Origin of the sequence: Desulfobacula toluolica Tol2 (assembly GCF_000307105.1) — a bacterium.
Lineage (GTDB): Bacteria > Desulfobacterota > Desulfobacteria > Desulfobacterales > Desulfobacteraceae > Desulfobacula > Desulfobacula toluolica.
On the sequence record NC_018645.1, the window covers coordinates 3,903,015 to 3,960,685 of the forward strand.

The window sequence follows — 57,671 nt, forward strand, 5'->3', positions numbered from 1 at the left end:
ATTGAACTAGAAATTCGCATCACTGAAAAAGGGCAAGACATGGTAGCTGTTCGCCAGAGAATCAATACTGAAACATCGGCAAGTATCAAAGGCAGGAATATAAAGACAAAGCAAGCAATATAAATATACCGATGTCAAATATTTAAATACAGGAACATACTGTTAACAAAGGATATTCAATGAAAAAACCAAATAGTTTATGGTGTTTGCTGATATTGATGTTTTATCCTGCGATTGTGTTTTCTTTTTCTTTCAGCGAATATGAAAAAGAAGAGGTACTACAGGAAAAACAGCAACAGGACAAAACCCAAAAAAAAATTGACCGACTTTTGTCCATTGCCTGCCGGGATGACCTTAAAGAAAAAAAAATTGCCGTAATCATCGGCCAGGAAGACGGTCGGGCAGATTATGACCCGTTATTCCTTCCAATAAATAACGAGCTTCATAAACTGGGGTTAAAAACTTACTCTCAAAAACAAATAACAGTACGGATCGCCAGAGCTGAAATAAATGCCTTTTTATCCAATGATATGAATGCGGCTGCCAATGCTGCCGGCAAATTAAAAGCTGATTTTATTTTAAGGGGATTAATTCAACACAAAACAAGGGTAAATCATATTGTAGGCGTGAATGAGGTATCCATAACCATAATTTTTACCCTTGTGGATGAAGCAGGACGAGTCATTTCAAGGGTGACGGAACAAGGAGAGTCTTTTGCAGGACAAAACACATTGGCGGCAGCCCTGGCTCTTGTCAAAGAAAAATCCGGCCTGGTGGTCGCCCGTCTTTACAACGATTATTGCAAGAATTCAGGCAAACAAAAACACTTTAATTCCAGGCAACCGGCTGAAACAAAACCAAAAATAGAAAGTGTAACAGACTTTTAAGGCATAAAAATCATGAACACTTATCAACATCAAAAAATATTAAATCCGATTATTGTTGTTTTATTTTTTTTTATGGCAGGCCTGATGACCTGTTTTTCGCCGAACTTGGCCAATGCTGCCGGCAAGACCATTCTTGTTTCAGCAGAAGGCCTTGCAGATCCTCAAGCAGATATCTATCAAAATGACAAAGGCAAACTTCTTGACGCCTTGCGGCAGGATGCAAAACGGCAGGTCATTGAAAAGGCAGTGGGCAGTTATGTTGAAAGTTCAACCCTTGTTGAAAATTATGCCCTGATTCATGATAAAATTCTAACCCGGACAAAGGGACTGATCAAGAGGGTTATAAAAGAAAGCCCTCCATGGAAAGGAGAAGACGGCTTTATGCACATGCTTTTAAAAGCTGAAGTTTACCTTTCTTCAATCAAGGACTCCCTTCAGGTCATGTCAAAGACAGAGCGGCTCAGTCTGCTGAAGGACTACGGGAATCCGAAAATATCAGTGGCCATTACCATCAGGGATGCAAAACGCGGATCAAGAGTTGCCCCGGAACGCTCTGATGTCGCAGAAAACATTTTAAAAGAACGGTTTGCCAAATTTGGCTATCGGGTCTGGTCGGAAGATGCCGGTCAGTTAGACGCTCAAACAGCAGACCGCACTATGCCGAAAAATCAGTCTAATGCCACAACCCTGGCAACTCATATCAAAACATCAGATTTTTCCATAAGAGGAGAGGTTAAGTTCAAATCGCTTACAGCTACTCTTCAAGCCTCCGGCCTGACAATAACTAAATATGTTCTCACGTCCTGGACAATTAAATGCATTAATAATTATACATCAGAGGAAGTCTATTTTAACAACACAATACCGAGAAACAAAAGCTGGTCAGATGAAGACGCGGCCATGGATGATATTGGAAAACTCATTGGAGAACAATTTTCCAAAGGTTTTTTTGAAGATCATCTGATGAGAACATCAAAAATCTTCCAGCTTGAAATTTTTGGCCTGCCGGACTATGACACGGGAACATTATTTAAAAAAGAAATGATCGGCCTTCGTCCGGTCATGAATGTTGATTTTCGTAATTTTGATGCCCAAGGACTGTCGTTTTATGAAATTGATTTTGCCGGAACCCGTGGAAATTTTACCGATATCATAAACGATACGGTTATCAAGCCTTTGAATCGAAAATTCGGAAAAGATGTATTTAAGCTGGTATCTGCCCGGGGAGATGTCGTCAGGGTTGATTTTCATACAACCCATAAAATTGATGACCTGCCCGGCAAGTTCAACAAGACCCTGCCGGCATCATTATCCGAGGCAACACCTGAACGAATTGAGAATTTAGCCAGAACCGAAGCAACAATGACCCAGGTGGCCAGGATCAATCCGGAAGCGGTTCAACAATTATCTCAAAAAGGCAATAAAATTGCAGAAAAAGCCCTTGCTGCAGTGAATGATTTTTAAATAAGGATGTGAAAAAGTATTTTTTCACAAAGTGTTTGTAGTGCTATAGTTGTATTATAGAATATGACTCATTATTAATTCATTATTTATGGAGGATGAAATTGAAAAAATTGAAACTTGCAACCGGTTTAATACTTTCCGGTATGTTCATGCTGTGCGGATGCGTTTCAGGAGTAACAGGGGGCGGCAGTGCTTCACAAAAGGCCAATGCAATGGCCGACGAACAGATCTACCAGCCCATCACCTATGAAAACGCACATATCAAAGGACCTGTGCTTGTGGTTTTACCAGGTAAAATAAAAAGCAATAACGCAACATTTGCTCAAAAAATAACTTCAAATAACATTGCAGATTATGCGGAACTGGAACTGGGCAACGCCAATTTCAGGGTTCTTGAAAGATCGGATTTAGGCCCCATGCTCAATGAAATTACCCTGGCGGCCAATATGGGTGATACAGAGTCTCTAAAAAAATTTAGAAAAGGAAAATTCAAAACCACCAAATGGTTTGCACAATTGGATGTTCTGAAAGCTGAAAAAGTAGCCCAGGCAAACCAGGGATTTGGCGGTGATGCTGTTGGAAGTATTTTCGGTGCTATAGTGGGCGGTAAAGACGGTTTTATAGGCGATACCGCTATTTCTTCTATTAAAAGCGCTGAATCCGCCGGTGTCTGGATTATTGGCATGAGATATAAAATCATGGACGCTTCAACTTCCGAACAAGTATCAACCGGTTATTTTGAAGATAAAATGGAGTTGGGTAAAAAAGGCACATCCATTCTCGGCCTATCTCAATCCCAGGCCGGTGGAATCACAATGGACAGCATGGTTCAACGACTTGTCCAGAAAGCTGTTGCTGATATTGACCGAAAAAAATAATTTTTTAATCATAAAGCACCTGCAAAAATCTTAACCTGATCTCTGTGGGTGCTTACAATTCCCTATTTCACTGTTATAATACCATTTTCCCCGGCAAATATTATGATAGAAACAAGCAGTTATTAATTCTTTTGTGCTTTTACTTTTTTGGGGACACTCTCTTTTTGTTCAGGCTTTTTAGTTTCTTTTTTCTTTGGCTTGACCCCCCGCAAAATAGGAATCACTGTTTCACTGTTTTCTGCTATAAACAAAGAAATATCCTCAAGCTGATCTTCACTGAATTTTATTTTTGAACCTTCCAGGAATTCAAACAAGTTGTCGGCAATATCAAGCATTTTATCATATGCGTCTGCTTCTTTTTTTGTCGCAAATGTCATTTTTTCCTCTCCATTCCTGACAACAATATATTTTACAATTACGGCCATCTTGTCTCCTTGGAGTAATATTTTCACTTAAGTCTTAATATAAAAAAGGATACAGGTAAAGGGGGGTTCCCTTAACTGTATCCTTTCGATATTTTCAACTATCCCTTCAATATCGTTAACAGGGACTTGAACTATAATTCCGGTCTTGGGTAAAGCCCTGCTCTTTCAACTATTTCAGGAACTTTTTCCTCCCACTCTATGGCCATGATATGGAATCCTGAAACTCCTGTCACTTCCTTGAGTTCCTGGATGTGTTCCACACAGATATCAATTCCCTCCTGGGCCTGCTTATCTTTGGCAACACCTGCCAGACGCTTGATAATTTCATCAGGCACGTCCATTCCAGGCACCCTGTTTTTCATGTATTTGGCCATACCAACTGATTTCATGGGAGTCATGCCTGCCATGATAAAGGTTTTTTCCGTCAGTCCCCTTTCAACAGCCAATCTTATCCACTCTTTGAACTTATCCAGATTATAAATGCACTGAGTCTGGATAAATTCAGCACCGCAGGCAATTTTCTTGGCCAGACGCGGCACCCTGATCTCAAAAGGATCGGCAAACGGGTTGGCAGCAGCGCCTACAAACATTTTGGGTGGCCGCTTGATCTTGTCCCCACCCAGAAATTTTCCTTCATCCCGCATGTAGCGAACCGTCTGAACCAATTGCATGGAATCAAGATCATGAACATTCTGTCCCTGGGCACAATCGCCAAAACTTTGATGGTCACCGGACAGGCACAGCATATTCGGAATATCAAAGGAGGCTGCTCCCAGAATATCACTTTGAAGCGCAACCCTGTTTTTATCGCGTGTCACCATCTGCAGAACAGGTTCAATCCCCATCAACTTCAGGTGTATGCATGCGGCAAGGGAAGACATTCTTGTCATGGCTGTCTGGTTGTCGGTGACATTAACCGCATCCACATAATCCTTGATCAATAAGCCCTTTTTTTTAACTTCTTGTGCATCGCTTCCCCTGGGAGGACCACATTCAGAAGTGACTCCTATATGCCCTGCTTTTAAAACTTTTTCCAGCCTGCTTTCCGTATTTAAAGCATTCATATTTTCACATCCTCCCTGGTTACCGTTCGAGGCCCGCCTGCTCTATCTGTGGACCAATCCTTTATCGGTGCAACTTTCTCATAATCCTCCATTTTATTCAATGCTTTTAATCTATCTACTATAAGCTGCCAGGCACAGTCAACATCTTTGCTGATTTCGCATTTACCGTTGGATGAACCGCCGCAAGGGCCGTTTAACAGTCTTTTGGCACATCTGGAAATCGGACAGATACCACCGGTTTTAGCAAGAACACACGCACCGCAAGCCTGACATCTTTCCGTCCAAAGCCCCCTGTCTTCATTAGCACCAAGACATATGGTATTTACCCCCGGAATCAAGGGCGTGGTCAGATATTTTTCTGCGGCAAACTGTACCCCTACACCACAGGCAAGAGAAATAACGGCATCATAATCATCAATATTACTGCGAATTTCTTCCAAGTATTCATGATCACACTGGCGCTCAAGTGTTCTTTCATCAATTATTTTTTCATCGCCCTGATTGATAAAATACATTCGTAACGCAGACGCCAGCACTTCCACTTCCTTTTTACCGCCTGCTTCACAAACCGTCACACATTCATTACACCCGAGTATCAGTATCCGGTTGAAGCCTTTGACTTCATCAATAATCTCTTCAATGGGTTTTTTCTCTGCTATTATCATAAACCAACCTCATATTTAGCTGTTATTTATGGTTACGGCTTTAAGCTGCCTTTTGTTTTTTTTTGTTCTGTTTTGCAACCCGGATAGGGCTTGGCCCCAATTTTTTAATCATATTATCCATCTCAATGGAATACTGGGCAAACAAAGGCCCTTCACCGGATGACAAATTAAACATTTTCACACGGTCGCCTCCAACTCCGACCTTGTCAAGAATCCTGGCCGCCTGTTCAACTCGTTTTCTGGCCCGGAAATTTCCCTCATTGTAGTGGCAATCGCCTTCCATACAACCAACAACATACACCCCGTCGGCTCCTTTTTCAAAGGCTCGCAAGATATGAATAATATCCACTTTTCCGGTACAGGGAACACGAATAATTCTAAAATTTGACGGGATCTTCAATCTCATGGAACCTGCCAGGTCCGCAGCTGAATACCCTCAAAAATTACAGCAAAATGCCAAAATAATTGGATCAAAATCCTTTGTCATATTACCCCCTCCAGCAAAGACTCAACCTTGCTGAGCAACTGATTATCTTCATACCAGTTTAATTTGATTGTTTTAGCAGGACATTCAGATGCGCACACCCCGCATCCCTGACACAATGCAGGGTCAATATAGCTTACCCCAAGTTCATTTATAACCGGCACATTATACGGACAGGATCTGACGCAAACCAGACATGCAGCACAATTTTCCTGCATCACTTCTGCTGTTACAGATGACAGGGTCAAAGATTCCTGGGAAAGGAATGTGGTTGCCCGTGATGCTGCTGCCATAGCCTGCGTAATGGTTTCGGTAATTAATTTTGGTCCGTGAGCAGTGCCACAGATAAAAATCCCTTCCGTGGGAGCTTCAACCGGCCTGAGCTTTACATGGGCTTCCATAAAAAAGCCTTCTGCATTTGTGTTGGTTTTAATAATTGTTGCAAGTTCTTCAGTATCAGCAGCCTTAACACCGGCGCTCAAGACAACAAGATCCGCACTTGCTTCCACTTTGCATCCCAGCACATGATCCGTGAATGTCACAGACAGCTTACCGTCCTGGCCTTTGGTTACCTCGGGTTTATTTTCAGGATCAAACCGTGAAAAAATCACCCCCATATTCCTTGCTTTTGTGTAAAACTCTTCCAGCATGGAATACATTCTCATATCCCTGTAAAGAATAAACACATCTGTATCAGGATTTTTTTCTTTCAAGGCAATGGCATTTTTAACTGCACTCTGACAGCATACTCGTGAACAATTTGGATTTTCCTGGTTTCTTGAGCCCACGCATTGAATCATGATAACACGGTCAGGATTTCCAACCTTGTTCTCCTCCATCATATCGGATAATTCAAGCTGAGTGACCACAGCCTCGCTTTCATTGTAAAGAAATTCCGTGGGCTGGTATTCTGTTGCACCGGTTGCCACAATCATGGCACCATGGTCAATCTTTCTTTCTTCCATTGATGTGCCGACAAGTACCGTAGTATTAAAATTGCCTTTATATCCGCCAAACTCGACAATCAATGCCTGCTTAAGAATTTCAATCTTATCGTGATTCTCAACCGTGTCAATAAGCTCTTTCAAATAAGCTTTTATATCATCGCCTTCAATTGTATGGTGCAACCGGTTTCCAAGCCCCCCAAGATGATTTTGTTTTTCAACCAGGGTAACATGGTAACCTTGATCTGCAAGACCTTTTGCCGCCGTCATACCGGCCACACCGCCGCCAATCACCAATGCCTTGTCAATGACCGAGATTCTTTTGTCATGCAGCGGCCCTAATGTTGCCACCCTTGCCACTGCCATTCGAATCAGATCCTTGGCTTTGCGGGTCGCTTTTTCAGGCTCGTGAAAATGCATCCAGGAATCCTGATTTCGAATATTGGCCATTTCAAACAGATATTTATTCAAACCCGCCTCTTCCAGGGTATCCATGAAAATGCCTTCATGGGTCTTGGGTGTACAGGACGCCACCACCACACGATTAAGGTTGTGTTCATTGATAATTTCTTTAATAGAAACCTGGGTATCCTGGGAACAGGTAAACAGATTTTCACCGGTATACACGACATTGGGAAGTGTCTTGGTATAATTTTCAACCTCCTCAACATCAATAATCCCGGCAATATTAATACCGCATTTACAGACAAACACCCCAATTCTGGGTTCTTCTCCTAAAACATCTCTTTGCTCAGGCATGACAACGGTTTTTGTGTTGGTATGACGCGCTGCAGCAAGTTTTATTCCGGCTGCACATGCAGACCCGCTTGCCTCTGTTATGGAAGAAGGAATATCCTTGGGGCCCTGAAAAGAGCCGGATACATAGATCCCCGGCCTGGATGTCTGCAATGGGTTAAAGGTTGGGGTTTTAACAAAATTATACTTGTCCAGCTCAACTCCTATCCTGTTGGCAAGAGCCACACTCTCTTCCGGAATAACAAGCCCCACAGACAAAATAACCATGTCAAAGACTTCCTGGTGCATTTTGCCTTCTTCATCGGCATAATTGAGAATAAGATTGTCTGTTCCAGGCTCTTCAACTACAGAATGAATTCTTGATTTTACAAACCTGACCCCTTCCTGGTCTGCGGCCCTGTTATAATACTTTTCATAATCTTTGCCAAAGGTCCGCATGTCCATATTAAATATGGCCGCATCCAGTTCCTTGTCGGAATGTTCTTTGGCAATCATGGCATCTTTAATTGCATACATGCAGCAGACCGATGAACAATAACCGTTACCGCACCGGTTGGTATCCCTTGACCCTATGCATTGAAGCCATGCAATCTTTTCAGGCTCTTTTTCATCAGAAGGCCTGACAAGATGGCCCATGGTGGGGCCGCCCGCACTTAAAATTCTTTCAAACTCAAGAGATGTCATCACATTTTGTGACCGGTTGTACATGTAGATATCATCCAGCCCTGACGGATCAAAGGTTGTTGCACCGGTTGTAAGTATGACAGACCCCACATTCAGATCTCTTATTTTCGGCTGTTCTTCATGGTTGATCGCCCCTGCAAGACAGGCATCCACACACTGGTAGCATTCCGAACAGATACCACAGGAAAGACAACGGGCCGCCTCTTTGTCAATGGCTTCTTTGGCAAGATTCAAGGTTACTTCCCTGAAATTGCCTTCTCTTTCTTCCACACTGATTTTTGCAGGTATCGGCCTCTGGAGTCTTGGGACATTATCAATATCGGGTTTTTCATAATCCCAGGATTTTTCTTCACGGCCTTCCATCAAATCTTCACCATTGATGAACCTGTGCATACTTTGTGCCGCAGTCTTTCCACTGGCAATGGCATCCACAACAGATTTGGGACCGTAAAACGCATCGCCACCGGCAAATACCCAGTCAATGGGCGTCTGCAAAGTCACGGGATCAGCTTCAAGCCCGCCGGGAGGCGTCAAAGCAATGCCTTGTTCATCTGCAAAATCCAGAACTCCCATCTGACCGATGGCCACAATAACGGTATCAGCTTCATAGCAAGTTAATTTACAATCATCATACTGGGGATTAAACCTGCCGTTTTCATCAAATACAGAGGTACATTCCTGGAACTCAACTTCACCTACTTTTCCGTTGGCTTCAATAAACCTTATGGGTCCAAGGCTATTGATAATTTTAACCTTTTCTTCAATAGCCTCTTCAATCTCATAATCCCAGGCCGGCATTTCATCCCGCTTTTCAAGACAGACCATGGTAACATCATCAGAGCCAAGCCTTCTGGCTGTCAAGGCAACGTCAACCGCCACATTACCGCCTCCGATAACCATGACCTTGCCGGTCAGTTTTTCGGCTGTGCCAAGTGCTGCATCCCTCAAGAATTCAACCCCCTTGATCACGCCGTCAAGGTCTTCGCCCTTGACTCCCAACCCGCGGGAACCATGGAGACCTGTGGCCATAAACAAGGCGCTGTACCCGTCTTTTTTAAGACTTTCCAAGGTCACATCCCTGCCGAATTCAACCGAAGTTTGGATCTCAACACCAAGTTTTTCAATAACGTCAATTTCTTTTGCCAACTCAGCCTTGGGCAGACGGTATTCAGGTATACCAACAGCCATCATGCCGCCCTTGACCGGCAGTTTTTCAAATATGGTAACGGTATACCCCTTTTGCGCCATATAATAAGCCGTGGTAAGGCCTGCAGGCCCGGAACCGACAATAGCCACTTTTTCATCCCGCTTCTCTTCAACCTCAGGAATATACGGATCATCTTCTTCAAAATCCAGTTCAGCCAGATACCGGTGAAGGTACTGGATGGCCAGGGGTTCGTCCGCATCCCCTCTTGTACAAACCGCTTCACAGGGATGGTGACAGACACGGCCACAGGAACCGGGAAAAGGATGTTCTTGTTTGAACAGCTTAAGCGCTTGGGCATAATTGCCCTGATTCATCAAAGCGATAAATCCCTGGATACTCACATGAGCCGGACAAGTTGCCTTACAAGGGGCAGTAGATCTTTTGGAAATCCCATATGCACCCGGTATGGCTTGTTCGTATTGTTTAAAGACAGCTTTTCGCGGTGCAAGCCCCTGGTTGTGTTCACTGGGCACTTCCACAGGGCACACCTTGGCGCATTCCCCACATGACGTACATTTCAACAAATCAACAAACCTTGGATTTTCTTTCACCCTTGCAGTAAAATTTCCTTCTTGGCCATCAACCTCAAGAAGTTCCGTATTTGTCAACAATTCGATGTTCAGATGCCGGCCGACCTCGACCAGTTTAGGTGAAATCACTCACATTGTGCAGTCGTTGGTCGGAAATGTCTTATCCAGCCGTGCCATCATACCACCAATGGCATATGATTTTTCAACCAGGTACACATAATACCCTGAATTGGCCAAATCAATTGCAGACTGCATTCCTGCGATTCCACCGCCAAGAACCATGACAGAACCTGAAATATCTTTCTGTGGTGTTGAATCTTGAGTCATTAGTTAACCTCCTAACCGTTTAAACAAGCTTTACAGTTTAAAGCTATGAACCCTGTATGCTCTAAATTATTCCCCAAAAACAAACAAAGATCCAAACAAAAAAAACCTGACAATTGAATTTTCCTCAACTGATCAGGCTTTCATGTAATTTCCCGTTTTGACCGAAACACCTGCAAATCAGTTGTTCGCAAAAAGACATATAGAACCCGGTTTTTCCATGAGCCTTGAAAACATTGGCCTGATGCTTATCAAGGCTTAAAAACGGTATTCTGTAATAAGTTTTATCTGACCACGAAATTATTCTGATCAGTTTAATTATAGTCAGTTTATTTATATCGGTGCAATTGGGTTGCACAATATGCTAAAACCTTTACATATCAAGTAAAGCGGTCTGGTTATATAGAATACATCCATATCGTATAGTGTTTGCTAATCACCTGCTTCTAAGTAAAAAAACGGGTGTTTTTTGTCAAGCACTATTTTATATGAACGGTTTGGTCAAACCAATGTGAAAGGCCGGATCTGCCTGTGGCGACTGTGGCGATTTTTTTAAAAATCGGCTGCATAAAAAAGCTGATTTACACTCAAAATCCTTTTTCCAGAGCTTCGTTGCTTGCATTCCAGGGTGCAATTTTGAACAACAGCAGCATTCCCGGAACAGCAAACCCGGCACACAAAAGATAAAACAGATCCCACCCCAGATATTTCGCCATAAACCCTGTAACAGATGCGGCAAAAACCCCGGGAACAGCCATTAAACTTGTCAGCAATGCATATTGGGTAGCGGTAAATCTTTTGTTGGTCTGTATCGCCATATAGGTTGCATAGGCTGCCTGCCCAAGCCCCGTGGAAAAGAACTCAAACCCTACAACACACCCCAGAATAATCTGGCGGTAGTCCAGCCATATCAATGAATTATGATCCATGACAATTAATATGGCAAAGAACGCAGTAGATAAGGCTTGAAGAACACCAAATACCCACAGGGACCTGGCAATGCCCAGGCGAATCATGACAGCCCCCCCGAGAATCACTCCGCCAAACAGTCCGAACATTCCGATGCCTTTGACAATGACAAAATATTCTGTTTTGGAAAACCCCATTTTAAGAATAAAAGGAATGGTCATGGCACCTGCCATATTGTCGCCTATTTTATATAATAAGATGAATAAAAGAACCAGCATAGCACTGTTGCGTTTGAAAAACTCAACAAAAGGTTCAACAACCGCCTCTTTAATTGAAACCGGCGGACCTTCATCTATTTTTGGTTCAGAAACAAACAAAGTTGTTAACATGCCAATTCCCATCATCAAGGACAAAAGGATGTGAATTGTGGCCCAACTGATGTTTAACTCCGTTAAAAGTGACAGACCTATTGCAACATACATTCCAAGACGCCAGGCATTCATCCATACCCCTGTGCCGAATCCAAGTTCATCGCTGGTCAGGTATTCGCGCCGGAATGCATCCAGGGAAATATCCTGGCTTGCCCCGAAAAAATTGATGCACAATGCCATGAAAACAATTCCAAACAGTGAATCTGAAGGGTCAAATTGCCCTATGAGTGCAATACTTATCATAAGCCCCAATTGAGCAATCAAAATCCACCCCCTGCGTCTGCCCAAAAAACATGGAACATATCCGTCCATCAACGGAGACCAGACAAATTTCAAGGTGTACGGAAGACTTAGGGCGGAAAAAAGACCGATGGTCGTCAGATCTATATTGGACTCTGTCATCCACAATTTTAATACGTCCTTGACAATATAAAATGGAAACCCGGAGGAGAAACCAAAAAAAAACATGGCCATCATTTTCCAGGATAACATGACACGGACAGTGTGCAAAAAAGAAAAGTTGGATAGGTGTTTCATGAGTAGGGATTTAAGCCCCTGATCCTTAGATTATTAAAGATGGATTTCCATATTGCAGGGGACTGCAAAAAAGTCGAGGACGACATTTTTCTTTTTCAGTTCGGACCGGCATTTCCTGACAATATTGTCCATCTGGACATCGGTTCTGTCCTGATTCAAATGAAACAGACCTAGTTTTTTCACGTTGGCTTTTAATGCCAGATCCAATACATCCTGAATCGACGAATGCCCCCAACCCTTTTTTAGGCTATACTCATTTTCAGTGTATTCTGCATCATGAAACAAGAGATCTGTATTTCGTGAAAATTCCAGATACGCATCAAAGCCTTTTCCTTCAGGATGATCAAATCCAAGTTCATTGTCTGTTAAAAAAACAAATGTTTTTTTGTCTTCAATAAACTTATACCCCAACCCTCCGCCGTTATGGCTGGTGGGAATGGTTTCAACCCTGACAGACCCGATGGTGAATGTATCGTTTAATGCAGTGTCAAATTTGATATCTGCTCTCAGATCCTTTAAACTGATCGGGAAAAAAGGCTGTTTCATAACTTCAGCCAATACAGCCCGGGTACTGACATCTGAAAATTTACGATCCTGTAATATTATTTTAACGTTACTGAATTGCAGTGGTCTGAAAAAAGCAATTCCCAAAATATGATCCCAGTGGGCATGGGTAAACAAAAGATAATACCGGGTGATCTTTTGCTTGATTAAGGAATTGCCCAGGCGACGGATACCTGTTCCCGCATCAATAATGATCGTTTCCCCTGATTTTGCAGTAACTGCAACACAGGTAGTATCCCCACCATACTTTTTGTATTTCTCACCCGATACAGAGATGGACCCTCTTGAGCCCCAACATTTGATATCCATCCTTATTCCTGTATCACAACATAAATTCTTCGTCTACTTAATAATTGATTTTTTGAGCTTTAAATATTTTTGTAGCAATTGTCACAGGCAAACCTGATATTTCATTTAAGATTTGCCTACAACAAAACATGAAAGGCACTGTTTGGATTGTTAAAGACTTTCATATAAAAAAACATATCAAAGGCCCATTCATCAAAACAGATATTACAAAAAGAATATTGAATTCAATGGTGGAAAATATCGCTGTCATCCCCCCTTGCCAATGCAAAAAAAAACCTGTAAAATCAAACTACTGTATTGTAAAATTAATTTTTTCGTATAACAATCGACCCGAAAACGTTGTTAACAATTTTATAAAAAAACGAAAAACTATCAAACTTTTCCACGCTCATAACTTGACAATGCTGTTTATTTTGCCTAAAAACCGACGGCATTGTTCAAGGTAAAACAAAAACAGTTACATAAAGGGAAGGACGAATATATGGCACAACTTATTTGTGACAGAAGAGATGTAGATTTTGTTTTGCATGAGCAGATCAAGATGGTTGAACATAAAGCATTTAAAGAGTTTAATAAAAAAGCCATTGACCTGATTGTCAATGAAGCAAGAAACCTTGCCATAAAAGAAATTCTTCCCACGTTTAAGGATGGGGATGAGACAGGATGCAAACTTGTAAACGACCGGGTAACAGTTCCGGAATCCTTTAAACGGGCTTGGAAACTCTATTGTGAAGGCGAATGGCTGGCCATGTGTGATGATCCTGATGTTGGAGGTCAGGGAATGCCAAAGATTGTCGGATGTGCCGTACTGGAACACATGGTGGGTGCCAACTCAGCATTCATGCTCTATTACGGCATGACCCACGGGGCTGCCAAGCTGGTGGAAGCCTTTGGCACTGAAAAACAAAAAAAACTTTACATGAAAAAAATGTTTGCCGGTATCTGGGGTGGCACCATGGTTTTAACAGAACCCCATGCAGGATCAGACGTAGGGGCACTGACCACCACGGCAACCCAAAAAGAGGATGGCACTTATTCCATCCAGGGGTCAAAAATTTTCATCTCGGCCGGAGACCATGACCTGTGCGACAACATCATTCACCCGGTACTGGCCAGAATTGACGGCGCACCTGCTGGCACCAAGGGAATTTCCTTGTTCCTGGTTCCCAAATATCGTGTCAATGACGACGGCAGTCTGGGTGACTTCAATAATATCGTGTGTACGGGACTGGAACATAAAATGGGCATTCACGGCAGTGCCACAGCTTCTCTTTCCCTTGGAGACAAAGGCGAATGCATTGGCACGCTCTTGGGAGAAGAGAACAAAGGCATGGTAGCCATGTTCCGAATGATGAATGAAGCGCGTGCCTTTGTAGGTATGCAGGGATTTGCAGTGGCATCTGCATCTTATATGTATGCCCTTGATTATGCCAGAAACAGGGTACAGGGAAGACATCTGCTTGCAGGCAAAGATCCGGCAGCCCAAAATGTAACCATCATCCAGCACCCTGATGTGAAACGCCAGCTGATGAACATGAAAGTCTACACTGAAGGCATGCGCTCCTTGATCTATTATTATTGCAAATGCGTTGATATCATACACACCACAGATGACAAACAACTCAAATCAGATACAATTGCACTGGTTGAAGTGTTGACCCCCATTCTCAAAGGGCATATCACAGACAAGGCATTCGAGGTCTGCTCCCATGGCGTACAGATTTATGGCGGTTATGGCTATATCCGTGAATTCCCGGTTGAACAGCTCATGAGGGATTCAAGAATTTTCATGATTTATGAAGGCACCAATGGCATTCAGGCCATGGACCTTATCGGCAGAAAGCTTGGGCTAAATCATGGGAAAAGTTTTAAATACTTCATTAACCAGATGAGAAAGACTGTTGATACAGCAAAACAAATTAAAGGTGTTGAAAAACTGGCTGAAAAAGTCAACCATGCCGTATCCCGACTTGAAGCCCTTGCCCGGGAGATCGGAGAAAGGGCCAGATCTGAAAAAGTCCTGAATGCCTTTGCCTTTGCCCATCCTTTTCTTGAAGTGACAGGGGAAGTCACTTTTGCATGGATGCATTTGTGGCGGGCATCCATTGCCGCACCCATACTTGCCCAAAAAATCGGCAGTCTTGACAAAAAAACTATTGCTGCAAAAGCTGAAAAAAATAAAGACATCGCATTTTACGCAGGCCAGATTGAATCAGCTAATTTTTTTATTCATACTCTTTTGCCGTCAGCTTATGGTAAGATGGATGCAATTATAGAAGGCGACTCCAGTGTGGAAGATATTCTGGATGTCTCTTTTGGATCAAAATAATTGTTAAAAACAGATTGGATATTGGGTATTTGATTTAAAATTTACCCGCAACAAAACATGAAATTCACTATTGGAGTTACCAGAATTTATATAAAAAAAACATTGGAGGGAACATGTTTGAATATCTGAAAAAAAGTCTGTTAACCGGTGTGGGGCTTGCCTTAAGATCTAAAAATGAAATTGAAGATCTGGCAAAGGAATTTGCTCAAAAATCCAAAATGAGCCAGGACGAAGCAAAAGATTTTTTACAGGAATGTCAGCAAAAATATGAAGAAGCAAGGACAGGATTTGATAAAAAAGTTGAAAAAACCATAGAAAAGATCCTGTTAAAACTGGATCTGCCATCCAAATCAGACATCAAAACACTCAATGACCGGATTGATGACCTTACAAAAAAACTGTCTGACCGCCCATGAGTAATTGTCAAATTTTATGCTGAGCATTAAAAAAATCGGCCGGGTAAGCAAGCGATACCGCAACCTTATGCGGTATCAGCACATCATTGGTATCATTTTAAAGTATGGTTTTGAAAACATTATTGATGCCATGAATATTGAGCGTTACATTGAATCTGGCCTTCAGCTCATTCACGTTGTCAACAAACATGAAAAAGTAGAAAAACTTTCAAAAAATCAGCGCATCAGAATGGCGCTTGAAGAACTCGGGCCAACCTTTATCAAGATGGGCCAGATTCTTTCTTCCCGTCCGGATCTCATTCCCGTCGACCTTTTAAATGAACTTGAAAAATTGCAGGATCATGTTAAGCCGTTTGAATTTGAACATGTAAAAACCATTATTGCCTCTGAGTTTGGCAAATCCCATGAAAAAATATTTGATTCAATTGAAGAAACTGCTTTTGCCAGTGCTTCTATTGGACAGGTACACCGGGCACAGACCCATAATCATGATCAGATTGCAGTAAAAATTCAGAGACCAGGCATCCGGAAAACCATTGAAACAGACCTTGAAATCATGCTTCACCTTGCCTCCATCATGGAAAACAATATTGAGGAAGTGGCGCTGTTTAAACCGGTCAAAATTGTGGAAGAATTTGCCAAAACCCTTGAAAAAGAACTGGATTACTCTATTGAAGCATCAAATATGCAACGAATGGCACAGCAGTTCAAAGATGACAAAACCATACAGATTCCCAAAGTTTATGGCGCCGAATCCAGCGAACGGGTTCTGGCCATGGAGTATATCAGAGGAATCAAGGCGGATGATGTTGAGGCAATTGAATCTGCCGGACTTGATAAAAAACTGATCACACGGCGGGGGGCTGATTTCATAATGAAGCAGGTATTTGAGCATGGATTCTTCCATGCAGATCCCCATCCCGGCAATATCTTTATCATGAAAAAAAACCGTATCTGCCCTGTGGATTTTGGAATGACTGGGTTTATTGATCAAACCACCCGTGAGGTTTTTGTGGATCTGATTCACAGTATTACCACCAATAATTTCAAACTAACCTCACGGCTGCTTTGCGAACTGGCTGAATATGAAATCCAGCCGGATTTAACAAGTCTTGAAAAAGATGTGTCTCAATTTGTATCCCTGCACCTGTCAAAATCATTAAAAGATATTAAAACCGCAAAAATGGTCAACCAATTCCTTGAACTGTGTGCGATACATAAACTTCGAATACCACCGGATTTTTTCCTGATGATAAAAGCATTTATATCCATTGAGGGTGTCGCTAAAAAACTGGACCCTGATTTTGATATGATTTCCCATGCAGTTCCTTATGTTACGGCTGCAAAATACCGAAAGTTCAAAACTTCAAGAATCACAGAAGAATTGATAGGCATGGCAAGAGAATCTTATAAACTACTCCGGATCTTTCCAATGGATGCTGTTGAGATCATGCGCCTCATAAAATCGGGAAAACTGTCTTTTGATATAAAAATTAAAGGCCTGGATAAAATGTTGAATACCCAGGACCAGACCAGCAACAGAATTTCTTTTTCAATCATTATAGCGGCATTGATATTGGGGTCGGCAATACTTATAAACTCAGAAGTTCCACCTATGCTTTTCGGGGTATCCGTGATAGGGATTGCAGGATTTCTTGCTGCTGCCGTTATGGGAATCTGGCTGCTGATTGCCATCATTCAAAAAGGACGGCTGTGATTTTGGCTATCTGTCTCCTGAATACGGATACCAGTCCGACTCTCTCAACCTGTCCACTTTTAATATCGCTATTTCATAGGTTCCTGTATTAAAGACAATTTTCCTGCCCAGTTCACCACCGATATCTTCTGAAACTATTTTAATTTTTTTCCCGGATAAAATATGCCTGGCTGTCTTCAAATTGTCTTTGCCAATATCTTTTTTTGAATATTCCGGGTTAAACGCACCACCAAACAGTTGTGCTTCCAGGTTTGAAATATCAGACCCATTGGCCGCCATCATTCGAATCAAGGTCAGAACAGCAATATTGCCATACTTGGCTGTTGTTTTTTTCCGGGTTTCAATATATGGAAAAAGAAAATGATTCATTCCGCCTGCTTTAAGTGATTTGTCATACAGACTAACAGCCACTGACGATCCCAGCACAGTTGAAATCGTAGTGGGTCTGTCCGGCAGATATATATAGCCGGGTTTCAAAAAATAATCTTTGGTGACCTGTTTTTCAGAATTTTGTGTCATTTTACTCTTTATTTTTAATCTTTAATCTTAATCTTTATTTTTATTTTTATCATCTGGTTTATCTTATTCTATCAGCCATATCAAGATCATCTCAGTTCATTTCTTATATACTATTGATATTTCATTTAGTGAAGCACAAAAATCAGAATTTTACCTGCAATACAACCAGGAAATATCTGTCATCATCTGTAAATATAAAGTTTATGATTCAAAATTCAATAAGATCCACCCAAAAAACAATGGGAGTTTTTCATAAAAAACCCATCCGATTTCAACTCATATGGTGTATTTACTCATACCAGCAAATAAACAATGGGTTAAAACCAACCCAACCTTGTGAGCTGTATTTCTTTGCCTTGCCAAGCTCAAGAGGCTGTGTTAAGAATAATCATTTTATGAAACAATAAATTTAAAAGCTGTATTAATACTGCCAGATCCACTAAAAGAGATATTAATGAAGGACACTCCCTGTATTCGTATCGGGCATCTGAAAATTGTTGATCACCTTATTCTCGGTATTGCCGCTCTTCAACTGAAAAAAAGCAAAAGAAACCTTACTCACTCAACCCTTGAAACCATTGCCATGAATTCCTGGAATCAAGTCTGTGACGATTTGACCTGTGGGAATATCGATGGTGCATTTATCCCGTCTCCCATGGCAATCCAGCTTTTTGCATCAGGCCTTGCTATCAAAGTTTTAATGTTTACCCACCGATCCGGCAGCATTATTGTGAAAAACCGTGCCTCCCACATAAAACATCTTTCTGATTTCAAGGGCAAAACAGTGCTTATTCCTTCAAAATTTTCCATTCAACACATGCTTTTTCACCGGCTTTTATCATCTGTTGGACTTAAGCTTGGTGCCCATGACGACAATGATACAGACGTTGCAAGTGAAGTTGTCAACCCGTTTTTGATGAGCGAAATGTTAAAAAATGATCAGGATAAGGACATTGCAGGCTTTGCCGTTGCAGAGCCATATGGAAGCAAAGCGGTTTATGAAAAAATTGCCACAAAAATCTGCTTGTCGGAAAAATTGTGGAAAAACCATCCCTGCTGTGTATTTGCCCTGAAAACCTCTTTTATAGAGAACCATCCCGAAGCGGTTCAAGAAGTCATCTCCTTATTTACCCAAACCGGGCAACACATTGCAGACGCAAAAAACGATGACATTCTTTTTATGGCACATAATTTTCTTGGACAAAACAAAGAAATCACCCGGCAGATACTTTTAAAAGCAGACATACACTTTAATCCGTCCTTATTAATTGCTAACATTGATGCACTATATATAATTCAAAACTATATGACAGACGCGATGGGGGTTTTCAAAAACAAAATTGATGTAAATACCCTTGTGGACAATTCCTTTATATTAACCGCCCTGTCGGAAAAAAATCATTGAAAATAAAACTCAAAAAAGTAACAAAGCGTTACAATACATCCGCAATATCCGATCATATCGTACTAAAAGATATCTCTTTTTCCATTGATGATGGTGATTTTGTCATTATACTGGGTGAATCCGGTTGCGGCAAAACAACTCTTTTAAACCTGCTGGCAGGCCTTGAACTGCCGACATCCGGAAAAATCCATGTTGACGGGCACCAAATCAGAGGTATCCACCCGTCCAGGTCAATGCTTTTTCAGCAGCCCACCCTGATTCCCTGGCTGAATGTGAAAGAAAATGTTGCGTATGGATGCAAATTGCGGGGTGATACAAAAGAACTTGATTACAGGGTCAATCAATTTCTTGAACTAATGGGAATTGCAGGATTTAGCGATGCCGTTCCCAACCAGCTGTCCCTTGGTATGGCCCAGAGAGCCTGCCTTGCAAGAGCCCTTGTCGGACATCCGGAGATATTGTTATTAGACGAACCCTTTGCATCACTAGACACCTTTACCCAGGCCCATATCCAGGAAGAGCTTGTAAACTTATGGCTTTCCGAACAATTCACCGCAGTATTTGTCACCCATGATATTGATGAAGCCATCCGGCTGGGAAACAAAATCATTCTCCTGGCAGGTGAACCTGCTAATATTATAGATATTTTTAAAATTAATACTGCATACCCAAGGGATAGAAACACTTCTGAGTTTAAAAGAATACGGACAAAAATCCTTGAACGGTTTAAAACTTCATACATAGCTAAAAGAAGCCTTTTATGATAAACTGTAAAATTCAATCCAATTCAAGACGCCAATTCCTTAAAACCGCTGCCGTGAGCTGCTCAAGCCTGTTTATTCCAGGCAGTATCAACGCCTTTGCAAAGAAAGCCCCTCTTCGATTGGGGTATCTTCCCATAACCGATGCCACCCCGCTGCTTGTGGCCCACGTACTTGGCTATTTTTCAGAAGAAGGAGTTGCCGTTGAAAGACCCGTAATGGTGAGATCATGGAAAATACTGACTGAATCATTCCTGGCAAACAAATTCGATTTAACCCATATGCTCTTTCCGATTCCGGTGTGGATGAGGTTTAAACAAAAAATCCCGGTAAAAGTTCTTGCCTGGGCTCACACCAATGGCAGTGCGCTTACAGTAAGAGGCGACAGCAGCATTTACAATTTCAAAGATCTTGGAGGCAAGCAGGTTGCCGTTCCTTCCTGGTATTCCATGCACAACCTGATTATTCAGATGGGTATCCGGTCCCAGGGATTAAAGCCGGTGATAAAACCACCGCCAGCCAGACTGGAAAAGTATGAAGTCAATCTGCTTATTCTCCAGCCCCCGGATATGCCCACAGCCCTTTTAGGCAAAAAAATTGACGGGTATATTGTTGCAGACCCTTTTAATGCACTGGCCCAGGTAAAATTTAATGCCAGAATCATGAGATTTACCGGTGATATCTGGAAAAACCATCCTTGTTGTGTCATTATTGCCAATGAAAATTTCATACATAAAAATACCGTAATAATACAAAAGGCCATGAATGCCATTGTCCGGGCGCAAGATTGGTGTATCCGCAATCCAGGTGAAACAGCCCGACTGCTAAGCCGTGACGGTGAAGGATACCTTCCTTTTCCTCAAAAAATTTTAACAAAAGTGTTTGAAAATCCTGAAAAAAATCAGTTGTCAAACCAGGATTGGAATGTTGAAAGAATCGGATTTCAGCCATTTCCTTTTCCCTCAGCCACCCGACTTATCATTGACCAGATGAAACACACACTTGTGGAAGGAAATACGCTTTTTCTCAAAGATTTAAACACAATCATAGCGGCAGATGATCTTGTTGAAAATAAATTTGTCATAAAAGCTCTGGATAAAACAGGGGGCATAAACCGATTCTGGAATGGTGATCCGTCCACTGCTTATACAAGGGAAGAAATCGTTGAAATCAATTAACCGATTCATATACAAAGACCCCAAACAAGTTGGGCTGAATGCTGTTTTTGGAAATCGCGATTTCGGCTGGAAATTTGAGCTGATCGGCCTTTTGTTGTTTGCATGTCTGTGGATTGCAGGCGCAAGCCTTATTTTCACACAACCGGAATTTTCACAATTCAAAGGATTTTTGCCGGGCCCGACCTTTAAAGCCCTGTTTGAGGCAACCCAGGAAAGCAGATTTTGGATCTGTGTATTTGCAAGTTTAAAAAGAATTGTCATCGGAATATTAATTGCCGCTGTCATGGGTATTCCTCTGGGTATTTTAGTTGGTTTTTACCCAAAATTTCGAAGCCTTTCATACTCCCCTATTCAATTTGTAAGAATGATAAGCCCGCTGTCATGGATGCCCATAGCACTGCTTTTATTTGCAAGTTTTGAGTCTGCTGTCTATTTTTTGATTGTAATGGCGACAATTTGCCCTATAATACTGAACACAACCATCGGGGTTTTAAATATCAATCCCCAATGGATTAAAATGGCATTGAATCAAGGAGCAAATAATTTTCAGCTGATAAAAACCATTGTTATCCCGGCATCCCTGCCATACATGCTGACCAGCCTGAGGCTGGCCCTGGGGGTTGCATGGATTGTACTTGTTCCGGCTGAATTCCTTGGAATTTCCAGCGGCCTTGGGTATTTAATCAATGATGCCAGGGATACTATGGAGTATGACAAACTGATGGCAATAATTATTGCAATCGGCATTCTCGGGTTTGCGTTAGACAGGATTATCCAAAAAATCCAGCAGACCTTCAGTTGGTCATGGAATGAATAATTTTAAAATAATAATAATACTATTAGTTTACATGTTTTTTATATAAAAATGTTAAGGAGTGTTTCTATGGCTGTAGATCCAAACATTAAAATTGTTGTGGCAGATGACTCTGGAACCATGAGAATGATGTTCAAGCAGATTTTGAAAAAAGCCGGGTTTGACAACCTTGTTATGGCAGTGAATGGTGCGGACGGGCTTGAAAAAGTAAAAACTGAAAAACCGGACCTTGTCATAAGTGACTGGAATATGCCTCAAGTGGATGGCCTTAAATTTCTACAGACACTCAGGAAAATGAATAAATTCAAAACCCTGCCGTTTATCATGGCCACAGCCCAGTCGGATAAAGGCCAGCAGATTGCCATCATGGAAGCAGGCGGCAGCGGTCATGTCCCCAAGCCTTTTGATGAAGATCAAATCAGCCGTGCCATAGAAAAAGCATTCTCCGACGACAAAAAAGAAGAACAGCCCAAGAAAAAAAAGCGGCATGTGATTGGCGGAAGAGTCGAGCTGAATGTTGCCCATATCCAGATCACGGATCATCTGGCGCTGGGTGCACTGAAACACAGGATTGAGCAAGGCGATGTTGAACCTGAACATTTTGATTTGACCACAAGCCTTAAGGCTGGATGGAACCCCATACAAGAAGGCCTTGAAACAGGCGAATTAGACTGTGCCTTTGTATTAGCCCCCATTGCAATGGATCTGTTTGCCTATGATTCTCCCATCAAACTGGTTTTATTTGCCCATAGAAACGGCTCAACCTTTATTCGATCCAGACATTATGATAACAGGTTTGATTCTCTTCAAAGCTTTTACAAATACAAGGTCGTAGACATTCCACACAAAATGTCGGTCCACCACATGCTGGCTCACCAGTTTTTAAAAGAACTTGGGCTTAAACCAGGCGTTCCCGGAAAAAATGCCATCAATGTCCGGTTCGAGGTTGTTCCACCCATTCAAATGCCGGGTATCATGAAAGAAAATGAAGATGTTGCAGGATTCATGGTAGCCGAACCAGTTGCGACAAAAGCCATTGCAGGCAGTATAGGCAACCTTGAATTCTACTCTGCCAGCCGATGGGATAACCATCCTTGCTGTGTTGTAGCCATGCAGGAAGATTTCATCCAGAAGCACCCGGAAGCTGCACAGGAATTTGTCTCCCTTCTCATAGAAACCGGTGAATACATTGAAAATGATAAAATCCGTGCTGCAGGCATTGCCGTTGATTTTCTGGACCCGGAAGGAAAAATAGGACTTAATCCGGAAGTGTTGAAAAACGTATTTTCCCAGCCCCAAGCCATTAGATGGGATGGGCTATATCCGGATGCCGAGGGTATTGATAAAATTCAAAAATATATGCATGATGTCATGGAAATTGGCAAAATCATTGATCTTGATAAATTTATTGAAACCAGGTTTGCAGATAAAGTATATGGATAATCTTAAAGGGAGGCTTCCATGAAAATTACTGATCCAGATGTTATAAGAAACGGTGAAAATGATCTTATCAAAGCAGTAACAGATGACCTTGACTTAAATGCGGTCAAGGATGTTATAAAACAAAGACTTGCAGCAGCAGACCTCTCCTCCAGAGGAGGGCAAATCGTTGTTCATAATAATGAAATCGCCTTTAAACTGGATTTTGACCTTCAATTAAGCGGCAGCCTTATGTTTGACCGGCAAGGAAATTATATACCCGAATCTGACGAAACAGGTGAACATGAAAATCTTATCCCAGGAGATCTTGATACGATCGATATCAGTGACAGCCTGAATGATGAATCCGACAAAGAATCAGATGATGAATTGGATGATGAACCGCTTGAAGATTTTAATATTGATATCCCGGATGACGACCTTGAAAAAAATTTTTTTACCAAAGATGAGAGGTCTGATACAAGCAAAGATTCAAAAAATATTCAGGAGAATGAAGACAGTACAGTTGCAATCAGCACGCCTGATCAATTCAATAATGATTCTGAACCGGAGCCTGGAATGGAAAATGAGGAATTTATCCCGGATGATCTGATTGATGATGACATTAATGATATCCTCAAGGAGAGCCAGGATTTTTGGGAACTGAAAAAAGAAGAATAGACAGGGGTGTTATCACTTTGCTTTTGTCAGACAGATCTTAAACAATGGGCAATCCTGACAAAGAGGTTTTTTTGCATCACAGATTTCCCTGCCAAAGTAGATCAATTGTAATGACAAATCACTCCATGACACCTTGGGAATGATCTGCATTAATTCATGCTCAACTTTAACCGGATCTGTCTTATCTGTCAGGCCAAGCCGCTTTGAAATTCTCAGCACATGGGTATCCACAACAATGGCCTGATGACCGAAAGCTGCCGACAAAACCACGTTAGCAGTTTTTCTGCCCACTCCCGGCAGGTTGACAAGTTTGCTGATATCCTCCGGCACCATGCCCTCATGCCTTTCCAAAATTGCCTTGGCGCAGGCTTTAATATTTTTAGCTTTATTGTTATAAAAACCTGTGGAATAAATAATTTTTTTAATATTATCCAAAGATGCATGACTCAGAGCTTCAGGATCAGGATATTTCTCAAATAATTTTTTGGATACTTTATTCACCTGCCTATCAGTACACTGGGCAGACATAATAGTGGCAACAAGCAATTGAAAAGCAGTTTCATGTTCAAGCTGGGTCTTGACAACAGGGTATCTGCCTCTTAATATTTCAAGAATTTTTGTTATTTTGAACGCACTTAATGCCATAGGGGAGTTATATATGAAGTTTAACAAAACCGCAAGACAGGTTAAGGGGTTGGGCCTTTGTTCCGGGGGGCTGGACAGCATCCTGTCCGCACTGCTGCTTCAACGCCAGGGAATTGACGTAACCTGGATTTGCTTTGAAACCCCTTTTTTTTCATCAGAATCAGCACAAAAAGCATCCAGTCACACCGGCATTTCCCTGATAAAAATGGATATCACGGATGAGTATATGGAAATGATGAAAAACCCCAAAGCCGGATTTGGGAAAAACATGAATCCCTGCATGGACTGTCACGCATTAATGTTTTCCAAGGCAGGTGAGGTTCTCAAAAATCAAGGCTTTGATTTTCTGTTCAGCGGAGAAGTGTTAGGTCAAAGGCCCAAATCCCAGAATAAAAATTCATTGAGATATGTGGAAAAAAACTCCGGTTTTGACGGGCAGATTTTAAGACCTTTATCGGCAAAATTGTTATCAAAAACCCTTGCTGAACAAAAAGGGCTGGTTGACCGGGAACAGCTCATGGATATCTCGGGCAGGTCAAGAAAAATTCAAATGCAGATGGCCCAGGATTTTGGTGTTAAAGAATACCCGGCTCCTGCTGGCGGGTGTCTTTTAACCGACAAGATCTTTTCAAACCGGCTCAAAGATCTGATGGATACTCAAAAAATTTTCAATACCCGGGAACTTCATTTCTTAAAATACGGCAGACACTTCAGGCTTGATTCAAAAACCAAAATAATTGCAGGACGGTCTAAAAATGATAACACACATCTGCTCAATTATTTTGATAAAGACAAAGACATTTTATTAAAACATGTCAAACTGCCCGGACCGGATGTAATTTTAACAGGTAATGCCACCCCGGAAAACATTCAAACAGCTGCTGGAATATGTGCAGGCTATACCAAATCAAAACCAGGCGAAACAGCAAAAATAAGGATTATAAAAAAAGAAACAGAAGATTTTATCACCGTTATTACGGTTCCGGCATCAAACTTTAAAAACCTGATGATATAAAAAAATCCCCTTTAAGGCTTTTCAAAAACAGACACCTTAAAGGGGATTTTTCGTTTTTTGTTGTAGCAGCACAATCTGCCATGGCCTTTATTTAAACCATTGGCAGTTGATTTAATAATAAATCATCTTTTCCCAGAATTCTTTTTCATCTTTATTCCAGTCAGGCCCGAATTTTTCTTCACAAAAAGATGCAAGCCTTGTATACCAGCTCGCCCAAGGATTTTTTCCTTCCTGTTTAGCTTTCAGCACATCAAGAAGAAATGTTTCAATATTGATCATTTCTTCTTTTGGTATATACGAGCAGGCACCACCAAGATAAGATTTTTTTATATTCTCAGGACTGAGTGCATGAGCTGTAAGCATCACAGTTATAACATTTTTATTGTTTGCGTTTTCCAGCAACTGATATCCATCAACACCCATGATATCAAGAACCGCTATATCAAACTCCTGGGTTTCAAGAAAATGATTTGCTTGTTCAAAGCTTTGCGCCCTGACTGTTGTACACATATCGAGCAATTCTTCCAAAGAATCAAGAATATCCGGTTCATCATCAACAATCAAAACTTTTTTGTTTTCCAGACTGATATTTGACATGTTTTTTTCCGATCAATTAGGGGTTACATAAGGGATTACAGACAATTAATGCGGGACAAATGATCCTATACTCGGATTTTTCCAAATGCCAATCCATCCACATCATTACTTATTATAAATCATATCCATAAAGATTCAATACTCTATTTTCAAGGAATCAACTTTGCTTTCAGCTGCCCGCAAGCCGCCAGGATATCATCGCCTTTACTTTTTCTTGTTATGGCCGTCAAATTCCGGTCAAGCAAAATCTGCAAAAAATCACTGACCTCTATTTTAGAAGGACGGCTAAAATCACTTTTGTCGTGTTCATTAAATGGAATCAGGTTCACCTTTGCCTTTATCGGAGTCAAAAGTTTCACCAGCCTCAAAGCATCATCTTTTGAATCATTCACACCTTTCATTAAAATATATTCAAAGGTGATCTTGTTTCTGGGTTTCATGGCAAAGGTACGGCAGGCTTCCAGCAACTGGCTTAAGGAATATTTGTTATTTATAGGCATCAAGGAGGATCTCATCTTGTCAGTGGTTGCATTCAAAGAAACCGCCAGATTCACATCCGTATCAAGACCCAGTTGTGTGATTTTTGGAACCAGGCCACAAGTAGAAACCGTTACCCGCCTGGTTGCAAATTTAAGCCCGTAATCACCGTCTGTAATAATTTTTAATGCCTTAAGCAGATTTTTATAGTTGGCAAGAGGCTCTCCCATGCCCATAAATACAATATTTGAAAGCTTCAAGGGATCAATACCCTTTTGAATCAGGTAATATCTTGCATCCCTCACCTGGGATATAATTTCACAAACACTAAGATTCCTGACTAACCCGCCTTTGGCAGTCAAACAAAACTGACAATTCTGAGCGCATCCCACCTGTGATGACACGCATAAGGTGAAGTGATCCTTGGCAGGTATCAGTACCGATTCAACATGCTGTCCATCGACAAGTTGATGCAAAAACTTTTCAGTGCCGTCAGCAGAAACAAGGTATTTTTCAAGGATCAGACGTTCAATCAAAAAATGATCTGCAAGTGTCTTGCGCAATGCCTTTGAAAGATCGGTCATCTGCTCGAATTCATCTGCCTGGCGAATGTAGATCCACTTAAATATCTGCCCGGCCCTGAACGGGCGAATGCCCTTATTATCAAGCCACACACCAAGATCATCTCTTGTAAAATTCAGTATATTTTCCATATATTCTTATTCAGTTAAAATTTATTATTTTCTTGACATACCACGAATTCTATACTAGAATCAATGATTTGATTTGAAATCCTAAAAGGTTGTTTTTTATGTTTGAAAATTTGAGTGACAGACTTGATTCGGTCTTTAAAAAGTTAAAAGGTCACGGCACCCTGAATGAGAAGAATATTGATGACGGTCTCAAACAGGTTCGAATGGCGTTGCTTGAGGCTGACGTAAATTATAAGGTTGCAAAATCTGTTATTTCAGATATAAAAGAACGGGCTTTGGGTCAAGAAGTGATGCAAAGCCTTACACCTGGTCAGCAGGTCATAAAAATTGTAAATGATGAGTTTACCAGAATGATGGGGTCTGAGCATCAGGGGTTGAATTTTGATGGATCATCCCTGGGTTCTATTATGCTCATTGGATTGCAGGGTTCGGGTAAGACAACAACAGCAGGAAAATTGGCTCTCTATCTTAGAAAAGAAGGTAGAAAGCCGTTTTTAGTGCCGGTTGATGTTTACAGACCTGCGGCAATTGATCAATTGAAAAAAATCGGACAGCAACTGGATGTTCCGGTATTTGAATCCACAACTGAGATGAAGCCTTTGAAAATTTGCCAGGATGCACTATTGGCAGCCAGAGAACAAGGTTGTGACACGCTGTTGCTGGACACGGCAGGAAGACTGCATCTTGATGAAGAATTGATGGCTGAACTTAAAGGCATCAAACAAGGCATTAACCCGTCGGAAATTCTTCTGGTGGCTGATGCAATGACCGGTCAGGATGCGGTGAATATTGCCGGATCTTTTGACAAAGCACTGGATCTGGACGGCGTTGTGCTGACCAAAATGGATGGTGATGCTCGCGGTGGTGCGGCACTTTCCATAAAAGCAGTTACAGGAAAGCCGTTAAAATTCATTGGTGTGGGTGAAAAATCAACGGCCCTGGAAGCATTTCACCCTGACAGGATGGCCTCCAGAATTCTGGGCATGGGAGACACGCTTTCATTTATTGAAAAAGCACAGGATGCGGTTGATCAAAAAGAAGCCAAGGCGCTTGAAAAAAAATTAAGGAAAAATGCCTTTACCCTGGAAGATTTCCGGAACCAGATGAAATCCATTAAAAAAATGGGTTCCATTAAAGACCTTATAGGGATGCTGCCGGGTATAAACAAAAAGCAGCTCAAAGGCTTGAATATAGGCGACAAGGAATTTGTCAGAATCGAAGCGATTATCAATTCGATGACACCTGAAGAAAGACGTGTACACACTATTATCAAAGGGTCAAGAAAAAAAAGAATTGCCAATGGAAGCGGAACCACGGTTCAGGATGTCAACAAACTTCTGAAAAGTTATTCCCAATCCATGAAAATGATAAAGAAATTTAATAAAGGCGGCATGCGTTCATTAAAAAACATGCTGCCGTTTTAAGGAGAAAGAAAAAAATATGGCCGTAAGAATCAGATTGACAAGAAAAGGCACAAAGAAAAAACCTTTTTACAGAATCGTAGCTGCTGACATTGAAAGCCCGAGAGACGGCAGATTTTTGGAACTCTTAGGCACTTATAATCCAATGACCGAACCTGCGGCTGTCACGCTCAAAGAGGACAGAATAAAGTACTGGTTAAATGAAGGCGCCAAAGCTTCAACCACGGTCCAGAGCATATTAAAGAAACAAGGCGTCAGTCAAGCATCGGCTTAAACATCTGTTTAACAGTTTTCCCCTCGGTATTCTCAATAACCTACAAAGGAGATATACTTATGAAAGAGCTGGTAGAATATATTGCAAAGGCACTGGTAGATAATCCTGATCAGGTTCATGTATCAGAAGTTGTTGGAGATCAAACTTCCGTTCTGGAACTTAAGGTGGCAAAAGAAGACCTGGGAAAAGTTATTGGGAAACAGGGAAGATCGGCAAGAGCCATGAGAACGATTTTAAGTGCGGCATCCACCAAACTTAAAAAACGGACGGTTCTTGAAATTATTGAGTAAAATATGAACACAGCCGATTCATTTACCATAGGTCAGGTAACCGGTGTTCATGGACTCGCTGGTAATTTAAAGGTCTGGTCTTTTGCAGAATCAATTGATACCTTTTGCCCCGGCAGAAGTGTTCTTTTAAAATCAGAAGATGAGGAAGACGGCAGGCAATACAAGATTGTTAAGGCAACTGCGCATAAAAAAGGGATCATACTCTTTCTTGAGGGAGTTGACACCCGTGAACTTGCCGAGGATCTTATAGGGAAAAAAATCCTGATTGACCGTGATCAGTTGCCGGAACCTGAAGAAGACACATGGTATTGGCAGGATCTTTTGGGGCTGAATGTGTTTGATCATGAAAAAGGATTTATCGGAAAAATAACCGATATTTTCCCAACAGGGGCAAATGATGTGCTGGTTGTAACAGACAATAAAAAAGAAACCCTTGTGCCCATGCACAAACAGTTTATCGAATCCGTCGATATTAAAAATGGAATCGTGAAAACAACATTGCCCGAGGATTATTGATGGACTTTACGGTACTCACCCTGTTCCCTGAACTGATCGACGCATTTTTTGAGCATGGCATGATATCACGGGGTATTGAAAAAAAACTGATTACTGGAAGCAGCATCAATATCAGGGATTTTTCAACAGACCGTCATAAAACAGTGGATGACAGACCCTATGGTGGTGGCAGTGGTATGGTAATGAAACCCGAACCTTTACAGGCCGCTGTTTTATATGCAAAAAAAAAAATGCCTGAATCAAAAGTTGTATTAATGACCCCGCAGGGAACCCGGTTCAGCCAGGCAAAAGCCTGGGAACTGTCTTGTGCAAATGAGGGGCTTATTTTTATCTGTGGCAGGTATGAAGGAATTGATGAAAGAATAACATCCTGCCTGGTTGATGAAGAAATTTCTATCGGAGATTATGTCATGACCGGGGGAGAGTTGGCATCCATGGTTATCATTGATTCAATTGCAAGACTGATCCCGGGTGTCCTGGGAAGCTGCGAATCCCCCAAATCAGATTCATTTTCCGACGACCGGCTTGAGTATGCACAGTACACAAGACCGGAAGAATTTGAAGGATTACCCGTTCCGGAAGTGTTGTTGTCCGGGAACCACGAAAAGATCAGACAATGGAGAAAACGATCTTCACTTCAGCGGACGTTTCTTAAACGACCGGATCTTTTCAGAAAAAACAAATTGAATTTGGAAGAAAAAAAAATATTAATGCAATGGAGTCAGGAGTTGGAAGTTTTTGTTAAAGAATAACATTTATGTGGCTTTGATCCATTTTCCTGTGATGAACAAAAAGGATATGCCCATTGGATCAGCCCTGACAACCATTGACCTGCATGATATTGCAAGAGCATCCATTACCTTTGGTGTAAAAGGATTTTATGTTGTAACCCCTTATGAAGATCAGGCAACCCTTGCCAAACAGGTGATTGAACACTGGACAAAAGGGGTTGGCGGCAAGCTCAATCCGTTCAGAAAAAAGGCGCTTGAACTTATCAGGGTATCTGCAACATTTGAGGATGCGGTCAACGCGATAAAAAAAGAAAGAAATGAACCGGTTGTAACTATTGCTACAAGTGCAAAAAAAACCGTCGGTTCAATAACAACCGAGACGTTACGGCTAAAGCTTGAGAATAAAGCATCCCATGTTCTGGTTTTTGGAACGGCATGGGGACTGGCAGATGAATTGATTGATACATGTGATTTTATTTTAGACCCGATTTACGGGGATGCTGACTACAATCACCTTTCTGTCAGATCTGCCGCATCAATATATTTAGACAGGATCATAAACGGCAGGTAGAATCGTATCCATATTTGCCAAAAGGGAAGAATCTTAGGAGAAACAAATGACTAACATAATCGAAAAATTAGAAAAAGAACAACTACGTCTTGATATCCCTGAATTTGACTCAGGCGATACGGTAAAAGTACATGTAAAAATCAGTGAAGGCGAAAAAGAACGTATCCAGATATTTCAGGGTGTAGTGATCAAAAAGACAAAAGGATATGCAAGCGCCCGTTTTACCGTAAGAAAAATTTCAGGTGGTATTGGTGTTGAGAGAATATTTCCGCTTTATTCACCGGTTCTTGATAAAATTGAAGTGGTAACAAGAGGACGTGTCAGAAGATCAAAACTTTATTATCTTAGAAACCTTAGAGGCAAAGCGGCCAGGATCAAAGAAAAACGGTTTGTTTAATAAACCCCCTTTTAAGGTATCTTGGATGTGGCAATTTGAACATGAAGCAAAAGCTTACGGCTATAAAATAATAGCAGGTGTTGACGAGGCTGGCAGGGGACCCCTTGCCGGCCCTGTCGTATCTGCAGCCGTGATCTTACCCGGGGATTTTTCCTGTGAAGGCATTGATGATTCAAAAAAGCTGTCGGAAAAAAAAAGAGACGCACTCTTTCCCCTGATCAAGGAACAGGCAATTGCCGTTTCAACGGGTATTGCCTCACACCTTGAGATTGATCAAATCAACATTTTGCAAGCCTCTTTGCTTTCCATGAAGAGAGCTGTTGAAAACCTTTCAATTTCACCTGATTTTCTGCTGATTGACGGTAAATTTACGCTGGACATGAAAACAGACCAGACAGCCGTGATTAAAGGGGATTCAAAAAGCATTTCCATTGCAGCGGCCTCCATCATTGCAAAGGTCACAAGGGATGCCATCATGAAAGAGCTTCACAAAACCTATCCTGAATATAATTTTATCCAGCACAAGGGATATCCCACTAAAGCCCATAAGCAAGCCATTTTAAAAAACGGACCCTGCCCTATTCACCGCCAAACCTTCAGGGGTGTAAAAGGGATCACAAATGCACGATGACCCCAAAATTCTGGGGCATCAAGGAGAAGCAGCTGCCATATCCTTTCTTCAAACACTGAATTTTACAATTCTTGAAACCAATTATCAAACAAAACCAGCTGAAATTGATATTATTGCCAAAGACAATGATCATATCTGTTTTATTGAAGTTAAAACCCGGCGCAGTTTGAAAAAAGGACTGCCAAGGGAATCGGTCACCTATTCAAAGCAGAAAAAGATCATTCTCGGAGCCTGTTTTTATCTTAAAAAAACAAAACAGACAAATTCAAGGATTCGATTTGATGTGGTTGAAGTTTATAAAACAAAAGCCGGATTTGAAATAAATTTAATTAAAAATGCATTTCAGGCCTGTTAAAATGAATGATCCGACTGCATTTGGAACCTTATATGTCGTTGCAACCCCGGTGGGGAACCTTGAAGATATCACCTTCAGAGCCGTTAAAATCTTAAAGCAGGTCGATCTGATTGCTGCTGAAGACACACGCCATTCAAAAAAACTTCTTTCCCACTATGGTATTGGAACAAAACTTGTTTCCTGTCATGAACACAATGAAACAAAAAAAGCCCCCCACCTCATTGCCCATTTAAAAAGCGGCCTTGACATTGCCCTGATTTCAGATGCCGGAACCCCATCCATTTCAGATCCAGGGTATAAACTTGTCACTGCCGTTGCAAAAGAAGAGATCAAGGTTATTCCTATTCCTGGATGCAGTGCTGCAATTGCCGGATTAAGTGTTTCCGGGCTTCCAACCGATTCTTTTTTGTTTCTGGGATTTTTACCCAAAAAACAACAAAAGCAAAAACATGCAATTGAAGCCATAAAAAATGAACCCCCAACCCTTATCTTTTATGAATCCCCGAAACGCATTCAAAATCTTGTTGCCAACCTTCAAACCATTTTAGGAGATCGCAAGGCATGCCTTGCCAGGGAAATCACCAAACTCCATGAAGAATATATCCGAGGAAAATTATCTGAAATTCTTCAAAAATTAAATAATAAAGAAAATGTTAAAGGGGAATGTTCTCTTTTTGTTCAAGGGCGATCAGAAGAAAACACCATAACTGAAGAAGAATTAAAAGAGATCATCCTTGCAAAACTTTCAACCACAGACCTTGGCACATCAGGTTTAGCCAAATTAATTTCAAGCCAAACCAGTCTTTCTAAAAAACAGGTCTATGAAACAATTCTTAAACTCCAATCCCTGAAAAAAGTATAACCTTAAATTCACGACAAACAATACAGTAAAGATATTAGCACTGAAGCAAACCCAATATTAATAGCTTGGATTCACGTTTAAGTGTTTGAATCAGTCAGAAGCTAATGTTATCAACGATTCTTATAATTCATTCGTAATCTCATCTTACAAATTGTTAGAATTATGTTAGAATATCCCCGACTAGTTGAAAAATCAAAGAATAAAGTCTAAATAATCTCAAAATATTTTGTACTTTATTAGGATGTTATTAAAATCTTATTAAAAAATCATGCAGTCGGCCCGTTCGGTTTCCCCCGGACAATGGCGTGCTGCATATTAAACCTTTAAAAGAGAGAACATTATGGGTCTTCAATTGTGCTATGTGATTGTTGGCATGCTGGTCTTATTTGCCATATTTGATCTGGTTGTCGGCGTGACAAATGACGCTGTTAATTTTTTAAATTCCTCCATCGGGTCAAAGGCTGCCCCTTTTTTTATGATCATGATCATTGCAAGCCTGGGTATTATTGCCGGTGTAACCTTTTCAGGCGGTATGATGGAAGTGGCAAGAAAAGGCATTTTTCATCCACAATTTTTCACTATGCCTGAACTTCTAACCATTTTCCTGGCCGTTATGATAACGGACATCCTGTTGCTTGATCTTTTCAATACCCATGGACTGCCGACCTCTACAACAGTATCAATTGTTTTTGAACTGCTGGGAGCTGCGGTTGCGCTTTCCGTGATTAAAATCATGGCATCAAACGACAATGCCATGGCGTTATGGGACTATATTAATACAGCCAAGGCCATGGCCATTGTGGGTGGAATCCTTTTATCCATTGTAGTGGCATTCTTTTCAGGCGCAGTGATGCAGTTTATCTCCAGGCTGATTTTTACATTTGAGTATCAAAGCCGTTTAAAAAAATACGGCGCACTCTGGGGAGGTATGGCCATGACCGCCATAACTTTTTTTATCCTGGTTAAAGGCTCTAAAGGGGCTACTTTCATGGATGACCAAGCCATCGCCTGGATAAAAGCCCATTCCTATCTTATAATGGCATGTATATTCATGATTTCTGCTTTTACTTTCCAGATCCTGATATCCTTTTTTAAAGTCAATATTTTAAAACCCATTGTACTTGTCGGAACCTTTGCCCTTGCCATGGCATTTGCAGCCAATGACCTGGTAAATTTTATCGGTGTTCCCCTTGCAGGTCTCAATGCCTTTCAAAATGCCCTGGCCTCGGGAGATCCTTTAAATATAACCATGACCGCTTTAAGCAAACAGGTGCAATCACAGACCCATATCATGTTGGTAGCAGGTTTTATAATGGTGATCACCCTGTGGCTCTCCAAAAAGGCACGAACAGTAACGGAAACGGAAATCGGCCTGGGACAACAGGATGAAGGAATAGAAAAATTCGAGTCCATCTGGCTGTCCAGAAAAATTGTCAACATGTTTGATTCTTTATTCAGCACCGCAAAAAATATAACTCCACTGCCCGTAAGAAAAATCATTTCCCGCCGTCTAACCCCGGCTGCACCAATCAAAGGAATCACCCAGGCAGGAAAACCTTCTTTTGATCTGGTTCGTGCTTCTGTTAATCTGATGGTGGCAAGTGCGGTGGTTTCATTTGCCACATCTTTGAAACTGCCTTTATCAACCACCTACGTCACCTTTATGGTAGCCATGGGAAGCAGTTTTTCAGATCAGGCATGGGGCAGGGAAAGTGCAGTATACAGGGTAACCGGCGTATTAACCGTAGTTGGCGGATGGTTTATGACGGCTTTTATCGCCTTTGTGGTTGCCTTTATCTTTGCTAATATTTTATCATATTTTAAAATTCCAGGATTTTTTATCCTGTTCGCATTTGCCGGATTCATGATCTGGAAAAATCACCAGAAGCACAAGGTTAAGGTTAAAGATAAGGAAGAGATGAGCATTTATAACCTTCACAAGGTTGAAAACTTCCATGAATCCATGTCCCAGACATTTGATCACCTGGCTTTTCTTCTCAAAGGCATCCGAGAATCCTTTGATATCGGCTTTGATGCACTTTTTCAAGAAGACCTGTATAAATTACGGCATGAGCGGGAGAGGGTCAAACACTTCCAGAACAGTACAAATATCATTATTGCCAACATCTTCAAGGTATTACGGCTGCTCTCAAAAGAAGACCAGGCTATTTCCTATAATTATTATCAGATCATCAGGCGGCTTCAAAAACTTACAGACGGACACAGGGACACCATAATCCGCTCCAGCATGCATGTAAGCAACCGCCACAAGGGACTTTTGGATGCCCAAATCGCAGAATTAAAAGAGATCAAAAAAGTTTTCTTAAATATCTTTTTCCTTGTGGAGACCGCATTTCGGAACAAAGAGATCGTTGACTGCCAGGAAGCGGTAGAACAATTTCATTATTTGCGGGAACTGGTGGATGATTTTAACGAAAACCAGATTGGAAGAATCGTAGATGATTCTTCCAAAACACGGTTGAGCATCCTTTTTTATGCCATAAGCGGTAATTGCGTTATGATGGCCAAACAGAATGTAAAACTTCTGGATATCTTTAATGAATCGTTTAAACTGAACCAGAAATGTTCATAAGTTTGGGCTGCCGAAAACTGATATAAAGATAACAAAAGGTTTATTCTCTTTTGAAAAATTTATGCAGCAGATCTTTCAGGTTTGCTGCATATTTCCTTAAGATTTTCTTTTCCAAATCGTTCCAGAAGCCTTTTTACAATAAGCTTTCACCAGAGATGAAAACTCACAGCCAAAATAAAACACCGCAACTATTTGCACATATCTGTTAGATATGATCCGGTATACACAAAAATTGTGTTATCAATTTAGGGGTAGTAGAGGGGGGGGGGGGGGAACTATTAAAAAGGGGGATTTCCCTTTCTTAAAAGGAAATCCCCCTCGTATATAGCTTAAAATGTACTTTCCTTTAGCAGGAATAAATTACATTTTAGATCCTTCTGCATGACTCTGAAGTTTAACTTCAACTTTTTCAGTCAAGGATGCATAGTATTTTCTCAGGATAACCAGAACTTCTTCACGGCCAAAGTGGTCAACAACTTCTTCGTTGTTGGACAGAGCGTGACGCAGTTTGGTTCCGGAAAGGATAACTCTGTCATCTTTGCCATGGGGGCAGGTTCTCATGGAAGCCATGCCGTCACATTTATGGCAGTAGAATGTCCAGTCAATTTTCAAAGGTTCGCAAAGCAATGCTTTTCCTTCACCTTCCGGTGTAGGAATAGTATCAAAAATTTCCTGTGCTTCAAACAATGTATAGAAATCACCAACGCCTGCATGGTCACGACCGATGATCATTCTGTTAACACCGTAGTTCTGACGGAAAGTTGCATGGAGAAGACCTTCTCTAGGTCCTGCATATCTCATGTCAAGAGGATATCCGCCGTTAACAACATGCTCGGGAACAAAGAAACCCTTGATCAGAGTATCAATACATTCAATACGAACCTCTGCCGGGATATCGCCTGGTTTTAAGTTACCAATCAGAGAATGAATCAAAACACCATCACATACGTCAAGGGCTATTTTGCAAAGATGCTCATGGGATCTGTGCATTGGGTTTCTAAGCTGCATGGAAGCAACGTTTGCCCAGCCTCTTTCATCAAAGATCGCACGGGTTTCTTTAGGTGTCAGGTAAACGCCTTTGAATTTTTCAGGGAATTCGCCTTCGGAAAGAACTTTTACAGGGCCTGCCAGGCAGAATTCTTTTCTGGCCATAACCATCTGAACACCTGGATGATCTTCCATGGCAATTTTCCAGAAAACAGCGTCTTCAGACTCTTCACCATGGCCTTTATAAACTTTTTCACATTCCCATTTTTTCTCGTCTTCGGTCATTTCAAATTTTTCTTCGATTTTCATGGTGGCATAAATTTCACCATTTCTTTCAAGAGCAACTTCATCACCGACATTAATATCAGCTGCATCTTCTTTTGATGCATCAAGCATTACCGGTACAGGCCAGAACGTACCGTCAGCCATAAGGAAATCAGCGCAAACACCTTTCCAGTCAGCTTTGGTCATAAAACCGTTAAGCGGGCTAAAACCACCGATACCCAGCATGATCAGGTCACCTTTTACCTGAGAAGATATTTCAATTTTTTTAAGACCGGCTGCTTTTTTAAGTTCCGCTTCAAGTTCTGCACCTTCAAGCTTGCAAATTACGAGACCTTTTCCACCATGGGGGGCTACTAATTTAGACATATACTTCATTCTCCTTATTTATGTTTTACCTATGATAAATGTTTATCCAAACATTTATCTTGAATTTTAAACTAAAAAACCTCGTAAGGTTTAATGATGATTAACGAATTTGTCAAGAATTTTATTAATTTATCTGTAAAATCCCGGCAATTTCATCCATTGACTCTACATTAAAATCCGCCTTTAACTCTGAATTTTTGAATGCCACAAACCATACATTTGCATTCAAAGCTGCTTGACGGTCATAATCAGAATCCCCGATAAAAAGAATCTCATCTGGTTTTAAATTAAACTTTTCCATTATTAACAGCAATTGCTCAGGATCAGGTTTGGGTTTTTTCACCGTTGCTGCCGTCACAACCACTTCAAAATAATCTTCCAGACCAAAATCTTCGAGTACCTTTTCCATTGTATTGGTTCTGTTAGTGCCGATTCCCCTTATATAACCGCTGTCGTTCAAGGTTATAAGAAGTTCTTTAAGACCTTTTTCCATAGTCATATACTTGATAAATTTATGATACCCTATCGTTTTAAGGCAGTCATATACTTTTGAAAGATCGTCAATTTCCGGAAAAAGATACTCAATTGCTTCGTTTACCGTCATCATATGCACATTGACAAACTGCTCTTCAGTTAAACCCGGCTTATCAAAGCTTGCCAGCACTTCATCATAATATTTTCTATTGGCTGCGGCCGTATCAAACATAACACCGTCACAGTCAAATACCACTGCTTTAATTTTTGTAATATCCATATATATTTTTTTTTGGGGGGAGTATGTTCTATAACTTAAGAACTGGGTTTTTGTTTTTCATGAAAAACGGCATTTATCCTGATGGTCAGCATGGGTTTATATTGACTGTCCGTTTTAAGGGTCAGAATCTCATACAGGTTGGCTGCCGTATCTGATGTGCTTTTAATTTTAATCTGCCATAATTTCTTATCTTCTTTGGGTTCAATAAGCCGGGTTTTAATCAAAAAAGAGTGCCAGATGGAAGATAATATCGAACTGCTCTTAGGTTCAATAAGCCGGGCTTGAATCCCATTACGGATCTTTTGTTCCATGCCCAGGATTGAAAAATGATATTTTTCCGACGGGGTAATGTTGACAACAGTTTCCAGTGTATCTCCGGAATTTCCATTCATATAAACGGATCTGGGATTGATATCCACAACTTTTTCAACCGGCCCTGTGACAACCAGGTTGAACTTTTTTTTCTCAGGATCATCAGTCTTGACTATAATATTTTTTTTCATTATCTTTCCGCCGTATCCACTGGTCCTGAAACTAACCTTTACTCTGCCTTCCCCGCCCGGGGGAATCTCCCTGTCAAAAGAGTGTTCATCACAGCCTCATGGCGGCATAACCTTATGGATATGAAGAAGGGTATTCCCTGTATTTTTAATTTTAAACTCATGGGCTATGCGCACCCCTTCCGGTATTGATTTAAATGTGAAAACAGGATTATCAATCAAAATTTTTGGCTGTGACTTGGCCTTTCCCGGTTCAGCCAGACAAAACTGAACCCAAAAGAGCTGAGCCATGCAAAAGAATGCAAATAGCATGGCGATAATGATAATTTTATTTTTCATGAGTAAGTCACTTTAAGCTAAGCAATTAATATCAAAATATAGCAACTACGATATACCGGTTTTAAACTAAATTCAAGCTTGATTCTTTTCTGTTTTTTTTGCGTCTATGCGTATTGGATTCCAATTTAAACAGCTGTTCATTGATCATGGAACAAATTCCTGGTTCCTGTTCTATTTTTTTCCCGTCAATGGTCAACACCTTAACCGCACCCATTAATGCGTTGGTTAAAATAATATTTGAATATGAATCAAAATGCTCTTTTGGTATCCTGGTTTTGCAAATATCATATCCTTTACCGGACAATATTCCCAGTACAGACTTCAAGGTCACACCACCCAGAACATGATCTGATTTTGGAATGATCACAGTTTTATCTTTTATGGCAAGAATACTTGCCGTATTAGTCTCGGAGATGGTCTGATCAGGGTTCACAACAATGGCTTCATCCGCATGACGGGCTTTGGCAAACCGGCCTGCCTGATCATAATACAGGTAGTTCAAAGTTTTATAATCTGCCAGAGGCGATTGTCTGGGGAATGGATATGTGACAAGATCCAGTCCTTTTTTATCCAGCATCTCAAGCCTGTGAACATACTGCCTTGCAAATGCAGCTAAAAACACTTGTTTACCGCACTCACACTCATCTTTTGACACCAACAATTTAACGGCAAGAACCTTATCTTGAAACCCATTTGCCAGTATTAAAGAATCAATCACATTTTTCCAGGTAATATCCGGTGGTGTTTCGGAAAAAAGCTTTTCCCATGACCTGTTCAATCGATGCACATGATCTGACAGGCGAAAGATGGTTCCTTTTTTAACGCAAATGGTTTCAAAAAGCCCTGCCCCATATTGAAATCCCGGACTGACCGCCGATACCCTTGCCTTGTCCTGGTCAATAATTTTTCCATCCACCCAGGCTTTGGCTTTGAATTTAGTATCCTCAACATTTTTTTGAGTTCCCGACAACGCTTCAATCAATGTTTTTCCTTTATCAAGGGTTTCCTGGTATTCTTTTTCCGGGTCTGAATCATACACAATCCCGCCGCCCACAGAGAAAAAAATCTTATGGTTGAAAATAGTTGCGGTTCTTATTGCAATAGAAAGATCCATGGTATCATGAAAACTGATATATCCTATAGAGCCGGTATAGACATGGCGTTTTACAGATTCCAGCTCATCAATGATTTCCATGGAACGAATCTTGGGACAACCGGTGATGGACCCTCCCGGAAACGTGGCTTTTAAAAAATCAACTGATGTCTTACCCTCTTCAAGCTCCCCTTCCACGACAGAAACCAGATGAAATACATTTTCATAGGGTTCAAGGCGTTTGTGTTCTGTAACAGCAACCGAACCGTGTTTGGTTACACGAGAAAGATCATTTCTCATCAAGTCCACGATCATGGTCAGCTCTGCATCATCTTTTACGCTCCGGGTGAGCTTGGACCCATTTTCCAGATCCTGTTTTGTTGTCCTGCCTCGGGCAATGGTTCCTTTGATGGGTCTTGTTTCAACATACCTGCCGTTTTGTTTGATAAACCGTTCAGGCGAGGTGGAGACAATCTTATGATCCCCGGCATGAATATAAGAAAAAAAAGATGCTGGATTTCGTTCAAACAAATCCAGGAACAACAGATAACTATCCCCATAAAAACCAGTCTCAAACCGTTGGGAGAAATTGGCCTGGTAGATATCACCAGCCCTAAGATAGTCGATAATCCTCTTGACCGACCGGATATACTCAGGCTTGGTCAAACTGGAACAAAAACCTGCATTGTCTATGGAAAAAGGTTCTCTTTCAACTCTGTGTCTGATTTTTTCAAAGAAAAACCGCCGGGTATCCTGAATAATATCGTCTGTTTTTTCAACACTCGTCTGATTGACCGGCACAGGAATGCAAAGCCTTGCATGACCTGTTTCTTTATCCTGAACAAAGATGATGGAAGGAGCATACAGACACAGATCCGGCAGACCTGTATCTGTGCAGGTTCTGGGAAGCTTTTCAATCCGGTCTTTTAAATCATAGGAAAAATATCCGAACAGACCTGCGTGAATCGGCAGATCATGGGAATCATCCTCTAATTTGAAATGGTTCAGCAAGGCCTGAACAACTGAAAACGGGTCCTGATGAACACAAGATTCTTTTCCCCTGCATCTTATGAAGACCTTTTCCTGTTTGCTGGTCACCTCAAGCCAGGGTTTTGCAGCAAGGATATGATACCGGGAGCAATCAAGGCTCGAACCGGATAACAAAAGAACGGTTCCTTTATCATCAGCAAAGGATTTGGCTATCTGTTCAAATGGCAGATCAAGCTGAACCGTTTCCTGATGAACATCCTTCAAACAAGGAAGTTGTTTTAGCAACTCATCAATGTTAAGGCCATTAATCTTACGCCCCGTCATCTTAAGAAAGGATTCATTCTCTTTTCATTACCTATGGTTGTTTCCGGTCCATGACCGGTATACACCCGTGTATCTTCATCAAGGACCAGCAGCTTTTCCTTGATACTTGAAATCAAGGTATCATAATCGCCACCGGCCAGATCCGTCCTGCCGATAGACCCTGCAAACAAGGTGTCTCCTGCAAAAAGATGACCTTTGGTATAAAGACTGATACCGCCTTTTGAATGACCCGGGGTGTGGATGACCTTAAGTGTTATATCACCGAATGTAATTTCATCCCCGTCTTTTAAAAGAATATCCGCAGGGGGTGAATTCTCTGATGACAACCCGAACATTGATGCTGATCTTGACAATTCATTGAACATGGGCTCATCATCTGGATGAATGGCAAGTTGTGCGCCTGTCACTTCTTTCATTCTTTTATTGGCCCCCACATGATCGAAATGCCCGTGGGTATTGATCAGATATTTCACTTTTAGCTCGGATTTAGACAGCTCCATCAAAATTCTATCCGAATCATCTCCCGGATCAATCACAACGGCTTCTTTTGTAGACTCACATCCTAAAATAAAACAATTGGCCATAATCGGACCAACCTCAAGTTTTTTTATAATCAAAACACCCTCCAAAATTTTTAGCTATTCAAACCCTTCAAGGGATTTTATACGGTCCAGAACACCATTGATAAAAGACCCGGAATCCCGTGTGCCGTATTTTTTACCGATTTCAACTGCTTCATTTATGGTTACACTGCATGGGATATCCGTATGCTTTAAAAATTCAAATATTGCAATACGCATAATGTTCCGGTCTACCACAGGCATCCTGGAAATTTTCCAGTTTTTTGAATATGTGTTTAACAGTGCATCAATTTTAGGCTGGTTTTCCCTTACACCCTTTACAAGATCCATAAAAAAAGGCTCAACTCCTTGTGTGAGTTTTTCTTCATTATTGGTACAAAAGGCCTCCAAACTTTCATCCGGATCAACCTTATCCATATCAAAAGAAAAAAGAATCTGAAGTGCAAGTTCCCTTGCCTGCCTGCGGTCCCCCATAATTTTATTCAGCCTTTTTCAGACTATCGGAAAGATTTGCCATTTCAACCGCACCAAGGGCAACATCAAACCCTTTGTTGCCGGCCTTTGTACCTGCTCTTTCAATGGCCTGCTCAATGGTTTCTGTGGTAAGGATGCCAAACATCACCGGAATATCGGCTTCAAGACTGACAGATGCAATTCCTTTGGAGACTTCGGCGCACACATAATCATAATGGGTGGTGGCACCCCGAATAACGGCTCCAATGCAGATGATGGCATCATATGATCCATGGTTCAGCATTTTTTTTGCAGCCAGAGGAATTTCAAAGGCACCCGGAACTTTTAAAAGGGTGATATCCTTATCTTCTGCGCCGCTTCTGATGAGTGCATCAAGCGCACCTTCGACAAGCCTTCCGGTAATAAAATCATTAAAACGGGAAGCAATGATTCCAAATTTTTTACCCTGAGCCTGCAATCCGGCTTCGATAATTTTTGGCATTTATATATCCTTAAATCTTTATATTATTTTACAATTTTAGTTCAGTCACTGATCTCATGAAATTGATCACACAAAAACGCTTACATATGAAGCAAATGCCCCATTTTAGCCTGCTTGCATTTTAAATAACCCTTGTTATGGCAATTGGGCGCAACTTCAATTGGAACCTGTTCAACAACACTTAATCCATAACCTTCAAGGCCGATCATTTTTTTGGGGTTGTTGGTCAGAAGGCGCATTTTTTTAACCCCCAGATCCACCAGCATCTGGGCACCTACACCATAATCTCTCATATCGGCATCAAACCCGAGTTTTTCATTGGCTTCAACAGTATCCAGGCCCTGACGCTGATATTCATAGGCTTTTAATTTATTCACAAGACCGATGCCTCGGCCTTCCTGGCGAAGGTACAGCAGCACCCCGCAGCCTTCTTCTTCCATCATGGCCATGGCCTTGTGGAGCTGATCCTGGCAGTCACATCGAAGAGATGAAAAAATATCACCTGTCATACATTCCGAATGAACCCTTACAAGGATTTCTTTTTCAGAATCAATATCCCCTTTGACAAGGGCAATGTGGGTCAGGCTATCCATATCGTTTTCATAGGCAATTATTTTAAACTCACCGCCAACCTTTGTGGGGATCACGGTCTGGGCAGCTCTTTTAACAAAACTTTCCGTTCTAAGCCGGTATTTAACCAGATCCGCAACCGTGCAGATACCAATTCCGTGTTTTTTTGCAAATTTTTCCAGGGAAGGCATTCTTGCCATGGTTCCGTCGTCATCCATAATTTCACAAATCACGCCAGCAGGTTTCAGCCCTGCCAGACGAGCCAGATCAACAGAACCTTCCGTCTGTCCGATCCTGACCATGACGCCGCCGTCCCTTGCCCTTAAAGGGAAAATATGTCCTGGCCTTGCGATATCATTGGGAGTGGTGTCATCTGCCACGGCTGTAAGAACGGTTGTTGCCCGGTCGGCTGCGGAAATCCCTGTAGTCACACCTTTTTTGGCCTCAATAGAAACGGTAAATCCCGTACCGTATTGTGAAGTATTGTTATCCACCATCATGGGCAGATCAAGCCGGTCTGCAATAGTGGAATCAAGGGAAAGACAGATCAATCCCCGTCCATATGTGGCCATAAAATTGATGGCTTCAGGTGTTACAGCCTGGGCTGCCATGGTCAGATCACCTTCATTTTCCCGGTCTTCATCATCCACGAGGATGACCATTTTACCGTTTTTAATATCTTCAATGGCCTGTTCAATTGTTAAATGCGGCATATTCAAATCCTTAAGGTTTTATATACAAAGTCCTGGAAGACCAGTATTGACTTTCAACCTTTGTTGTGGGGACAAACCCGGATGAAATTCCGGGCCTGCCCGTGGCAGTTATAAAAATCCGTTCCTTGCGAGAAGCTCCATGCTGATGTCTTTTTCCCCCTTGGGCAACGCATCATTTTTAGAAACACTTCCCCTTAAAATCTTTTTTACATACTTTCCGATCATATCGGTTTCAATATTGACCTCATCTCCGACCCTTTTTAACCCTATGGTTGTAATATCCGCGGTATGAGGAATGATACTGACCTGAAAGTCTTTATCAGAACACTTGTTGATGGTCAGGCTTATGCCTTCAATGGCAACAGATCCTTTTTCAATCATGTCTGATCCAAGCGTTGAAGGCACATCAATTTTGATAATCACGGCATTGCTCTTTCGTACCATGGAAGAAATGATTCCTGTTCCATCAATATGACCCGATACCAGGTGGCCGTCAATCCGATCCGACAATTTTAGCGCCCGTTCGATATTAACTCTCGAGCCTGTTGTCAAAGACTTGAAAGTTGTCCGTTCAACCGTCTCAGGTGCCATATCCACTTTAAAAGCATGCTTTTCAAGGCTGACAGCCGTAAGACAGGCACCGTTTACAGCAATTGAATCACCTATTTTGCTTTCAGACAGATCCAGATCACAGCCGATATGAAGAACTTTTCCCTCACCGCTGGACTCAATGCGTTTTATGGTTCCAAAACTTTCAATGATTCCTGTAAACACTATCTTTGTTTCCTAAACCTTTTTTTACATTCAGTTAAGCTGCACCTGACCTGTACCATATTAATTTGTACTATATTAGTTTAAATACCCTTGCACCAGCATATCCGTGTCAAACAGGGTGACCGTCGATTTTTTCAATTCAAAGGCATCCTTTATCAACTTCGGGCCTTTTCCCTGAAACACCGGGATGCCGTCATCAGAGCCTAAAAATTTGGGTGCCAGAAAAAACAGCACTTTGTTTACAATACCGGCCTTTAGCGCTGACCCTGCCACCACGCTTCCGCCTTCAATCAGGAGGCTTAAAATCGACATTTTTCCTAACTTAATCATCAGTTCATTTAAATCAAGTTTTTCTTGTTTCAACGAGACTTCAAGAATCTGGGCCCCTTTGCTTTCAATCAAGGCTCTTTTTTCTTTTGATGCACCAGTACCCGTGACAATTATGGTTTTGGCATTGGACTTCTGGGTCAAAACGTTTGCATCTTCTTTAATGGTTAAATGTGTATCCAGAATAATTCTGACAGGATCTTTTGTCTGAACACCTTCAATTCTTGATGTAAGCGAAGGGTTATCGGCATGCAAGGTTCCTGAACCCACCAGGATGGCATCCACCTGATGACGAATCTTATGCACAAACACCCGTGACTTTTCATTGGTAATCCATTTTGAATCCCCGGTAGCGGTTGCAATTCTTCCATCCAGGGTAGATGCACATTTCAAAATCACAAAAGGGGTCTTGTTATTTTGAACATACCAGATAAACTCTTCAATCAGGGCTTGGGCTTCTTTCTGTAGAACGCCTGTGACAACTTCAATCCCATTGTCTCGCAGGTAGGCTATTCCACCGCCACACACATTGGGATTGGGATCTTTACAGCCCACAACAACTTTTTTTATTCCGGCATTGATAATTTTATGGGTGCAGGGAGGAGTTTTGCCAAAATGATTACACGGTTCAAGAGTCACATAAATGGTGGCACCCTTTGCCATGTAACCCGCATCATCAATGGCTTCCACTTCGGCATGGGCAAGCCCTGCCGCCCTGTGAAACCCTTTTCCGACAACCCTTCCATCCTTAACCACAACAGCACCGACACAAGGATTGGGAGAGGTGAAACCTTTGCCTTTTCCTGCAAGAGATATTGCCAGGCTCATATAGTCATTATCTGTCATCAGGCTTATCCGATATCGCATTGAATTCAAGAGGCAGACATTCTTTTGAAATCATACCCTTGAGTTCCTGTATAAAATCAGCCACATCCTTAAAGTCTCTGTAAACAGAAGCAAACCGGACATAAGCAACATCATCAATTTGCTTTAAGGCCTCAATCACTTTTTCACCCACAAATTTAGATGAAATTTCCCGGTCATTGATTTCTCTTAAATTCCGTTCAATGTCATCCACGATGTCTTCAATCTGATTGATACTGATGGCTCTTTTTTCACAGGCTTTTTTAATACCCGTAAGAACCTTTTCCCGGTTGAATTCCTCCCTGCGGTTATCTTTTTTGACAATCATGATGGGAATCTGCTCAACCCGCTCATAGGTGGTAAACCGCTGGCTGCATTCCGGGCATTCCCTGCGTCGGCGAACTTCAAGATCGATTTTGCCCGGACGCGAATCAACAACTCTTGTATTCAGGTTTCCGCAAAATGGACACTTCATGTTGGCCTCTTTTGTTGTTTAAGTATCAAGCAGTATCAGTTTCACTTTGGCTTTGTCAAACATATCCAGAGTCAATGGGTCGTCATATCCATCTTTATAATACACGGTTTTAATTCCTGCATTGACAATCATTTTTGCACAAATTGAACAGGGTTGATTGGTGCAATAAAGGACAGCCCCCTTCACCTGCACACCATGATAGGCTGCCTGGATAATGGCATTCTGTTCGGCATGAACACCACGGCACAACTCATGCTTTTCCCCGGACGGCACTTTTAATTGTTCTCGCAGACATCCGGTCTCACTGCAATGGGGTACACCAGCTGGCGCGCCATTATAACCTGAGCAAAGAATTCTTTTTTCCTTCACCAGTACCGCGCCCACCTTTCTTCTTATGCAGGTGGAACGACCGGACACAAGATCACAAATCCCCATAAAGTATTCATGCCATGAGGGTCTGTCAGACAAGGAGTCAGTCATGGGTTGATTTGCCGACATATAAGGGGTATTCAATGCAAAGCGCCCTTACGTTTCTTGCCACGGCTTCAATATTTTTTTCATCATCCAAGACATCACAGATAAAGGTGGCTATTTTTTTGCCGGCCGCCTCATCCATACCCCGGGATGTAACAAGGGGAAGCCCGATCCTGATACCACTGGTGACAAAGGGGCCGCGTTTTTCGTTTGGAACCGTATTTTTATTCACAGTGATACCAGCCCTACCAAGCCGTTCTTCGGCATCCTTACCGGAAATATCCCGCTGACTGAAGTCAACCAGTACCATATGATTGTCTGTTCCACCGGAAACAAGTTTATACCCTCTTTTCAGTATAACACTTGCCAGGGCAGCCGTATTTTTGATTACCTGTTTCTGATAATCCGCAAAAGAGTCTTCCAAAGCTTCTTTAAAGGCAACTGCTTTGGCTGCAATCACATGCATCAAAGGTCCGCCCTGAATCCCCGGGAATATCTGGCTGCCGATGGCCTTGGCAAATTTTTCTGAAGACAGAATCAAACCGCCTCGAGGCCCTCTCAGGGTTTTGTGGGTGGTTGAGGTGATCACATCTGCAAATCCCACCGGACTTGGATGAACACCGGCTGCCACAAGCCCTGCAATGTGAGCCATATCCACCATAAAAAGAGCCCCCACTGACTTGGCAATATCGGAAAACCCTTTAAAGTCTATAATCCTGGGGTACGCACTGGCACCCGCTACAATCAACTTGGGCTGATGTTTTTTTGCAAGATCTTCAACCTTATTCAGATCAATCATCTGAGTTTTCGGCGACAATCCGTAATGGGCAAAATCATATAACCTGCCAGAAAAACTGACAGCAGCCCCATGGGTCAGGTGACCACCATGTGAAAGATCCATGGCAAGAATCCGGTCCCCCGGGTTCAGCAATGCAAAATAAACAGCCATATTGGCCTGGGAGCCTGAATGAGGCTGAACATTTGCATATTCGACATTGAACAGCTTTTTAGCCCGTTCAATGGCCAGATCCTCTGCCTGATCCACAAACTCACAACCGCCATAATACCGCCTGGAAGGATATCCTTCTGCATACTTATTGGTCAATATAGACCCCTGTGCTTCCATTACTGAAGGACTAACCGTATTTTCAGAAGCAATCAGATTTAATTCATATTCCTGGCGGTCTGCTTCCAGTTCAATAATCTTTGCAATTTCAAAATCCGTCTGCTTGATATATCCCATTTTACCTGCCCCTTCCGGTATTGCTAATTGTCAATTGCTTGAATCCGTTCAAGATGGCGTCCGCCTTCAAAGCCGGTATCCAGCCAGGTTTGAACAAGTTCAAATGCCAGAACATCTCCCACGATACGGCCACCGATAACCAGGATATTGGAATCATTATGAACCCGGCTCATCTTTGCTGAAAAAATATCAGAACAAAGAGCCGCTCTTACATTTGCAAACCGGTTAGCAACCATGGACATGCCAAGCCCGGTGCCGCAAAGCAAAATCCCTTTTAAATATTGACCGTTTGAGACCGCTTTGGCAACCTTTTTCCCATAGGTCACATAATTTACAGATGCCTCACTTTGAGTCCCTGCATCTGCAACCAAATAACCTTTATCAATGAGATACGCCTTGATTTTTTCTTTCAATTCATAGGCTGCATGATCACTTCCAATGATAATGGACTTGTATTTATCCATTTTATTTACCCTTATTTAAGATTTTGCTTTGATAAAATCAATGGCATCCTGAACCGTGAGCAGTTTTTCAGCGTCATCATCATCAATTTCAATTTCAAAAATTTCTTCCATTGACATGACCAATTCAACGATTGTCAGGGAATCAGCGCCTAAATCTTCGATCAAAGAGGCTTCCGGGACAACATCCTCAATATCAATATCAGGTATCTTTTCTGCGATCACTTTTTTAACTTTTGTTTCAACGGTCATATTTAGACTGCCTCCTTGATCTATCCTTCGTCCTTGCCCTATTCGTTGTCGTCAGCCTGAGCATTTATATTTCTGCCTTTATACGCACCACATTCCGGGCAGGCTGCATGGGGAAGCTTGGGTTCCTGGCATTCCGGACATACGCTCACTGTGGGAGCGCTTACCTTGTAATGTGTGCGTCTTTTTCTGCCTCTTGCCTTGGAACTCTTTTGTTTTGGAACTGCCATTGATCTCTCCTAACTATATTAATTTATTTGAATTTATTTTACTATAAGCCAACATAATAAACACACATTTTTACATCAATTTATGAAAAGTGTCAAGAATTTAAAAAGAACTTAAAAAACAATCGCTTTTGACAATTTATAAACAATTTCACTCAAATATAAATTTAATATTCTTTTCAGAAAAATTCTATTCCACGAAATAATCGTCTGTTAAATTAAACTGAGAAAGCAAAAATTAAGTAAAAAATAAAAACACAAAGAAGCGAAATGATCTTCCCAAACACCTTCCATCAAAGCCTTAGAGGCAATCATACTAAAAAACGACACTTCTACTATTGACATACCATAGTCGAGTATGTAAAGGTCTAATAATCTCAATTTCAAAAGACAACTATCGTTATCCAAGTCGCAACATTAATATTATTTTAAATAAATTACTGAGGCTTATAGGTAATACAATTTTTACTTGAGCATATTAAAACAAATCACATTTAGGAGGAAACAATGAAAAAACCAGGCATGATGATTGTTATTTGGATGGTCTTTTTAATGGAATCTTCAGTATTGTGGGCAGGAGGTGCGGACAACAAAACCAATTGGAGCGCTGAATATATCGGCATTCTGAACCGGAATGCTGCAACTGACAGTGCAGATATTGTCATGTATAATCCTGCCGGAATCATGAAAATGGAAAACGGATTTTATGGAAACGTATCCGCCCATTATGTTGCAAAAAACTACAACAATAAAATCAATGGACATGATTTTGATCAGGATAAATCCTCAATTGTCCCCGGCATTTTTACGATATATAAAAAAGATAAATGGGCAGGTTTTTTTGGAGTCTCCAATGTTGTGGGCGGCGGGAAAGTTAACTTTGAAAACGGAAATGCAACTACCAATTTTGTCAGAATGGTCTTAAGCGGGGGCCTGGCCCCTTACATAGATGAGAATCTAAAGGCCGAGGCTATAGGGCTTGGCTATACTATAGGCGGTGCATACTCATTCAATGATATGTGGTCTGTCTCCCTTGGAGTACGATATGTAAAAAGCGACCGAAAAATGAAAGGCCTCGTAACCCTTCCCGGACCTTTTCCCATTGATTTATCGTTTGAGGAAGAGGCGGATGGCTTTGGTGGCATCATCGGGATCAACTTTTCTCCTTTTGATGCCCTGAATTTGGGCCTTCACTATGACACAAAAGTTGACCTGGATTATGAAGCTGACGTAAAAAGGGATTTCATTACCCCGGCAGGACCACTTCTTTCCAGCTTTGGCGTTGTAGATGGCCAGAAAAGAAGCAGGAATCTTCCAGCTGTATTGGCAGCAGGCGTGTCATATAAGATCAGTCCGAAGATAAGAGCTGAAAGCAACCTGACCTTATATCTAAACAACGACGCTGGCTTCAAAGATATTGCCGGAACCTCAAGAGATGAGAGCGCTGTGGATAATGGGTATGATATTGGTATCGGTTTTGAATATGCCTGCACAGACACTTTAAAAGTCACCCTTGGATACCTTTACACAAACACGGGTGTGGATGCCAAAGATATGACCCCGGAATTACCTGAACTTGATGCCCATACCCTTGGCAGCAGCCTGGGATATCAGATGAACGAAAACTTAAACCTGATTTTCAGTTTAGGTCATGTTTTTTATAAAGACGCATCCTTTATAAATCGTTTTGATCAACCCATAACTTATGAAAAAGAGATTACTTTCCTTGCGTTTGGCATCCAGTATAAGTTTTTTTAAACCCTGTTTTATGTGATGCCAAAAATATCTGTCAAGGGGGGGGGATGTTTTTTTCTTGCTCACACTTGAATGAAAATACGTCTTATGGTACTTAAAGTCTCGATTTTACACAATATTTATTTTATGGAGAACCAATGGATACAATCATCACACGATTTCCCCCCTCCCCAACCGGATACCTTCACATTGGCGGGGCAAGGACAGCTCTGTTTAACTGGCTGTATGCACGAAAAAAAAAGGGAAAATTTGTTTTAAGAATCGAAGATACTGATGCGGCAAGATCCACAGAAGAGTCAGTGGATGCAATACTCGAATCCCTGGAATGGCTCGGCATTGACTGGGACGAAGGCCCCTATTTTCAAACCCAAAGATATGACATCTATAATGAATACATAGAAAAATTGATCAAATCAGGGGCAGCCTACTATTGTTCGTGTACGCCTGAAGAGATTGATGCCATGAGGGAAGAGGCAAAGGCCAACGGACAAAAACCCATGTACAACGGCAAGTGCAGAAACAGAAATCTCGAAAAAGCGGACAATACCGTTGTTCGACTTAAAACCCCTGATTCCGGCGTAACCATTGTCCAGGACGTTGTAAAAGGTGCGACATCTTTTCAAAATTCGGAAATAGACGACTTTATTATCAGAAGAAGCGACGGATCTGCCATGTACAACCTGGCCGTGGTGATTGATGACCTGACAATGGGGATCAACACCATTATCCGGGGGGACGACCATTTAATCAACACCCCGAAACAGATGCTGATATACCAGGCCCTTGGCGCAGAAATGCCGGTTTTCGGACATGTTCCCATGGTTCTGGGAGCCGACAAATCACGCCTGAGCAAGCGGCATGGTGCCATGTCCGTTGGAGAATACAAAAAAATGGGATTTTTGCCTGATGCCATGATCAATTACCTGGTCCGCCTGGGATGGTCTCATGGTGACCAGGAATTTTTCACAAGAGACGACCTCATTGAAAAGTTTAACCTGGAACACCTGGGCAGATCCGCATCAATGTTTGACACGGACAAACTAACAGCTCTGAACGCCAAGCATATTCAAAGTAAAAGCCCGGCTGAACTGGCAGACCATCTCTTGTTTCATCTCAAAGAGTTGGGGATTGATGCACAAAACAATGCCTTTACCCAGGGGGTTATTGAAACCCTTCAACCCAGAAGTAAAACCCTTGTTGAAATGGCACAGGGCGCTGTTTTTTATTACCTGGATGAGGTTCAGTTTGATGAAAAAGCAGCTAAAAAATTTCTAAAACCTGACGTACTGGATATGCTGCAAAAATCAGCCGGTTATATCAAAGGCCTTGAAGCGTATACCCAGGAAGCACTTGAAAACGTGTTCAAACAGATCATGGAAGAAACCGACCTCAAATTCGGAAAAATTGCCCAGCCGTTAAGGGTTGCCATCACCGGAACAACAGTGAGCCCGGGCATTTTTGAAATGCTTCTGGCCCTTGGCAAAGAAAAAACCGTTCAAAGGATTGAAGCAGCTATACGGCTTATTCAGGACAACTCATAAAGCATCCCTGCATATCCTACAAAACTTGAGGAAGCAGATTTCTCAAAACTTGTGGCGTAGTCAAGTTCCACAGCCTTGACTGCGCCAAGTTTTTTGCAGGCTGCAACTGTGGCTGCCGCAGCACCTGCACAGCACATGTTCTTATGGTCCAGGCCCTGGGCAATAATCTTTGACGTATCCATTTCTTTCATTGCATGGATGGCATTTTGATCATTTTCATTTTTTACCCATTCCACTGCTTTTTCACCGGTTCCAGCAGGTGTAAATCCAAAATCAGGGCCATAGTGTGTCATATCCGTGGACCCGATTATCCTGATATTTCTTGACAAATTTTGTGCCTCACCCACTGCCATACTTCCAATCACAGCGGCAAAAAAAGAGGGTGCAACACCGCAGACCACTATTTTTGCATCCGGATAAAAATACTTGATAAACGGATATTGAACCTCAAGAGTATTGTCATCCGGAAATTTATTGGGCGCTCTGTGACGGACACTGATACCTGCGCAAATTTTATCCACCAATTTTTTGTCCACCTCAATATCTCCGAAAGGTGTTTCAACTGCACCATGGGTCAGAATAAAGGGTTCGGACTGCTTGTGCATATGAGCGCCAAACAGAATAATGGTATCGATTTTTTCATCAGACTTAAGAGAAGCAATAACCCTGCAGGCAATTGATCCTGAATAATACCAGCCGGCATGGGGAACAATCCCCCCCATAAAACTGCCGGCACAAGGCCCTTGTTTTTCTTTTAAAAAGCCTTGTATGGAAGTTTCACACTCCTCAGCCGTTGCAGGATACCAGGAACCGGCAAAGGCCATCTCTTTCTTTTCCATAATTTTTCCTCTCTTTTCTATCTTTCCTCTTATAATTCTTTTACACCGGTCCAAGGCAAGGGGATTCAAAGGCCTTTTCCTGTTTTTTCAAACACCTTTATTCTAAGCCACTCAAGCCATGGCCCAAAGCCTTTTTCAGTCTTGGCTGAAATCTCAAATACAGGCAGGCCCGGATGCACCTGTTTCATATTATCTTTTACCAGCCCGGCATCAAAATCAAGGTAAGGCAACAAGTCAATTTTATTTAAAATAGCGATGTCCGCCACCCTGAACATCAGGGGATATTTCAATGGTTTGTCTTCTCCTTCAGTAACACTTAGCACTACAGCCCTTGCATCTTCACCAATATCAAATTCAGCCGGACACACAAGATTCCCGATATTTTCTACGATAAGAAGATCAAGGTCTTCACATCCCAACCGCCTTGCCGAAGCAAGAACCAGATGGGCCGCCAGGTGGCAGTCCCCGCCAAACTGATCCGTATTGATCTGGGTGACTTTGGCACCCGTGACTTCAAGCCTCTCTGCATCATTGGTAGTGCATATATCGCCCACAATCACCCCTACCCTTATCATAGGCATCAATTTTGCCAGGGTTTTACAAAGGGTCTCGGTTTTTCCTGAACCAGGAGATGACATCATGTTCAACACAAACACATTCCGATCTTTAAAAAACTTTTTGTTCATATCAGCTTGTGTGTCATTTGCTTCAAGAACTCTTTTTTGAATATTTATTTCCATAGATTTATCTGCTTTTTATGATCCATATGGTATCAAACGGGGTCAAGCTTATTTTATTGTGATTTTTATCAAAATATATCATCAAACCCAAAAAAAAGCACAATAATGCAAGCCTGACTCAATCCATTATTCATCGCTAAGCTCCAGGGACGTGATCTCTATTTCCCTTCCAGTGAGCATTTGAACATCGCCATCCTCACAAAAAAGGCATTTAAACACAGGCCCCGTAACTTCCCATGTGTTGCCACAGGATTTACACAGAACCTTTACCGGAATAAAGTCAATGTTAAGCCTGGCAGTTGCCAGGGGCGTATTTTGTGCGATAATTTCAAAACAGAAGCTCAAACTGTGTTCAACCACGGATGCAAGTTTCCCGATTTTCAGATTCAAAATTTCAACCTTTGGATTTTCAATATCTTCAGGAATAGCGTCTATGGCAATCTTAACCAATTGCTGGGCAATCCCCATCTCGTGCATTGGTTTACTTCCTTATTTTTATATTATATCTTGACTCAACTTTTATTGACTTAAGCTTAGCCCAATTTATTTCTGCCGTTTGGAATAAAATTCACGCTTAAACTCTAAAAACCTGTCTTGTTTAATAGCATCCCGCATTTTTTCCATCAGATCAAGATAATAATAAATATTGTGAATGGTATTAAGTCTGTAAGCCAACAGCTCCCTTGACTTATACAAATGCCTCAAATAGCTGCGCGAATAATTTTGACAGGTATAACAATTACAATCCGTATCAATGGGACCTTTGTCAAACCTGAATTTTGCATTGGGAATATTTATGGTTCCCTTAGAGGTGAACAGCTGTCCATTCCTGGCATTTCTTGATGGCATGACACAGTCAAACATGTCACAACCCATTCCCACAAGTTCCACCAGGTCTTCGGGGGTGCCCACCCCCATGATATATCTGGGTTTGTTAGCCGGCAGCAACGGCAGGGTATGGCAGGCCATTTCATACATGAACTCTTTGGGTTCACCAACACTTAATCCGCCAATGGCAAAGCCCGGAAAATCAATCTGCGTCAATTGTTCAGCCGAAAGAGTGCGAAGGTGCTTGTACATCCCTCCCTGTACAATGCCGAACAGGTTGTTCACAGCCCCTTTTTCCTGCCAGAAATCAAACCCTCGCTTTGCCCACAGGGTTGTCTTGTTCAAGGCTTCCATGGTCTGTTTTTCATCGGCCGGATACCCAATGCACCAATCAAGGGACATCATGATATCCGATCCCAGGATCATTTGGATTTCAACTGCTTTTTCAGGCGAAAACATATGTCGAGATCCGTCAATATGAGATTGGAATGCAACTCCTTCATCGGAAAATTTAGCCAGCTTTGCCAATGAAAAAAACTGGAATCCGCCGGAATCGGTCAGCATGGGTTTATTCCACCGGATAAATTCATGAAGGCCGTCCATATGCTCAATCACATCACACCCCGGCCTTAAATAAAGATGATAGGTATTGCCCAGAATAATCTGGGCCTTGCAATTATCAAGCTCTTCAACACTGACGGCCTTCACTGAACCCAGAGTGCCCACCGGCATAAAAATAGGGGTGTCAATAACACCATGATCGGTTGCAATAGTACCAAGCCTGGCCCTGCAATGATCTGAACCGTTACTTTTATTGGATTGCTTTAAAATTTTGAATTTCAACATGTTTCTCTTTTTTATCACCATAAATAGCATGAAAAAAACTTAATGCTATTTATGATGAGCTTTCATGTTTTGGTTTCTGCCCTTCAGGGTATTAAGAGCAAATCAGAAAAACCATATTATTGTAAAAAATGGCCCTCTCTGCCCTTGGCAGTTATTCGATCAGCATGGCATCACCATAACTGAAAAATCGATAATCCTTGTTTATGGCTTCCTGGTATGCGTCCAATATATGCTCCCTGCTGTAGAAAGCGGATATCAGCATCAATAAAGTGGATTCAGGAAGGTGAAAATTGGTAATCATGGCATCCACGCATTTAAAGGTGTAACCAGGATATATAAAAAGATCGCACTGACCGGTTTGTGCCGTGACAAAGCCGGTTTCATCGGAAAGAAACTCCAAAGTTCTGACACTTGTGGTCCCTACTGCAACAATGCGGCGATTTTGATGCTTGGCCCTGTTGATCTTATCTGCGCTATCTTTGGACAAGGAAAAATACTCTGAATGAATCTGATGCTCCCTGATATCTTGTACTCTTACCGGCACAAATGTACCATACCCGACATGAAGGGTAATGGGGGCAAATTCAATACCTTTTTTCTTTAAATCCGCCATCAGGGAATTTGTAAAATGAAGTCCTGCAGTGGGAGCGGCAACCGCACCCTCGTTGGATGCATAAATCGTCTGGTAGTCATCAGGATCAGTTTGGCCTGAAGAGGGATCTTCCCTTTTTATATAAGGCGGCAGAGGAATTTTACCCGATTTTTTCAGAAAGTCTGAAAATTTATCTCCATTTAAAAATCTGATTTCAAAAACATTTCCCTTTACCTGTTCAACCCTTGCTTCAACTGTATCTGCCAAATAGAGCCTGGCCCCTTTTTTCGGACTTTTTGACGCCTTAACCAGGCAATCGCACTGAAAAAAACCGGTTTTTTCAAGATGCTTCATTCCAGCGGCATAATCAATAATCAAAACTTCAATTTTACCACCCGTCTCTTTCTGGCCAAACAGCCGTGCCGGAACCACCTTTGTATTATTGATCACCAGAAGATCATCATCTTTGAGCAATGTGAGAATATCGTCAAACTGATGATGGGCAACAATCCCGGAGTTCCTGTCCAAGTGAAGCAACCGGGAGTTACTTCTGTTTTTACAGGGTGTCTGTGCAATTTTTTGAGGTGGCA

The 57,671-nt window shown here is 41.7% G+C and carries 58 protein-coding genes (1 of these 58 only partly in view); 26 read left to right on the forward strand and 32 right to left on the reverse strand.

Annotated elements, in window-relative coordinates; genetic code table 11:
• Positions 1–179 precede the first annotated feature (179 nt).
• From TOL2_RS17725 to TOL2_RS17735, 3 genes are all read left to right on the forward strand, one after another.
• Positions 180–887: a hypothetical protein gene (locus TOL2_RS17725; RefSeq protein WP_014958669.1), complete on the forward strand. Its 708-nt coding sequence runs from the start codon at positions 180–182 to the stop codon at positions 885–887.
• Between the two features lie 12 nt (positions 888–899).
• A complete protein-coding gene (locus tag TOL2_RS17730) occupies positions 900–2,351 on the forward strand; it encodes a hypothetical protein (protein ID WP_014958670.1) in 1,452 nt (483 codons plus the stop codon).
• A gap of 95 nt (positions 2,352–2,446) precedes the next feature.
• The gene (locus TOL2_RS17735) at positions 2,447–3,229 is read left to right on the forward strand and encodes a hypothetical protein (protein WP_083863760.1); all 783 of its coding nucleotides are present in this window, start codon (positions 2,447–2,449) and stop codon (positions 3,227–3,229) included.
• A gap of 122 nt (positions 3,230–3,351) precedes the next feature.
• Here TOL2_RS17735 and TOL2_RS17740 read toward each other — a convergent pair whose 3' ends face one another.
• From TOL2_RS17740 to TOL2_RS17780, 7 genes are all read right to left on the reverse strand, one after another.
• Positions 3,352–3,654, reverse strand: coding sequence for a YebG family protein (locus TOL2_RS17740; protein WP_014958672.1), 303 nt, complete (start codon positions 3,652–3,654; stop codon positions 3,352–3,354).
• Between the two features lie 131 nt (positions 3,655–3,785).
• Positions 3,786–4,718 (reverse strand): methylenetetrahydrofolate reductase, encoded by a 933-nt coding sequence (locus tag TOL2_RS17745; protein ID WP_014958673.1) that lies wholly within the window; start codon positions 4,716–4,718, stop codon positions 3,786–3,788.
• On the reverse strand, positions 4,715–5,383 hold the full coding sequence (locus tag TOL2_RS17750) for a methylenetetrahydrofolate reductase C-terminal domain-containing protein (protein ID WP_014958674.1): 669 nt from the start codon (positions 5,381–5,383) through the stop codon (positions 4,715–4,717). Before TOL2_RS17750 ends, TOL2_RS17745 begins: the two co-directional genes overlap by 4 nt.
• A gap of 40 nt (positions 5,384–5,423) precedes the next feature.
• Positions 5,424–5,870 carry a hydrogenase iron-sulfur subunit gene (locus TOL2_RS17755; RefSeq protein WP_269764181.1) on the reverse strand — a complete coding sequence of 149 codons (447 nt, stop codon included), beginning with the start codon at positions 5,868–5,870 and terminating at the stop codon, positions 5,424–5,426.
• Positions 5,867–10,315 carry an FAD-dependent oxidoreductase gene (locus TOL2_RS17760; protein ID WP_014958676.1) on the reverse strand — a complete coding sequence of 1,483 codons (4,449 nt, stop codon included), beginning with the start codon at positions 10,313–10,315 and terminating at the stop codon, positions 5,867–5,869. The genes TOL2_RS17755 and TOL2_RS17760 overlap by 4 nt, the downstream gene beginning before the upstream one ends.
• Before the next feature lie 584 nt (positions 10,316–10,899).
• Positions 10,900–12,189, reverse strand: a complete 1,290-nt coding sequence (locus TOL2_RS17775; protein ID WP_014958678.1) for an AmpG family muropeptide MFS transporter — start codon at positions 12,187–12,189, stop codon at positions 10,900–10,902.
• A gap of 33 nt (positions 12,190–12,222) precedes the next feature.
• Complete coding sequence (locus TOL2_RS17780; protein WP_014958679.1) at positions 12,223–13,062, reverse strand: MBL fold metallo-hydrolase; 840 nt, start codon at positions 13,060–13,062, stop codon at positions 12,223–12,225.
• A 481-nt stretch (positions 13,063–13,543) separates the two neighbouring features.
• On the opposite strand from TOL2_RS17780, the gene TOL2_RS17790 reads away from it, so the two are divergent.
• From TOL2_RS17790 to TOL2_RS17800, 3 genes are all read left to right on the forward strand, one after another.
• Positions 13,544–15,391, forward strand: coding sequence for an acyl-CoA dehydrogenase (locus TOL2_RS17790; protein WP_014958681.1), 1,848 nt, complete (start codon positions 13,544–13,546; stop codon positions 15,389–15,391).
• A 113-nt stretch (positions 15,392–15,504) separates the two neighbouring features.
• Complete coding sequence (locus tag TOL2_RS17795) at positions 15,505–15,807, forward strand: phasin family protein (protein ID WP_014958682.1); 303 nt, start codon at positions 15,505–15,507, stop codon at positions 15,805–15,807.
• 16 nt (positions 15,808–15,823) lie between these two features.
• A complete protein-coding gene (locus tag TOL2_RS17800; RefSeq protein WP_014958683.1) occupies positions 15,824–17,524 on the forward strand; it encodes an ABC1 kinase family protein in 1,701 nt (566 codons plus the stop codon).
• 6 nt (positions 17,525–17,530) lie between these two features.
• Here the strand turns inward: TOL2_RS17800 and TOL2_RS17805 are convergent, their stop codons facing one another.
• The gene (locus tag TOL2_RS17805; protein ID WP_014958684.1) at positions 17,531–18,043 is read right to left on the reverse strand and encodes a chemotaxis protein CheD; all 513 of its coding nucleotides are present in this window, start codon (positions 18,041–18,043) and stop codon (positions 17,531–17,533) included.
• A gap of 454 nt (positions 18,044–18,497) precedes the next feature.
• Here TOL2_RS17805 and TOL2_RS17810 point away from each other — a divergent pair, with 454 nt between their 5' ends.
• From TOL2_RS17810 to TOL2_RS17835, 6 genes are all read left to right on the forward strand, one after another.
• Complete coding sequence (locus TOL2_RS17810; protein WP_014958685.1) at positions 18,498–19,448, forward strand: ABC transporter substrate-binding protein; 951 nt, start codon at positions 18,498–18,500, stop codon at positions 19,446–19,448.
• Complete coding sequence (locus TOL2_RS17815) at positions 19,445–20,212, forward strand: ABC transporter ATP-binding protein (RefSeq protein ID WP_014958686.1); 768 nt, start codon at positions 19,445–19,447, stop codon at positions 20,210–20,212. Before TOL2_RS17810 ends, TOL2_RS17815 begins: the two co-directional genes overlap by 4 nt.
• Positions 20,209–21,387 carry an ABC transporter substrate-binding protein gene (locus tag TOL2_RS17820; protein ID WP_014958687.1) on the forward strand — a complete coding sequence of 393 codons (1,179 nt, stop codon included), beginning with the start codon at positions 20,209–20,211 and terminating at the stop codon, positions 21,385–21,387. Before TOL2_RS17815 ends, TOL2_RS17820 begins: the two co-directional genes overlap by 4 nt.
• Positions 21,374–22,204 (forward strand): ABC transporter permease, encoded by an 831-nt coding sequence (locus TOL2_RS17825; protein ID WP_041279607.1) that lies wholly within the window; start codon positions 21,374–21,376, stop codon positions 22,202–22,204. The genes TOL2_RS17820 and TOL2_RS17825 overlap by 14 nt, the downstream gene beginning before the upstream one ends.
• 66 nt (positions 22,205–22,270) lie before the next feature.
• Positions 22,271–23,644: an ABC transporter substrate-binding protein gene (locus tag TOL2_RS17830; protein WP_014958689.1), complete on the forward strand. Its 1,374-nt coding sequence runs from the start codon at positions 22,271–22,273 to the stop codon at positions 23,642–23,644.
• A gap of 18 nt (positions 23,645–23,662) precedes the next feature.
• On the forward strand, positions 23,663–24,301 hold the full coding sequence (locus TOL2_RS17835; RefSeq protein WP_014958690.1) for a hypothetical protein: 639 nt from the start codon (positions 23,663–23,665) through the stop codon (positions 24,299–24,301).
• A 12-nt stretch (positions 24,302–24,313) separates the two neighbouring features.
• Here the strand turns inward: TOL2_RS17835 and nth are convergent, their stop codons facing one another.
• Positions 24,314–24,946, reverse strand: a complete 633-nt coding sequence (nth, locus tag TOL2_RS17840) for an endonuclease III (RefSeq protein WP_014958691.1) — start codon at positions 24,944–24,946, stop codon at positions 24,314–24,316.
• A gap of 13 nt (positions 24,947–24,959) precedes the next feature.
• Between nth and TOL2_RS17845 the strand changes: the two genes are divergently transcribed.
• Positions 24,960–25,961, forward strand: a complete 1,002-nt coding sequence (locus TOL2_RS17845; protein ID WP_014958692.1) for a DUF814 domain-containing protein — start codon at positions 24,960–24,962, stop codon at positions 25,959–25,961.
• 111 nt (positions 25,962–26,072) lie between these two features.
• On the opposite strand, the gene TOL2_RS17850 is transcribed toward TOL2_RS17845, so the two are convergent.
• The gene (locus tag TOL2_RS17850; protein ID WP_014958693.1) at positions 26,073–26,558 is read right to left on the reverse strand and encodes a response regulator; all 486 of its coding nucleotides are present in this window, start codon (positions 26,556–26,558) and stop codon (positions 26,073–26,075) included.
• Between the two features lie 149 nt (positions 26,559–26,707).
• Positions 26,708–27,748, reverse strand: coding sequence for a 23S rRNA (adenine(2503)-C(2))-methyltransferase RlmN (gene rlmN / locus TOL2_RS17855; protein WP_014958694.1), 1,041 nt, complete (start codon positions 27,746–27,748; stop codon positions 26,708–26,710).
• Positions 27,749–27,846: 98 nt separating this feature from the next.
• Between rlmN and ffh the strand changes: the two genes are divergently transcribed.
• The 11 genes from ffh (at position 27,847) to TOL2_RS17910 (ending at position 36,389) form a co-directional block, all read left to right on the forward strand.
• Entirely contained in the window at positions 27,847–29,172 is a 1,326-nt protein-coding gene (gene ffh, locus TOL2_RS17860; RefSeq protein WP_014958695.1) for a signal recognition particle protein, read from the forward strand.
• Positions 29,173–29,188: 16 nt separating this feature from the next.
• Positions 29,189–29,443 carry a 30S ribosomal protein S16 gene (rpsP, locus tag TOL2_RS17865; RefSeq protein WP_014958696.1) on the forward strand — a complete coding sequence of 85 codons (255 nt, stop codon included), beginning with the start codon at positions 29,189–29,191 and terminating at the stop codon, positions 29,441–29,443.
• A 59-nt stretch (positions 29,444–29,502) separates the two neighbouring features.
• Positions 29,503–29,733 carry a KH domain-containing protein gene (locus TOL2_RS17870; protein WP_014958697.1) on the forward strand — a complete coding sequence of 77 codons (231 nt, stop codon included), beginning with the start codon at positions 29,503–29,505 and terminating at the stop codon, positions 29,731–29,733.
• 3 nt (positions 29,734–29,736) lie between these two features.
• Positions 29,737–30,249 (forward strand): ribosome maturation factor RimM, encoded by a 513-nt coding sequence (gene rimM, locus TOL2_RS17875; protein ID WP_014958698.1) that lies wholly within the window; start codon positions 29,737–29,739, stop codon positions 30,247–30,249.
• Positions 30,249–31,001: a tRNA (guanosine(37)-N1)-methyltransferase TrmD gene (gene trmD / locus TOL2_RS17880; RefSeq protein ID WP_041279608.1), complete on the forward strand. Its 753-nt coding sequence runs from the start codon at positions 30,249–30,251 to the stop codon at positions 30,999–31,001. Before rimM ends, trmD begins: the two co-directional genes overlap by 1 nt.
• Positions 30,988–31,551 carry an RNA methyltransferase gene (locus TOL2_RS17885; RefSeq protein ID WP_232507966.1) on the forward strand — a complete coding sequence of 188 codons (564 nt, stop codon included), beginning with the start codon at positions 30,988–30,990 and terminating at the stop codon, positions 31,549–31,551. Before trmD ends, TOL2_RS17885 begins: the two co-directional genes overlap by 14 nt.
• A 46-nt stretch (positions 31,552–31,597) precedes the next feature.
• Positions 31,598–31,948, forward strand: coding sequence for a 50S ribosomal protein L19 (gene rplS / locus TOL2_RS17890; RefSeq protein WP_014958701.1), 351 nt, complete (start codon positions 31,598–31,600; stop codon positions 31,946–31,948).
• Between the two features lie 25 nt (positions 31,949–31,973).
• Positions 31,974–32,579, forward strand: coding sequence for a ribonuclease HII (locus TOL2_RS17895; RefSeq protein ID WP_014958702.1), 606 nt, complete (start codon positions 31,974–31,976; stop codon positions 32,577–32,579).
• A complete protein-coding gene (locus tag TOL2_RS17900) occupies positions 32,569–32,934 on the forward strand; it encodes a YraN family protein (protein WP_014958703.1) in 366 nt (121 codons plus the stop codon). The genes TOL2_RS17895 and TOL2_RS17900 overlap by 11 nt, the downstream gene beginning before the upstream one ends.
• A 1-nt stretch (position 32,935) precedes the next feature.
• The gene (rsmI, locus tag TOL2_RS17905) at positions 32,936–33,796 is read left to right on the forward strand and encodes a 16S rRNA (cytidine(1402)-2'-O)-methyltransferase (RefSeq protein WP_014958704.1); all 861 of its coding nucleotides are present in this window, start codon (positions 32,936–32,938) and stop codon (positions 33,794–33,796) included.
• A gap of 340 nt (positions 33,797–34,136) precedes the next feature.
• Entirely contained in the window at positions 34,137–36,389 is a 2,253-nt protein-coding gene (locus TOL2_RS17910) for an inorganic phosphate transporter (protein ID WP_014958705.1), read from the forward strand.
• 360 nt (positions 36,390–36,749) lie between these two features.
• On the opposite strand, the gene sat is transcribed toward TOL2_RS17910, so the two are convergent.
• From sat to rpmF, 16 genes are all read right to left on the reverse strand, one after another.
• Entirely contained in the window at positions 36,750–38,027 is a 1,278-nt protein-coding gene (sat, locus tag TOL2_RS17915; protein ID WP_014958706.1) for a sulfate adenylyltransferase, read from the reverse strand.
• 124 nt (positions 38,028–38,151) lie between these two features.
• Positions 38,152–38,781 carry an HAD family hydrolase gene (locus TOL2_RS17920; RefSeq protein ID WP_014958707.1) on the reverse strand — a complete coding sequence of 210 codons (630 nt, stop codon included), beginning with the start codon at positions 38,779–38,781 and terminating at the stop codon, positions 38,152–38,154.
• Positions 38,782–38,816: 35 nt separating this feature from the next.
• Positions 38,817–39,620, reverse strand: coding sequence for an OS_HP2 family (seleno)protein (locus TOL2_RS26100; protein WP_408605387.1), 804 nt, complete (start codon positions 39,618–39,620; stop codon positions 38,817–38,819).
• A 61-nt stretch (positions 39,621–39,681) separates the two neighbouring features.
• Positions 39,682–42,027: an aminodeoxychorismate synthase component I gene (gene pabB / locus TOL2_RS17935; protein ID WP_014958710.1), complete on the reverse strand. Its 2,346-nt coding sequence runs from the start codon at positions 42,025–42,027 to the stop codon at positions 39,682–39,684.
• Positions 42,024–42,644: an MBL fold metallo-hydrolase gene (locus tag TOL2_RS17940; RefSeq protein WP_014958711.1), complete on the reverse strand. Its 621-nt coding sequence runs from the start codon at positions 42,642–42,644 to the stop codon at positions 42,024–42,026. The genes pabB and TOL2_RS17940 overlap by 4 nt, the downstream gene beginning before the upstream one ends.
• Before the next feature lie 21 nt (positions 42,645–42,665).
• Positions 42,666–43,082: a transcription antitermination factor NusB gene (nusB, locus tag TOL2_RS17945; protein ID WP_014958712.1), complete on the reverse strand. Its 417-nt coding sequence runs from the start codon at positions 43,080–43,082 to the stop codon at positions 42,666–42,668.
• A 4-nt stretch (positions 43,083–43,086) separates the two neighbouring features.
• A complete protein-coding gene (ribH, locus tag TOL2_RS17950; RefSeq protein WP_014958713.1) occupies positions 43,087–43,563 on the reverse strand; it encodes a 6,7-dimethyl-8-ribityllumazine synthase in 477 nt (158 codons plus the stop codon).
• Between the two features lie 80 nt (positions 43,564–43,643).
• The gene (locus tag TOL2_RS17955) at positions 43,644–44,846 is read right to left on the reverse strand and encodes a bifunctional 3,4-dihydroxy-2-butanone-4-phosphate synthase/GTP cyclohydrolase II (RefSeq protein ID WP_014958714.1); all 1,203 of its coding nucleotides are present in this window, start codon (positions 44,844–44,846) and stop codon (positions 43,644–43,646) included.
• 108 nt (positions 44,847–44,954) lie between these two features.
• Positions 44,955–45,620 carry a riboflavin synthase gene (locus tag TOL2_RS17960; protein WP_014958715.1) on the reverse strand — a complete coding sequence of 222 codons (666 nt, stop codon included), beginning with the start codon at positions 45,618–45,620 and terminating at the stop codon, positions 44,955–44,957.
• Between the two features lie 75 nt (positions 45,621–45,695).
• Positions 45,696–46,793 (reverse strand): bifunctional diaminohydroxyphosphoribosylaminopyrimidine deaminase/5-amino-6-(5-phosphoribosylamino)uracil reductase RibD, encoded by a 1,098-nt coding sequence (ribD, locus tag TOL2_RS17965; RefSeq protein ID WP_014958716.1) that lies wholly within the window; start codon positions 46,791–46,793, stop codon positions 45,696–45,698.
• Entirely contained in the window at positions 46,783–47,286 is a 504-nt protein-coding gene (gene nrdR, locus TOL2_RS17970) for a transcriptional regulator NrdR (protein WP_014958717.1), read from the reverse strand. Before nrdR ends, ribD begins: the two co-directional genes overlap by 11 nt.
• Positions 47,287–47,304: 18 nt before the next feature.
• Positions 47,305–47,766 carry a deoxycytidylate deaminase gene (locus tag TOL2_RS17975; RefSeq protein WP_041279609.1) on the reverse strand — a complete coding sequence of 154 codons (462 nt, stop codon included), beginning with the start codon at positions 47,764–47,766 and terminating at the stop codon, positions 47,305–47,307.
• Positions 47,759–49,003: a serine hydroxymethyltransferase gene (glyA, locus tag TOL2_RS17980; protein ID WP_014958719.1), complete on the reverse strand. Its 1,245-nt coding sequence runs from the start codon at positions 49,001–49,003 to the stop codon at positions 47,759–47,761. The genes TOL2_RS17975 and glyA overlap by 8 nt, the downstream gene beginning before the upstream one ends.
• Positions 49,004–49,026: 23 nt before the next feature.
• Positions 49,027–49,467: a ribose 5-phosphate isomerase B gene (gene rpiB / locus TOL2_RS17985; protein WP_041279610.1), complete on the reverse strand. Its 441-nt coding sequence runs from the start codon at positions 49,465–49,467 to the stop codon at positions 49,027–49,029.
• Positions 49,468–49,482: 15 nt separating this feature from the next.
• A complete protein-coding gene (gene acpP / locus TOL2_RS17990; RefSeq protein ID WP_014958721.1) occupies positions 49,483–49,716 on the reverse strand; it encodes an acyl carrier protein in 234 nt (77 codons plus the stop codon).
• Between the two features lie 38 nt (positions 49,717–49,754).
• Positions 49,755–49,943 carry a 50S ribosomal protein L32 gene (rpmF, locus tag TOL2_RS17995; protein WP_014958722.1) on the reverse strand — a complete coding sequence of 63 codons (189 nt, stop codon included), beginning with the start codon at positions 49,941–49,943 and terminating at the stop codon, positions 49,755–49,757.
• Positions 49,944–50,447: 504 nt separating this feature from the next.
• On the opposite strand from rpmF, the gene TOL2_RS18000 reads away from it, so the two are divergent.
• Together TOL2_RS18000 and gltX are read left to right on the forward strand one after the other, a co-directional pair.
• Complete coding sequence (locus tag TOL2_RS18000) at positions 50,448–51,698, forward strand: OmpP1/FadL family transporter (RefSeq protein ID WP_014958723.1); 1,251 nt, start codon at positions 50,448–50,450, stop codon at positions 51,696–51,698.
• Between the two features lie 134 nt (positions 51,699–51,832).
• A complete protein-coding gene (gene gltX, locus TOL2_RS18005; protein WP_014958724.1) occupies positions 51,833–53,236 on the forward strand; it encodes a glutamate--tRNA ligase in 1,404 nt (467 codons plus the stop codon).
• Here gltX and amrB read toward each other — a convergent pair.
• From amrB to queA, 5 genes are all read right to left on the reverse strand, one after another.
• Positions 53,221–54,075 carry an AmmeMemoRadiSam system protein B gene (gene amrB, locus TOL2_RS18010; protein ID WP_041280120.1) on the reverse strand — a complete coding sequence of 285 codons (855 nt, stop codon included), beginning with the start codon at positions 54,073–54,075 and terminating at the stop codon, positions 53,221–53,223. The genes gltX and amrB overlap by 16 nt on opposite strands.
• Positions 54,076–54,140: 65 nt before the next feature.
• The gene (gene hypB, locus TOL2_RS18015; protein WP_014958725.1) at positions 54,141–54,815 is read right to left on the reverse strand and encodes a hydrogenase nickel incorporation protein HypB; all 675 of its coding nucleotides are present in this window, start codon (positions 54,813–54,815) and stop codon (positions 54,141–54,143) included.
• 126 nt (positions 54,816–54,941) lie between these two features.
• A complete protein-coding gene (locus tag TOL2_RS18020; protein WP_014958726.1) occupies positions 54,942–55,292 on the reverse strand; it encodes a hydrogenase maturation nickel metallochaperone HypA/HybF in 351 nt (116 codons plus the stop codon).
• Positions 55,293–55,358: 66 nt separating this feature from the next.
• Positions 55,359–56,489: a tRNA guanosine(34) transglycosylase Tgt gene (gene tgt / locus TOL2_RS18025; RefSeq protein WP_014958727.1), complete on the reverse strand. Its 1,131-nt coding sequence runs from the start codon at positions 56,487–56,489 to the stop codon at positions 55,359–55,361.
• 151 nt (positions 56,490–56,640) lie between these two features.
• On the reverse strand, positions 56,641–57,671 hold the 3' portion of the coding sequence (queA, locus tag TOL2_RS18030) for a tRNA preQ1(34) S-adenosylmethionine ribosyltransferase-isomerase QueA (RefSeq protein WP_014958728.1). 31 nt of this gene lie beyond the right edge of the window; 1,031 of the gene's 1,062 nt are visible here — the last part of the coding sequence; its start codon lies beyond the right edge, outside the window; it ends in the stop codon at positions 56,641–56,643.

Bases quoted from the DNA above. Each gene is read 5' to 3' on its own strand.
- TOL2_RS17725 (WP_014958669.1), top strand. From the start codon at position 180: ATGAAAAAACCAAATAGTTTATGGTGTTTGCTGATATTGATGTTTTAT.
- TOL2_RS17730 (WP_014958670.1), top strand. From the start codon at position 900: ATGAACACTTATCAACATCAAAAAATATTAAATCCGATTATTGTTGTT.
- TOL2_RS17735 (WP_083863760.1), top strand. From the start codon at position 2,447: ATGAAATTGAAAAAATTGAAACTTGCAACCGGTTTAATACTTTCCGGT.
- TOL2_RS17740 (WP_014958672.1), bottom strand. From the start codon at position 3,654: ATGGCCGTAATTGTAAAATATATTGTTGTCAGGAATGGAGAGGAAAAA.
- TOL2_RS17745 (WP_014958673.1), bottom strand. From the start codon at position 4,718: ATGAATGCTTTAAATACGGAAAGCAGGCTGGAAAAAGTTTTAAAAGCA.
- TOL2_RS17750 (WP_014958674.1), bottom strand. From the start codon at position 5,383: ATGATAATAGCAGAGAAAAAACCCATTGAAGAGATTATTGATGAAGTC.
- TOL2_RS17775 (WP_014958678.1), bottom strand. From the start codon at position 12,189: ATGAAACACCTATCCAACTTTTCTTTTTTGCACACTGTCCGTGTCATG.
- TOL2_RS17780 (WP_014958679.1), bottom strand. From the start codon at position 13,062: ATGGATATCAAATGTTGGGGCTCAAGAGGGTCCATCTCTGTATCGGGT.
- TOL2_RS17790 (WP_014958681.1), top strand. From the start codon at position 13,544: ATGGCACAACTTATTTGTGACAGAAGAGATGTAGATTTTGTTTTGCAT.
- TOL2_RS17795 (WP_014958682.1), top strand. From the start codon at position 15,505: ATGTTTGAATATCTGAAAAAAAGTCTGTTAACCGGTGTGGGGCTTGCC.
- TOL2_RS17800 (WP_014958683.1), top strand. From the start codon at position 15,824: ATGCTGAGCATTAAAAAAATCGGCCGGGTAAGCAAGCGATACCGCAAC.
- TOL2_RS17805 (WP_014958684.1), bottom strand. From the start codon at position 18,043: ATGACACAAAATTCTGAAAAACAGGTCACCAAAGATTATTTTTTGAAA.
- TOL2_RS17810 (WP_014958685.1), top strand. From the start codon at position 18,498: ATGAAGGACACTCCCTGTATTCGTATCGGGCATCTGAAAATTGTTGAT.
- TOL2_RS17820 (WP_014958687.1), top strand. From the start codon at position 20,209: ATGATAAACTGTAAAATTCAATCCAATTCAAGACGCCAATTCCTTAAA.
- TOL2_RS17830 (WP_014958689.1), top strand. From the start codon at position 22,271: ATGGCTGTAGATCCAAACATTAAAATTGTTGTGGCAGATGACTCTGGA.
- TOL2_RS17835 (WP_014958690.1), top strand. From the start codon at position 23,663: ATGAAAATTACTGATCCAGATGTTATAAGAAACGGTGAAAATGATCTT.
- nth (WP_014958691.1), bottom strand. From the start codon at position 24,946: ATGGCATTAAGTGCGTTCAAAATAACAAAAATTCTTGAAATATTAAGA.
- TOL2_RS17845 (WP_014958692.1), top strand. From the start codon at position 24,960: ATGAAGTTTAACAAAACCGCAAGACAGGTTAAGGGGTTGGGCCTTTGT.
- TOL2_RS17850 (WP_014958693.1), bottom strand. From the start codon at position 26,558: ATGTCAAATATCAGTCTGGAAAACAAAAAAGTTTTGATTGTTGATGAT.
- rlmN (WP_014958694.1), bottom strand. From the start codon at position 27,748: ATGGAAAATATACTGAATTTTACAAGAGATGATCTTGGTGTGTGGCTT.
- ffh (WP_014958695.1), top strand. From the start codon at position 27,847: ATGTTTGAAAATTTGAGTGACAGACTTGATTCGGTCTTTAAAAAGTTA.
- rpsP (WP_014958696.1), top strand. From the start codon at position 29,189: ATGGCCGTAAGAATCAGATTGACAAGAAAAGGCACAAAGAAAAAACCT.
- TOL2_RS17870 (WP_014958697.1), top strand. From the start codon at position 29,503: ATGAAAGAGCTGGTAGAATATATTGCAAAGGCACTGGTAGATAATCCT.
- rimM (WP_014958698.1), top strand. From the start codon at position 29,737: ATGAACACAGCCGATTCATTTACCATAGGTCAGGTAACCGGTGTTCAT.
- trmD (WP_041279608.1), top strand. From the start codon at position 30,249: ATGGACTTTACGGTACTCACCCTGTTCCCTGAACTGATCGACGCATTT.
- rplS (WP_014958701.1), top strand. From the start codon at position 31,598: ATGACTAACATAATCGAAAAATTAGAAAAAGAACAACTACGTCTTGAT.
- TOL2_RS17895 (WP_014958702.1), top strand. From the start codon at position 31,974: ATGTGGCAATTTGAACATGAAGCAAAAGCTTACGGCTATAAAATAATA.
- TOL2_RS17900 (WP_014958703.1), top strand. From the start codon at position 32,569: ATGCACGATGACCCCAAAATTCTGGGGCATCAAGGAGAAGCAGCTGCC.
- rsmI (WP_014958704.1), top strand. From the start codon at position 32,936: ATGAATGATCCGACTGCATTTGGAACCTTATATGTCGTTGCAACCCCG.
- TOL2_RS17910 (WP_014958705.1), top strand. From the start codon at position 34,137: ATGGGTCTTCAATTGTGCTATGTGATTGTTGGCATGCTGGTCTTATTT.
- sat (WP_014958706.1), bottom strand. From the start codon at position 38,027: ATGTCTAAATTAGTAGCCCCCCATGGTGGAAAAGGTCTCGTAATTTGC.
- TOL2_RS17920 (WP_014958707.1), bottom strand. From the start codon at position 38,781: ATGGATATTACAAAAATTAAAGCAGTGGTATTTGACTGTGACGGTGTT.
- pabB (WP_014958710.1), bottom strand. From the start codon at position 42,027: ATGACGGGGCGTAAGATTAATGGCCTTAACATTGATGAGTTGCTAAAA.
- nusB (WP_014958712.1), bottom strand. From the start codon at position 43,082: ATGGGGGACCGCAGGCAGGCAAGGGAACTTGCACTTCAGATTCTTTTT.
- ribH (WP_014958713.1), bottom strand. From the start codon at position 43,563: ATGCCAAAAATTATCGAAGCCGGATTGCAGGCTCAGGGTAAAAAATTT.
- TOL2_RS17955 (WP_014958714.1), bottom strand. From the start codon at position 44,846: ATGCCGCATTTAACAATTGAACAGGCCATTGAAGATATTAAAAACGGT.
- ribD (WP_014958716.1), bottom strand. From the start codon at position 46,793: ATGACAGATAATGACTATATGAGCCTGGCAATATCTCTTGCAGGAAAA.
- nrdR (WP_014958717.1), bottom strand. From the start codon at position 47,286: ATGAAGTGTCCATTTTGCGGAAACCTGAATACAAGAGTTGTTGATTCG.
- TOL2_RS17975 (WP_041279609.1), bottom strand. From the start codon at position 47,766: ATGACTGACTCCTTGTCTGACAGACCCTCATGGCATGAATACTTTATG.
- glyA (WP_014958719.1), bottom strand. From the start codon at position 49,003: ATGGGATATATCAAGCAGACGGATTTTGAAATTGCAAAGATTATTGAA.
- rpiB (WP_041279610.1), bottom strand. From the start codon at position 49,467: ATGGATAAATACAAGTCCATTATCATTGGAAGTGATCATGCAGCCTAT.
- acpP (WP_014958721.1), bottom strand. From the start codon at position 49,716: ATGACCGTTGAAACAAAAGTTAAAAAAGTGATCGCAGAAAAGATACCT.
- rpmF (WP_014958722.1), bottom strand. From the start codon at position 49,943: ATGGCAGTTCCAAAACAAAAGAGTTCCAAGGCAAGAGGCAGAAAAAGA.
- TOL2_RS18000 (WP_014958723.1), top strand. From the start codon at position 50,448: ATGAAAAAACCAGGCATGATGATTGTTATTTGGATGGTCTTTTTAATG.
- gltX (WP_014958724.1), top strand. From the start codon at position 51,833: ATGGATACAATCATCACACGATTTCCCCCCTCCCCAACCGGATACCTT.
- amrB (WP_041280120.1), bottom strand. From the start codon at position 54,075: ATGGAAAAGAAAGAGATGGCCTTTGCCGGTTCCTGGTATCCTGCAACG.
- hypB (WP_014958725.1), bottom strand. From the start codon at position 54,815: ATGGAAATAAATATTCAAAAAAGAGTTCTTGAAGCAAATGACACACAA.
- TOL2_RS18020 (WP_014958726.1), bottom strand. From the start codon at position 55,292: ATGCACGAGATGGGGATTGCCCAGCAATTGGTTAAGATTGCCATAGAC.
- tgt (WP_014958727.1), bottom strand. From the start codon at position 56,489: ATGTTGAAATTCAAAATTTTAAAGCAATCCAATAAAAGTAACGGTTCA.